At 65.0% G+C, this 56,622-nt stretch carries 54 protein-coding genes (1 of these 54 cut by a window edge); 30 read left to right on the forward strand and 24 right to left on the reverse strand.

Translation table 11 applies throughout. The annotated features are described in order from the left end of the window. The 3 genes from BMI91_RS11635 to BMI91_RS11645 all read right to left on the reverse strand — a co-directional run. Window positions 1–109, reverse strand: partial view of a DNA translocase FtsK gene (locus tag BMI91_RS11635; protein WP_078605005.1) — the 5' portion only. The gene continues 3,056 nt to the left of window position 1, outside the view; the window shows 109 of its 3,165 coding nt (coding positions 1–109); the start codon lies at window positions 107–109; its stop codon lies off the left edge, out of view. A gap of 12 nt (window positions 110–121) precedes the next feature. Continuing rightward, window positions 122–1,300, reverse strand: coding sequence for an aminotransferase class I/II-fold pyridoxal phosphate-dependent enzyme (locus BMI91_RS11640; protein ID WP_078605006.1), 1,179 nt, complete (start codon window positions 1,298–1,300; stop codon window positions 122–124). A gap of 120 nt (window positions 1,301–1,420) precedes the next feature. Continuing rightward, window positions 1,421–2,737, reverse strand: a complete 1,317-nt coding sequence (locus BMI91_RS11645) for an amidase (protein WP_078605007.1) — start codon at window positions 2,735–2,737, stop codon at window positions 1,421–1,423. An 82-nt stretch (window positions 2,738–2,819) separates the two neighbouring features. Here BMI91_RS11645 and BMI91_RS11650 point away from each other — a divergent pair, with 82 nt between their 5' ends. Next, complete coding sequence (locus BMI91_RS11650; protein WP_146684077.1) at window positions 2,820–4,046, forward strand: FAD-dependent monooxygenase; 1,227 nt, start codon at window positions 2,820–2,822, stop codon at window positions 4,044–4,046. An 11-nt stretch (window positions 4,047–4,057) separates the two neighbouring features. On the opposite strand, the gene BMI91_RS11655 is transcribed toward BMI91_RS11650, so the two are convergent. The 5 genes from BMI91_RS11655 to BMI91_RS11675 all read right to left on the reverse strand — a co-directional run bounded on the left by BMI91_RS11655 (window position 4,058) and on the right by BMI91_RS11675 (window position 8,310). Next, window positions 4,058–4,282: a Trm112 family protein gene (locus BMI91_RS11655; RefSeq protein WP_078521497.1), complete on the reverse strand. Its 225-nt coding sequence runs from the start codon at window positions 4,280–4,282 to the stop codon at window positions 4,058–4,060. Then, on the reverse strand, window positions 4,279–4,917 hold the full coding sequence (locus tag BMI91_RS11660; RefSeq protein ID WP_078571183.1) for an LON peptidase substrate-binding domain-containing protein: 639 nt from the start codon (window positions 4,915–4,917) through the stop codon (window positions 4,279–4,281). Before BMI91_RS11660 ends, BMI91_RS11655 begins: the two co-directional genes overlap by 4 nt. A gap of 27 nt (window positions 4,918–4,944) precedes the next feature. Continuing rightward, a complete protein-coding gene (locus BMI91_RS11665) occupies window positions 4,945–5,862 on the reverse strand; it encodes a thioredoxin family protein (RefSeq protein WP_078605009.1) in 918 nt (305 codons plus the stop codon). Between the two features lie 96 nt (window positions 5,863–5,958). Beyond that, window positions 5,959–6,747: an exodeoxyribonuclease III gene (locus tag BMI91_RS11670; RefSeq protein ID WP_078605121.1), complete on the reverse strand. Its 789-nt coding sequence runs from the start codon at window positions 6,745–6,747 to the stop codon at window positions 5,959–5,961. A gap of 126 nt (window positions 6,748–6,873) precedes the next feature. Beyond that, window positions 6,874–8,310 (reverse strand): aldehyde dehydrogenase family protein, encoded by a 1,437-nt coding sequence (locus BMI91_RS11675; RefSeq protein WP_078605010.1) that lies wholly within the window; start codon window positions 8,308–8,310, stop codon window positions 6,874–6,876. A gap of 179 nt (window positions 8,311–8,489) precedes the next feature. On the opposite strand from BMI91_RS11675, the gene BMI91_RS11680 reads away from it, so the two are divergent. Beyond that, window positions 8,490–9,143 carry a peroxiredoxin gene (locus BMI91_RS11680; RefSeq protein ID WP_078521505.1) on the forward strand — a complete coding sequence of 218 codons (654 nt, stop codon included), beginning with the start codon at window positions 8,490–8,492 and terminating at the stop codon, window positions 9,141–9,143. 139 nt (window positions 9,144–9,282) lie between these two features. Here the strand turns inward: BMI91_RS11680 and pnp are convergent, their stop codons facing one another. After that, window positions 9,283–11,427: a polyribonucleotide nucleotidyltransferase gene (gene pnp / locus BMI91_RS11685; protein WP_078521507.1), complete on the reverse strand. Its 2,145-nt coding sequence runs from the start codon at window positions 11,425–11,427 to the stop codon at window positions 9,283–9,285. A gap of 264 nt (window positions 11,428–11,691) precedes the next feature. On the opposite strand from pnp, the gene BMI91_RS11690 reads away from it, so the two are divergent. Next, a complete protein-coding gene (locus BMI91_RS11690) occupies window positions 11,692–12,375 on the forward strand; it encodes an NYN domain-containing protein (protein WP_158522145.1) in 684 nt (227 codons plus the stop codon). A gap of 61 nt (window positions 12,376–12,436) precedes the next feature. Here the strand turns inward: BMI91_RS11690 and putP are convergent, their stop codons facing one another. The 8 genes from putP to rbfA all read right to left on the reverse strand — a co-directional run bounded on the left by putP (window position 12,437) and on the right by rbfA (window position 18,405). Continuing rightward, window positions 12,437–13,624, reverse strand: a complete 1,188-nt coding sequence (putP, locus tag BMI91_RS11695; protein WP_244176614.1) for a sodium/proline symporter PutP — start codon at window positions 13,622–13,624, stop codon at window positions 12,437–12,439. Beyond that, complete coding sequence (locus tag BMI91_RS20185) at window positions 13,572–13,883, reverse strand: sodium:solute symporter family transporter (RefSeq protein WP_208607976.1); 312 nt, start codon at window positions 13,881–13,883, stop codon at window positions 13,572–13,574. Before BMI91_RS20185 ends, putP begins: the two co-directional genes overlap by 53 nt. 291 nt (window positions 13,884–14,174) lie before the next feature. Next, window positions 14,175–14,444, reverse strand: a complete 270-nt coding sequence (gene rpsO, locus BMI91_RS11700; protein WP_075776826.1) for a 30S ribosomal protein S15 — start codon at window positions 14,442–14,444, stop codon at window positions 14,175–14,177. 125 nt (window positions 14,445–14,569) lie between these two features. Further along, entirely contained in the window at window positions 14,570–15,592 is a 1,023-nt protein-coding gene (locus BMI91_RS11705) for a calcium-binding protein (protein WP_078605012.1), read from the reverse strand. 87 nt (window positions 15,593–15,679) lie between these two features. Beyond that, complete coding sequence (locus tag BMI91_RS11710; RefSeq protein ID WP_078605013.1) at window positions 15,680–16,210, reverse strand: DUF1643 domain-containing protein; 531 nt, start codon at window positions 16,208–16,210, stop codon at window positions 15,680–15,682. 79 nt (window positions 16,211–16,289) lie between these two features. Next, window positions 16,290–17,192, reverse strand: a complete 903-nt coding sequence (truB, locus tag BMI91_RS11715; protein WP_078605014.1) for a tRNA pseudouridine(55) synthase TruB — start codon at window positions 17,190–17,192, stop codon at window positions 16,290–16,292. 51 nt (window positions 17,193–17,243) lie between these two features. After that, window positions 17,244–18,005 (reverse strand): phosphodiester glycosidase family protein, encoded by a 762-nt coding sequence (locus BMI91_RS11720; RefSeq protein WP_078605015.1) that lies wholly within the window; start codon window positions 18,003–18,005, stop codon window positions 17,244–17,246. After that, the gene (gene rbfA, locus BMI91_RS11725) at window positions 17,974–18,405 is read right to left on the reverse strand and encodes a 30S ribosome-binding factor RbfA (protein ID WP_078605122.1); all 432 of its coding nucleotides are present in this window, start codon (window positions 18,403–18,405) and stop codon (window positions 17,974–17,976) included. Before rbfA ends, BMI91_RS11720 begins: the two co-directional genes overlap by 32 nt. Window positions 18,406–18,502: 97 nt before the next feature. On the opposite strand from rbfA, the gene dapB reads away from it, so the two are divergent. Then, window positions 18,503–19,312: a 4-hydroxy-tetrahydrodipicolinate reductase gene (gene dapB / locus BMI91_RS11730; RefSeq protein WP_078605016.1), complete on the forward strand. Its 810-nt coding sequence runs from the start codon at window positions 18,503–18,505 to the stop codon at window positions 19,310–19,312. 78 nt (window positions 19,313–19,390) lie between these two features. Here the strand turns inward: dapB and BMI91_RS11735 are convergent, their stop codons facing one another. Then, window positions 19,391–19,576, reverse strand: coding sequence for a DUF1674 domain-containing protein (locus BMI91_RS11735; protein WP_078521523.1), 186 nt, complete (start codon window positions 19,574–19,576; stop codon window positions 19,391–19,393). 80 nt (window positions 19,577–19,656) lie between these two features. Between BMI91_RS11735 and BMI91_RS11740 the strand changes: the two genes are divergently transcribed. The 12 genes from BMI91_RS11740 (at window position 19,657) to BMI91_RS11795 (ending at window position 33,687) form a co-directional block, all read left to right on the forward strand. Further along, a complete protein-coding gene (locus BMI91_RS11740) occupies window positions 19,657–20,928 on the forward strand; it encodes an RsmB/NOP family class I SAM-dependent RNA methyltransferase (RefSeq protein ID WP_078605017.1) in 1,272 nt (423 codons plus the stop codon). Window positions 20,929–21,014: 86 nt separating this feature from the next. Further along, complete coding sequence (locus BMI91_RS11745; RefSeq protein ID WP_078605018.1) at window positions 21,015–22,736, forward strand: heparinase II/III family protein; 1,722 nt, start codon at window positions 21,015–21,017, stop codon at window positions 22,734–22,736. Window positions 22,737–22,800: 64 nt separating this feature from the next. After that, entirely contained in the window at window positions 22,801–24,387 is a 1,587-nt protein-coding gene (gene purH, locus BMI91_RS11750) for a bifunctional phosphoribosylaminoimidazolecarboxamide formyltransferase/IMP cyclohydrolase (protein WP_078605019.1), read from the forward strand. Window positions 24,388–24,471: 84 nt separating this feature from the next. Further along, window positions 24,472–24,951 carry a signal peptidase II gene (lspA, locus tag BMI91_RS11755; RefSeq protein ID WP_078521531.1) on the forward strand — a complete coding sequence of 160 codons (480 nt, stop codon included), beginning with the start codon at window positions 24,472–24,474 and terminating at the stop codon, window positions 24,949–24,951. Between the two features lie 71 nt (window positions 24,952–25,022). Beyond that, window positions 25,023–25,574: a DUF3035 domain-containing protein gene (locus BMI91_RS11760; RefSeq protein ID WP_078542514.1), complete on the forward strand. Its 552-nt coding sequence runs from the start codon at window positions 25,023–25,025 to the stop codon at window positions 25,572–25,574. 93 nt (window positions 25,575–25,667) lie between these two features. Beyond that, window positions 25,668–27,050 carry a M16 family metallopeptidase gene (locus BMI91_RS11765; RefSeq protein WP_078605020.1) on the forward strand — a complete coding sequence of 461 codons (1,383 nt, stop codon included), beginning with the start codon at window positions 25,668–25,670 and terminating at the stop codon, window positions 27,048–27,050. Then, window positions 27,047–28,372 (forward strand): M16 family metallopeptidase, encoded by a 1,326-nt coding sequence (locus BMI91_RS11770; protein WP_078605021.1) that lies wholly within the window; start codon window positions 27,047–27,049, stop codon window positions 28,370–28,372. The genes BMI91_RS11765 and BMI91_RS11770 overlap by 4 nt, the downstream gene beginning before the upstream one ends. A gap of 65 nt (window positions 28,373–28,437) precedes the next feature. Further along, window positions 28,438–30,336 carry a DNA mismatch repair endonuclease MutL gene (mutL, locus tag BMI91_RS11775; protein ID WP_078605022.1) on the forward strand — a complete coding sequence of 633 codons (1,899 nt, stop codon included), beginning with the start codon at window positions 28,438–28,440 and terminating at the stop codon, window positions 30,334–30,336. After that, window positions 30,333–31,511 carry a DNA recombination protein RmuC gene (locus BMI91_RS11780; protein ID WP_078600924.1) on the forward strand — a complete coding sequence of 393 codons (1,179 nt, stop codon included), beginning with the start codon at window positions 30,333–30,335 and terminating at the stop codon, window positions 31,509–31,511. The genes mutL and BMI91_RS11780 overlap by 4 nt, the downstream gene beginning before the upstream one ends. Window positions 31,512–31,572: 61 nt before the next feature. Next, window positions 31,573–32,685 (forward strand): aminodeoxychorismate synthase component I, encoded by a 1,113-nt coding sequence (locus BMI91_RS11785; protein ID WP_078605023.1) that lies wholly within the window; start codon window positions 31,573–31,575, stop codon window positions 32,683–32,685. Continuing rightward, window positions 32,658–33,275 (forward strand): aminotransferase class IV family protein, encoded by a 618-nt coding sequence (locus BMI91_RS11790; protein ID WP_078605024.1) that lies wholly within the window; start codon window positions 32,658–32,660, stop codon window positions 33,273–33,275. The genes BMI91_RS11785 and BMI91_RS11790 overlap by 28 nt, the downstream gene beginning before the upstream one ends. 67 nt (window positions 33,276–33,342) lie before the next feature. Continuing rightward, complete coding sequence (locus tag BMI91_RS11795; protein WP_078549499.1) at window positions 33,343–33,687, forward strand: DUF3775 domain-containing protein; 345 nt, start codon at window positions 33,343–33,345, stop codon at window positions 33,685–33,687. A gap of 89 nt (window positions 33,688–33,776) precedes the next feature. Here BMI91_RS11795 and BMI91_RS11800 read toward each other — a convergent pair whose 3' ends face one another. Beyond that, a complete protein-coding gene (locus BMI91_RS11800; RefSeq protein WP_078521549.1) occupies window positions 33,777–34,463 on the reverse strand; it encodes a response regulator transcription factor in 687 nt (228 codons plus the stop codon). A gap of 142 nt (window positions 34,464–34,605) precedes the next feature. Here BMI91_RS11800 and ribA point away from each other — a divergent pair, with 142 nt between their 5' ends. Next, window positions 34,606–35,682: a GTP cyclohydrolase II gene (gene ribA, locus BMI91_RS11805; RefSeq protein WP_078605025.1), complete on the forward strand. Its 1,077-nt coding sequence runs from the start codon at window positions 34,606–34,608 to the stop codon at window positions 35,680–35,682. After that, window positions 35,682–36,236, forward strand: coding sequence for a L,D-transpeptidase family protein (locus BMI91_RS11810; RefSeq protein ID WP_078605026.1), 555 nt, complete (start codon window positions 35,682–35,684; stop codon window positions 36,234–36,236). The genes ribA and BMI91_RS11810 overlap by 1 nt, the downstream gene beginning before the upstream one ends. Here the strand turns inward: BMI91_RS11810 and BMI91_RS11815 are convergent. After that, window positions 36,233–36,886 (reverse strand): YggS family pyridoxal phosphate-dependent enzyme, encoded by a 654-nt coding sequence (locus BMI91_RS11815; RefSeq protein ID WP_078605027.1) that lies wholly within the window; start codon window positions 36,884–36,886, stop codon window positions 36,233–36,235. The two genes, BMI91_RS11810 and BMI91_RS11815, sit on opposite strands and share 4 nt — an antisense overlap. Before the next feature lie 99 nt (window positions 36,887–36,985). Further along, complete coding sequence (locus tag BMI91_RS11820) at window positions 36,986–38,008, reverse strand: porin (protein ID WP_078600935.1); 1,023 nt, start codon at window positions 38,006–38,008, stop codon at window positions 36,986–36,988. Window positions 38,009–38,358: 350 nt separating this feature from the next. Here BMI91_RS11820 and BMI91_RS11825 point away from each other — a divergent pair, with 350 nt between their 5' ends. The 7 genes from BMI91_RS11825 (at window position 38,359) to BMI91_RS11850 (ending at window position 47,620) form a co-directional block, all read left to right on the forward strand. Beyond that, entirely contained in the window at window positions 38,359–38,907 is a 549-nt protein-coding gene (locus BMI91_RS11825; RefSeq protein ID WP_078549509.1) for a DUF3576 domain-containing protein, read from the forward strand. Between the two features lie 153 nt (window positions 38,908–39,060). Then, a complete protein-coding gene (leuS, locus tag BMI91_RS11830; protein WP_078605028.1) occupies window positions 39,061–41,619 on the forward strand; it encodes a leucine--tRNA ligase in 2,559 nt (852 codons plus the stop codon). Then, complete coding sequence (gene lptE / locus BMI91_RS11835; RefSeq protein ID WP_078549513.1) at window positions 41,606–42,103, forward strand: LPS assembly lipoprotein LptE; 498 nt, start codon at window positions 41,606–41,608, stop codon at window positions 42,101–42,103. The genes leuS and lptE overlap by 14 nt, the downstream gene beginning before the upstream one ends. Then, on the forward strand, window positions 42,100–43,122 hold the full coding sequence (gene holA / locus BMI91_RS19700; protein ID WP_093477030.1) for a DNA polymerase III subunit delta: 1,023 nt from the start codon (window positions 42,100–42,102) through the stop codon (window positions 43,120–43,122). The genes lptE and holA overlap by 4 nt, the downstream gene beginning before the upstream one ends. Beyond that, the gene (locus BMI91_RS11840) at window positions 43,119–44,306 is read left to right on the forward strand and encodes a TIGR03862 family flavoprotein (RefSeq protein WP_167376015.1); all 1,188 of its coding nucleotides are present in this window, start codon (window positions 43,119–43,121) and stop codon (window positions 44,304–44,306) included. The genes holA and BMI91_RS11840 overlap by 4 nt, the downstream gene beginning before the upstream one ends. 295 nt (window positions 44,307–44,601) lie before the next feature. Continuing rightward, the gene (locus BMI91_RS11845) at window positions 44,602–46,236 is read left to right on the forward strand and encodes a phospholipase C (RefSeq protein ID WP_078605030.1); all 1,635 of its coding nucleotides are present in this window, start codon (window positions 44,602–44,604) and stop codon (window positions 46,234–46,236) included. Window positions 46,237–46,261: 25 nt separating this feature from the next. Continuing rightward, entirely contained in the window at window positions 46,262–47,620 is a 1,359-nt protein-coding gene (locus tag BMI91_RS11850; protein WP_208607977.1) for a cytochrome-c peroxidase, read from the forward strand. Between the two features lie 52 nt (window positions 47,621–47,672). Here the strand turns inward: BMI91_RS11850 and BMI91_RS11855 are convergent, their stop codons facing one another. Further along, window positions 47,673–48,269 carry a glutathione S-transferase family protein gene (locus BMI91_RS11855; RefSeq protein WP_078542496.1) on the reverse strand — a complete coding sequence of 199 codons (597 nt, stop codon included), beginning with the start codon at window positions 48,267–48,269 and terminating at the stop codon, window positions 47,673–47,675. A 172-nt stretch (window positions 48,270–48,441) separates the two neighbouring features. On the opposite strand from BMI91_RS11855, the gene BMI91_RS11860 reads away from it, so the two are divergent. Then, window positions 48,442–49,677: an MFS transporter gene (locus BMI91_RS11860; protein ID WP_078549521.1), complete on the forward strand. Its 1,236-nt coding sequence runs from the start codon at window positions 48,442–48,444 to the stop codon at window positions 49,675–49,677. On the opposite strand, the gene BMI91_RS11865 is transcribed toward BMI91_RS11860, so the two are convergent. Further along, window positions 49,665–50,516 carry an SDR family oxidoreductase gene (locus BMI91_RS11865; protein WP_078605123.1) on the reverse strand — a complete coding sequence of 284 codons (852 nt, stop codon included), beginning with the start codon at window positions 50,514–50,516 and terminating at the stop codon, window positions 49,665–49,667. The genes BMI91_RS11860 and BMI91_RS11865 overlap by 13 nt on opposite strands. A gap of 101 nt (window positions 50,517–50,617) precedes the next feature. On the opposite strand from BMI91_RS11865, the gene ade reads away from it, so the two are divergent. The 4 genes from ade (at window position 50,618) to BMI91_RS11885 (ending at window position 55,274) form a co-directional block, all read left to right on the forward strand. Continuing rightward, window positions 50,618–52,420 carry an adenine deaminase gene (gene ade, locus BMI91_RS11870; RefSeq protein WP_078605032.1) on the forward strand — a complete coding sequence of 601 codons (1,803 nt, stop codon included), beginning with the start codon at window positions 50,618–50,620 and terminating at the stop codon, window positions 52,418–52,420. Next, on the forward strand, window positions 52,417–53,892 hold the full coding sequence (locus tag BMI91_RS11875) for an AMP nucleosidase (RefSeq protein WP_078605033.1): 1,476 nt from the start codon (window positions 52,417–52,419) through the stop codon (window positions 53,890–53,892). The genes ade and BMI91_RS11875 overlap by 4 nt, the downstream gene beginning before the upstream one ends. A 131-nt stretch (window positions 53,893–54,023) precedes the next feature. Further along, window positions 54,024–54,311, forward strand: a complete 288-nt coding sequence (locus BMI91_RS11880) for an HU family DNA-binding protein (protein WP_075776797.1) — start codon at window positions 54,024–54,026, stop codon at window positions 54,309–54,311. Between the two features lie 87 nt (window positions 54,312–54,398). Continuing rightward, complete coding sequence (locus BMI91_RS11885) at window positions 54,399–55,274, forward strand: DMT family transporter (protein WP_078605034.1); 876 nt, start codon at window positions 54,399–54,401, stop codon at window positions 55,272–55,274. A 33-nt stretch (window positions 55,275–55,307) separates the two neighbouring features. On the opposite strand, the gene BMI91_RS11890 is transcribed toward BMI91_RS11885, so the two are convergent. Further along, complete coding sequence (locus BMI91_RS11890) at window positions 55,308–56,582, reverse strand: lytic murein transglycosylase (protein ID WP_078605035.1); 1,275 nt, start codon at window positions 56,580–56,582, stop codon at window positions 55,308–55,310. Between the last annotated feature and the right edge of the window lie 40 nt (window positions 56,583–56,622).

A 56,622-nucleotide genomic window follows, 5' to 3' on the forward strand; every position in this document is an offset into this window, starting at 1 on the left:
CGAAGACGACCAGCAGCCCCCCTACCAACTCTTTGCCACGCCGTTCCAGAACGGCTTGCGTGTCCTGATCGAAAAGCGGATCGCGCTGTCGAACCTGATAAGATGCCATAACCTACCGTCCTCAACCGTATAGGCAGTCGCGGAGCTGCATCAGCCCGCGCTGCGTTTCTGCTTTTGGAGCGACCAGAGCCACTCTGATATATTTCTGGCCGGGGTTTTCCCCGTTCACCTCGCGCGCGAGATAGGCGCCCGGCAGCACGCGAATGCCGGTCTCTGTCCAAAGCTTGAGCGCCGCCGCCTCCCCGTCTTCGACGGGAAGCCAGAGGAAGAAGCCGCCCTGCGGCAGCTGGAAGCCATTGACGCCATCGAAGATCTGTCCCGCGATCTCGTATTTCTCGGCGTAGAGGCGACGATTTTCCGTGACATGGGCCTCATCCGCCCAAGCGCGCTCGGCCACGCGCTGCAACGGCTGCGGCAGCGGCGCGCCGGCATAGGCGCGCAGGCGACGGATATGTTTGATGCTTTGCGGCCCGGCGGCGAGGAAGCCCGAGCGCAGCCCCGGCAGGTTCGACCGCTTCGAGAGCGAATGGAAAATCACCACGCGCTCGGGGTCGATGCCCTCTTCGGCGGCGACCTGTGCCGCACCGGGCGGCGGGGCCTCGCGCCAGATCTCGGAATAGCACTCGTCGGCGAAGACGATGAAATCGTGCTTCTCGGCCAGATGCAGCAGATCGGCCAGATAATCGCGTCTCGCGACCGCGCCCTGCGGGTTCGAGGGCGAGCACAGATAGGCCACGGTGATGCGGTCCAGCACCTCGGGCGCAAGTGCCGAATAATTAGGCAAAAACCCCGTATCAGCGCCCGCGGGCACGAAAACCGGCTCCGCGCCGACGGCTGCCGCCGCCACCGCATAGACCTGATAGAACGGGTTCGGGATCGCGATCACGGGCGTTTTGCCGCGTTTCGTCTCGGGCGAAAGCGCCATCGCGGCGTTGTAGAGACCCTCGCGGGTGCCGTTGAGCGCCATGATCCGCTCGGGTCCGATCTCGACCGAATAGCGCCGCTTCAGCCAGCCCGAGATCGCGTCCAACAATTCGGGCGTGCCGTCATTTGCGGGATATTTTCCAAACTCTCCAAGGCTTTGCGCGATCACATCGCCGACGAACTCGGGCATGGGGTGGCGCGGCTCGCCAATGGACATGGCCAAGACGTCGCCGCCCGGTTCATGCGAATCGAGCAGCGCGCGCAAACGCGGAAATGCGTATTCGGGCAGGTTCGAAAACCGCTCGGGAAAGTCCATCTGTGCCTCATCGAATGGGGTCTATGTCGCCCCTTATTGCCGACGAGGTTACAAAAGCTCCGCCGTTTCGTCCAGAAAAAGACAAGCTCCAGAGCGGGTTGACCACAAGAAATGTGGTTTTCAGGCCAGCGACGATTCGGCGGCCATGCCCAAACGAAGCAACCGATCCTCCGTCATCGGCGGCGCCATCAGCGAAATCCCGCAGCTTGGGATGCCCGTCGGAAGGTTGAGCGCGCACAGCCCCAGCACGTTGCCGATCCGGGTGTTGCGCAGCGCGAGCACGTTCTCCTCGTGGAAATAGGCCTTGTCGCTGAGAAGGCGGCGCACATCGGGCGGCAGGATCGGCGAGGTCGGCACCAGAACGGCGTCATATTCCGCGGTCGCCTCCAGATAGGCGGCGCGATAGCCCGCCAGTTCGTGCCAGCCTTTCGCGTAATCCGAGGCCAGCGCGTCGCGCCCGCTGCGGAACCGCTCGAGGATCGCCGCGAACATCTTCTCGGGCGCGGCTTCGATCTCGTGCTTCCATTCGCCATAGGCTTCGGGGGCGAAGAGAACACCGGAAAGATCCATCGCCGGGCGCACCATCGGCAGGCCCCGCCGCTCGATCACCGCGCCCGCCTTGCCGAAGGCGTCGACGGCCCGCTCGAAGCCCTGCACCGGCTTTTCGCGCGTGCCTTCAAAGGGCAGCCCTTCCAGCACCAGAAGCCGCTTCCCCTTGAGGCTCGCGTCACGCAGATCGGGCGCGCTGCGCCGCTCCAGAAGCGCCAGCACATGCGCGGCATCCTCGACATTGCGGGTGATCGGCCCGACCGTGTCGAAGGTCCGGCACAGCGGCACGACGCCTTTCGTCGTGATCCGCCCATGCGTGGTCTTCAGCCCCACGAGATCGTTCCACGCCGCCGGAATGCGCACCGAGCCGCCCGTGTCCGAGCCAATCGCCGCAGCCGCCAAGCCGCGCGCCACCGACAGCGCCGCGCCCGAGGACGAACCGCCCGGCGCGAGTTCGGGATCATGGATATTCGGCGGCGTCGCGGTCATCGGGTTCACGCCAAGCCCGGAGAAGGCCAGTTCGGTCATATGCGTCTTGCCCAGACAAACCGAGCCGCCCAGCGTGGCCTCGATCAGCACATCCGCGTCGCGCTCGGGCACACGCCCGGCCAACAGTCGCGAGCCCGCCTCGGTCGCGACCCCGGCGGTGTCGTAGAGATCCTTCCAAGACAGCGCGACCCCGTCGAGCATCCCGCGTCTGGTTCCCTGCTTGGCGCGCTGATGCGCGGCCATCGCCTCGTCGCGCGCCCGCTGCGGCGTGAGCCGCGCATAGATGTCTTCGGACGCTTCAGCCGCCTCCAGATAGGCCTCGGTCTGCTCCACCGGATCGAGCTGACCGGCAGCAATTGCCCGCCCTTGTTCCGCAGCCCCTGCCAACCGCCATTCCATGCCCGCCTCCTTCGTTCTTTCCGCCACGCTAGCGACAGTCCCGCGCATGGACAATCCCGCTTCCAGCGCCATAGTAAGCGCCATGAAACACGATTCAGACGTCATCATCGCGGGCGGCGGGCTCAACGGCCCCGCCTTGGCGCTTGCACTGGCCTCCGCCGGCCTTTCCGTGACCCTCGTCGACGCCGCGCCGGCACGCCAGCGCGCGACCGACACGTTCGACGGCCGCGCCTATGCGCTGGCCATCGCGTCGCAGAAATTGCTGCGCGCGATCGGCGTCTGGGACGGGCTGGCCGAACAGGCGCAGCCTATGATGGAAGTGAAAGCCGCCGACGGTCACGCAGGCGAAGGGGCCGCCCCTTTCTTCCTGCATTTCGACGCGCGCGAGCTGGATCAGGCGCCGGTCGGCTACATGCTGGAGGACCGCTACCTCTATCGCGCCTTCCTCGATGCGATGGAGGCAAGCGACAAGATCACGCTACTGCACGAGACGCAGGTGACAGGGCAGCAAGTCGTGCCGGGCGGGGTCGAGGTGAGCCTGTCCACCGGCAAGACCCTGACCGCGAAGCTGCTGATCGGGGCCGATGGTCGCCGGTCGGGCGTGGCCGAACGCGCCGGGATCACCCGCGAAGGTTGGGGCTACGGCCAGACCGCGCTGGTGGCCGCGGTCGAGCACGAGAAACCCCATAACGGCATCGCGCAGCAGTTCTTCATGCCGACCGGGCCGCTCGCCATTCTGCCGCTGAAGGGCAACCGGTCCTCCATCGTCTGGAGCGAGACCGAGGAAAACGCGAAGACGATCTCGGCGCTCGATGACGAGGCTTTCCTCGCCGTGCTGCGCCCGCGCTTCGGGGATTTCCTCGGCGAGATCAAACTGGCCGGGCCGCGCTTCTCCTACCCGCTGAACCTGACGCTTGCGAAAGCCTATGTCGCGCCGCGCGTGGCGCTGGTGGGCGATGCGGCGCATGGCGTGCATCCGATCGCCGGGCAAGGTCTGAACCTCGGGCTACGCGATGTGGCGGCGCTGGCGGAGATCGTGGTGGAGGCAATGCGCCGCGGCGAGGATATCGGCGCCGAGGACGTGCTGGAGCGCTATCAGGGCTGGCGGCGCTTCGACTCGACCTCGCTCGCGCTTGGCATGGATACGGTGAACAAGCTGTTCTCGAACGACAATCCGCTGCTGAAAGCAGGGCGCGATCTGGGGATGGGGCTGGTGCAAGCGATCCCGGGACTGCGCCGCGGGTTCATGCAGCAAGCGGCGGGCCTGTCGGGCCCCCTGCCCCGCCTGTTGCAGGGCCGCGCGCTCTAGAACGCCGCGCCTTACTCGTCGATCCGGCGGGCCTCGTCTGCCAGCAGGATCGGAATCCCGCCCCGGATCGGGAAGGCCAGCTTCGCGGGCTGCGAAACCAGTTCCTGCTTCTCGGCATCGTATTTCAGCACCGCATGGGTCAGCGGGCACACGAGCGCCTCCAGCATGTGCCGGTCGAACAGCGGCTTCTCGCGGGCCGTCTCGGGCGCCGGTGCGCTCTCAGTCTCGTCGCTCATTGCAACCGCTCCTCTCCGCCGCCATGCAGCGCATATTCGATCAGGGTCACCAAGGTCTCGCGCCGGGTGGCCAGACAGGGCGCCTCCAGCAGCGCCTGCTTATCCTCCGGCTCCAGCGGCAACAGCATCCCGAGCGAGTTGATCAGCAACTCGTCATCGGCATCTTTCAAGGTTTCCCAATCGGTATCCAGCCCCTGCGCATGGAAAAACTTCGCCAGCAGGTCGAGAAACTCGTCGCGGTCGAAGCCGTTGTCATGCTCGGCCGCACCAAGATCCCGCTCGAACCCGGCCCAGCTGACCTCGGCGCGAATATAGGGGGTGAAGCCCTCGATCTGTTTCACGATGCGATAGCGCGAGATCCCCGACAGGGTGATCATGTAGCGCCCGTCCTCGGTCTCAGAGAACCCGGTCAGACGGCCCGCGCAGCCGATCGCGTTGAGGTGGTTTTGCCCCTCCGGCCCCTTGATCGGCTGGATCATCCCGATCAGCCGAGACTTGGTCTTCATGCAATCTTCGATCATCTGCAGATAGCGCGGCTCGAAGATATGCAGCGGAAGCCGCGCCCGGGGCAGCAGCAGCGCACCGGGCAGCGGAAAAAGCGGAAGGATTTCGGGCAAGTCGCCTTTCTTCATCATGCGGATGAAACTAGCGCGCCCATGCCCTCAGGCAAATATCATCGACGACAGACGACGGCGGCCTTTCGCCACGACCGGATCGTTCGGCTTGAGCGCGTCGAAAATGGTGAAAAGCTGCGTCTTCGCGGCCTCGTTGTCCCATTCGCGATCCCGGCGGAACAGCTCGAGAAGCTGGTCCACGGCTTCCTCGGCATTGCCGGCCGCATATAGCGCCTGCGCATAGTCGAAGCGCGCCTGATGATCGTCGGGATTGGCCTCGACCTTGGATTTGAGATCGTCGAGCGGACCCGCCGATTGCGCCTGCTTCGCCAGATCGAGCTGCGCGCGCGCGGCCTCGACCGGGGCGCTGTCGGACAGCTTCGGGGGCACGGCGGCCAAAGCCGCGCCTGCCGCGTCCAGTTGGTCCAGCGCGATGCGCGCGCGGATCAGGCCGCCATGGGCCTCCGCCAGCTCGCCATCTTCTTCGAGGATCGCTGCGAAGGTCTCCGCCGCGTCTTCCGCCGCGCCCTCGGCCAGCATGGCTTCCGCCGCCTCGACCGCATCGCCCAGACCGTTGCCGGTCTCACCGCCGGACGCTTCGATCAGCTTGGCCACGAAGCTCTTGATCTCGGAAGGCGGCAGCGCACCCTGGAACCCGTCGATCGGCTGGCCCTGCCAGAAGGCATAGACGGTGGGGATCGACTGCACGCGCATCTGACCCGCGATCATCTGGTTTTCGTCGACATTGACCTTGGCCATCACGACCGCGCCTTTCGCGGCTTCGACCTCGGCTTCCAGCGCCGGGCCGAGCTGCTTGCACGGGCCGCACCACGGCGCCCAGAAATCCACGATGACCGGCACGGTCTGCGATTTCTCGATCACCTCGGCCATGAAGTTGGCTTCGGTCACGTCCTTGACGTATTCGCTCTTGCCTGCGGCCTTGGCGCCGCCACCCAGTTCCAGCATGTCCGTCTCCCGAAATTGCGGAGGATTTGCTTTCCTATATGGCCTCGCAGGGGCCGAACGCAAACCCGTTTGACCGCGGCGCGCTGCCGCAAGGGTTTACAGATCGAAGGTTGCGAAAACCGGCGCGTGATCGGAGGGCTTCTCCCAACCGCGCGCAGCCCGCAGCACGCGGCTGCCATGGGCCGCGTTCGAGATATCCGGCGTCGCCCAGATGTGATCGAGCCGGCGGCCCTTGTCGGCGGCATCCCAGTCGCGCGCCCGATAGGACCACCACGAATACAAAAGCCCCTCGGGAATGTCCTGCCGGGTGATATCCACCCATTTGCCCGCTTCCATCGTATCGTGCAGATGCTCGACCTCGATCGGCGCGTGGCTGACGATCTTCAGAAGCTGCTTGTGGCTCCAGACGTCATCCTCGCGCGGAGCAATATTCAGATCGCCCACGAGGATCGATTTCTGCGGCGCTTCCGCTTTGAAGTAATCGCGCATCTGGGTGAGGTAATCGAGCTTTTGCCCGAACTTCTCGTTCACCTCGCGGTCCGGCACGTCGCCACCTGCGGGGACATAGAAATTATGGATGGTCACCCCGTTCTCGAGCGTCCCCGCGACGTGCCGTGCATGGCCGAGATCGGCAAAATCATGGGCGCAGTTCTCTTCCATCGGGATTTTCGAGAAGATCGCGACGCCGTTGTAGCCCTTCTGGCCGCGCGCGACCATGTGGGTGTAGCCCAGCTCTTTGAACCCTTCGAGCGGGATCTTCTCGACCGGGCTCTTGCACTCTTGCAGGCAGAGCACGTCGGGTGCCTCTTCCTCCATCAGCTTGCGCACCAGCCCCTCGCGCAGCCGCACCGAGTTGATGTTCCAGGTCGCCAGCGTGAAGCTCATCTCATTCTCCCGTTCCAAAAGCCGCGCGATCATGTCGAAGGGCGGCCGCTTTCGCAACCGCCCCTCTTCGCTCTTTCAAAATATCCCGGGGTGAATTGGCCGATAGGCCAAGAGGGGCAGCGCCCCTTATTCCGCCCAGCCTGAGATCGACTTGACGTCGCAGAATTCCTCGATGCCCCACCGGCCACCCTCGCGCGCCCGGCCAGAGGAACCCACGCCGCCGAACGGCGCGCCTGCGCCGCGGTCCTGGCCGTTCATCTCGACCATCCCCGAGCGCAGCTGCCGCGCCAGACGGTTGCGCCGCGCGCCATCGCCCGATTGCAGGTAATTGGTCAGGCCGTAAGGCGTGGCATTGGCCACCTCGATCGCCTGCTCTTCGCTGTCAAACGGCATGATCGACAGGACGGGGCCGAAGATTTCCTCGTTCATGATCGTCATCGAGGGATCGCAATCGGCAAAGACCGTCGGACGGACATAGAAGCCGCGATTGAGATGCTCGGGCCGCCCGGGACCACCCGCGACGAGCTTCGCGCCCTCTGCGATGCCGGCCTCGATCAGGCCCTGAATCTTGTCGAACTGCGCTTTGTTCACGACCGGCCCGATATGCTTGCCCTCCTCGCGCGGGCTGGCCACCTTCGTGGCCTCTGCGGTCTGGCGCGCGATTTCCACGGCCTTGTCATAGGCCGAACGCTCGACCAGCATCCGCGTCGGCGCGTTGCAGCTTTGGCCCGAGTTCTGGAAGCAATGGCGCACGCCGCGCGCTACCGCATCTTCATCCGCATCGGCGAAGATCAGGTTGGCGCCCTTGCCGCCCAGTTCCAGCGTCACGCGCTTGAGCGTATCGGCTGCCGCCTTCGAGATGGCCTTGCCAGCCCGGGTTGAGCCGGTGAAGGAAATCATCTCGACATCCGGATGGGTCGAGAGCTGCGTGCCGACGCCAACACCATCACCGTTCACAAGGTTGAACACGCCCTTGGGCAGCCCCGCCGCGTCGAGGATTTCCGCAAACAGCAGCGAGGACAGCGGCGCTTCCTCGGACGGTTTCAGCACCATCGTGCAACCTGCGAGGATCGCCGGGATCACCTTCAGCGTCACCTGATTCATCGGCCAGTTCCACGGGGTGATCAGACCGACGACGCCAACGGCCTCATAAGCGATCATCGCGCCCGGCGTGCCGTCGCCCAGCGGATGCACCCAGTCGAAAGCCTTCGCCGCGTCGATGAAATTCTTGATGTGATAGGCCCCCGCGCCCCACTGGTTGCGGCGCGCGAGATCGATTGGCGCGCCCATCTCGAGGCTCATCGCCTGCGCCATGTCCTCGGCGCGCTCGGCATAAACCTTGGCGATCCGCTCGACCGCCGCGATCCGCTCTGCCGGGTCCGTGGCCTTCCAGCCGGGCAGCGCGGCCTTCGCCGCAGCGACCGCCGCATCCGTGTCGGCTTGGTCACCCAGCGAGATCACCGCGCAGGGATCCTCAGTGGACGGGTCGATCACCTCGTAGTCGCGCGCAGCCTTCGGCGCGACCCATTCCCCGTCGATGTAGAAATTCCGCTTCTCGATCATATCAGCCTCCGGCACACAGATGTTGCGCGCGAGCGTTTCACCACTCCCCGTCCTGCGCAAGGCCTGACGAAAGGTCGCAGGCTCCGAGTTTAAAAAGGTTCTAAACTGGCTGGAACGGACCCCGGCGAGGGCTTATATCCCGGAAAGACGTGATTTTACGCAAACACAGGAGGTTTTTCATGGGCCTGCGTATCAATGACACCGCTCCCGATTTCACCGCTGACTCGACCGCTGGCGAGATCAAGTTCCACGACTGGATCGGCGACAGCTACGCCATCCTGTTCTCGCACCCGAAAGACTTCACCCCGGTTTGCACCACCGAATTCGGCGCCGTGGCGCAGCTCGCCCCCGAGTTCGAAAAGCGCAACACCAAGGTCATGGGCGTCTCGGTCGACAGCGTCGAAGAGCACGTGAAGTGGAAATCGGATATCGAGCAGGTCGCCGGCGCGCCCGCGAACTTCCCGATCATCGACGACACCTCGCTGAACGTCTCGAAGCTCTATGACATGCTGCCCGCCGATGCCTACATGCCCGACGGTCGCACCGCCGCGGATTCGGCGTCCGTGCGCACCGTCTTCATCATCGGCCCGGACAAGAAAGTCCGCCTGACCATGTCCTACCCGATGTCGGTCGGCCGCAACTTCGCCGAGATCATCCGCGCGCTGGACGCCGTTCAGGCGACCGACGGCAAGCCCTTCGCGACCCCCGCGAACTGGGTGCCGGGTCAGGACGTGATCGTCGCGCTGTCGGTCTCGACCGACGAAGCGAAAGAGAAGTTCGGCGAAGTCGACGTCAAGCTGCCCTATCTGCGCACCGTCAAGTCGCAGGGCTGAGCCCAGCTTACCCGCTTACGAGAGAGCCCCGGCAGCGTCCGGGGCTTTTTCATATCCGCGCGCCCCACCCGAAGCGCAAAAAGCAAAAGGCCCCGGATCGCTCCGGGGCCTTTCTCAATCTTCTAGCGGATCAAACCGATCAGTCGGCTTTCTCTTCGCGCTTTTCCGGCGCGATTTCTTCGCCGGTTTCCTGATCGACCATCTTCATGCCAAGGCGCACCTTGCCGCGATCGTCGAAGCCCAGAAGTTTCACCTTCACTTCCTGACCTTCCTTGAGCAGATCGCTCGGGTGGTTCAGGCGCTTGTTGGCGATCTGGGACACGTGGACGAGACCGTCACGCTTGCCGAAGAAGTTCACGAAGGCGCCGAAATCGACGAGCTTCACGACCTTGCCGGTGTAGATCTGGCCCTCTTCGGGCTCAGCCACGATGGCGTGGATCATGTCATGCGCTTTCTTGATGGCCTCGGCATTGGCCGAAGCAATCTTGATCACGCCGTCGTCGTTGATGTCGACCTTGGCACCCGAAACTTCCACGATCTCGCGGATGACCTTGCCGCCCGAACCGATCACTTCACGGATCTTGTCGGTGGGAACGGTCATCGTCTCGATGCGCGGAGCGTGGGCGGAGAATTCCGTGCGGCCCGCGGAGAGCGCCTTGTTCATCTCGCCGAGGATGTGCATGCGGCCAGCGCGTGCCTGCTCCAGAGCTTTCTCCATGATCTCGGCGGTGATGCCGGCGACCTTGATGTCCATCTGCAGCGAGGTGATGCCCTCTTCGGTGCCTGCGACCTTGAAGTCCATGTCGCCGAGGTGATCCTCGTCGCCAAGGATGTCGGTCAGAACGGCCCAGGAGCCATCCTCTTCGAGCACCAGCCCCATCGCGACACCCGCCACGGCCGATTTCAGCGGAACGCCCGCATCCATCATTGCCAGCGAGCCACCGCAAACCGACGCCATCGAGGACGAGCCGTTGGACTCGGTGATCTCGGAGACAAGGCGGATCGTGTAGGGGAAGTCGGTCGCAGCCGGGAGAACCGCCTGCAGCGCGCGCCATGCGAGCTTGCCGTGGCCGATCTCACGACGACCGGGCGAACCGACGCGGCCCACTTCGCCGACCGAGTAGGGCGGGAAGTTGTAGTGCAGCAGGAAGTTCGAGCGCGAGTTGCCGTGCAGCGCGTCGATGATCTGCTCATCGTCGCCGGTGCCCAGCGTGGTCACGACCAGCGCCTGCGTCTCGCCGCGGGTGAACAGCGACGAGCCGTGGGTGCGCGGCAGCAGACCGGTTTCCGCCACGATCGGGCGAACCTCGTCCAGCGCACGACCGTCGATGCGGCGACCGTTCTTCACGACGTCACCACGCAGAACAGCCGATTCCAGCTTCTTCATCGCGGTGCCGAGGGTCGGATCCTCGAGCTGCTCTTCGGTGAGCTGCGACTTGATCTCTTCCTTGGCGGCGTTGACCGCGGCCACGCGCTCTTGCTTGTCCGAGATCGCGTAAGCGGCACGCATCTTCTCTTCGCCCAGACCTTTGACGGTCTCGAGCATCGCCGAGTAGTCGGGCGCCTTGAAGTCGAAGGGCTCTTTCGCGGCGGCTTCGGCGAGATCGATGATCATGTCGATCACCGGCTGCATCGCGTCATGGCCGAACTTGACCGCACCCAGCATCTCGGCTTCGGACAGCTCGTAAGCTTCCGATTCCACCATCATCACGGCGTCCTTGGTGCCCGCGACGACGAGGTCCAGACGCTGCTCGGGGTTCTCCCGCAGCTTCTGCATGTCGTCGACTTCGGGGTTCAGGATGTATTCGCCATCCGAGAAACCGACGCGCGCAGCGGCGATCGGGCCCATGAACGGCACGCCCGAGATCGTCAGCGCGGCCGAAGCGGCGATCATCGCGACGATGTCGGGCTCGTTGACGAGGTCATGCGACAGCACGGTGCACATCACGAGCACTTCATGCTTGAAGCCTTCCACGAAGAGCGGACGGCACGGGCGGTCGATCAGGCGCGAGGTGAGCGTCTCTTTTTCGGACGGACGAGCCTCGCGCTTGAAGAAGCCGCCCGGCACTTTACCGGCGGCATAGTATTTCTCTTGGTAATGAACCGTGAGCGGGAAGAAGTCCTGGCCCGGCTTCGGTTCCTTGGCAAAGGTCACGTTGGCCATGACGGAGGTTTCGCCCAGAGTGGCGATGACCGAACCGTCAGCCTGACGGGCAACCTTGCCGGTTTCCAGAGTGAGCTCTTCTTCGCCCCACTGGATGGATTTTTTCACAACATTGAACATTCAGCGTATCCTGTCTGGGAGCTCTCACGGGCGTATCCCGTGTCTCCCGATTTGAATGGCGGCCCCATTGCCGCCGCCCCCTTATCCTGTTGCACGCGCCCGGGGGCTCGAGGCGTCACGTCTCAGATGGGCCTGCCAATACAGGAAATGAAGGGGTTTGGGAAGCGAAGAGTCCTTAGGGAAAGAAACGGCCAACGCCCAATTCTGGCCAGATTGGCCCGCCATCCTCGGCCTGTAGTTATTAACATTGATTATTGTGGCCCCATGAACAAACCCACTGCCCTTTTCATCGATGGCGAGAACATCTCCGCCACTTTTGCTTCCCAGATCCTCAAGTTCGCGCCAGGCGCTTTCATCCGGCGTGCCTACGGTGATGTCACGCAGATTAGATCGTGGGGCGACAGCCCTTCGATCCGGCTGGTGCATTCCGGAAGCGGCAAGAACGCAGGAGACGTGTTGCTCGCCCTCGACGCACTCGAGCTCGCATTGGAACGACGCGCCGAACGGTTCGTCATCGCAAGCTCCGATGGTGACTTCACCCACCTCGCGACCAGGCTCAGGGAAAAAGGGATGGAAGTGCACGGCGTCGGACAGGAGAAAGCGCCGAAGGCATTTCGTGAAAGCTGTTCAGTGTTTCATCTGCTGAAGTCAAAAACGACCGCAGCTCCGGCACGACCGCCAGCAGTCAAGAAATCTGCCAGTCTCGATGAAAAAATTCGCGCAGCGATCGAGGCACACAGCAAGGACGGCGCTGGAGTGCCCCTCGCGGAACTGGCGACGATCATGAAGAAAGACCACGGGGTCTTGATCGGGAACTTGCCAGATAAAAAGTGGCGCCCCTATTTTTCGAACCGTCCGAAACTCTTCGCGCTTGAACCAAAGGGGCCCAAGGCACGCGTGCGATGCCGCCCTAATGGATTTTCTCAACTTTCCGCCGCAGCGAAATAGCCAGAATGCAAAACGCCCGCCCCTTTCGGGACGGGCGCAATGATGCTCGTAAGCTCTTCGATCATTCGATCGGGCGGAACTCGCCTCTGTCTTCGGACGCGAGGCTCACCACCACGATGGCGATGAAGGCCGCGATGAAGCCCGGGATGATCTCGTAAAGGAACGAGCCCCAACCCAGCGAAATCCAGACGATCACGGTCAGCGCACCGACGACGAGGCCAGCCACGCCGCCCAGACCCGTCATCCGCTTCCAGGTCAGCGACAGGATGATCAGCGGACCGAAAGCGGCACCGAAACCGGCCCATGCGTTCGACACGAGGCCGAGCACTTTGCTGTCGGGGTTCGACGCGATGATGATCGCCGCGATCCCCACTGCCAGCACGGCAAGACGGCCGACATTCACCAACGTGCGGTCCGAGGCGTCCTTGTTGAAGACGATCTTGTAGAAGTCTTCGGTCAGCGACGAGGACGACACCAGAAGCTGGCTCGACACGGTCGACATGATCGCCGCCAGAAGCGCGGCATAAAGGAAGCCGGTCACCAGCGGATGGAACAGCAGGTTCGAGAGGATGATGAAGATCGTCTCCGGATCCTGCACGTCGAGCCCGTTACGCTGCGCATAGGCGCGGCCGAAGATACCGACCGAGATCGCGCCGATCAGCGAGATCGCCATCCAGCCCATGCCGATATTCCGCGCTTTCGGCACATCGGCGACCGAGCGCACGGCCATGAAGCGCACGATGATATGCGGCTGGCCGAAATAGCCCAGACCCCAGGCGACCGCCGAGAGCCAGCCCGCGAAGGTCAGCCCATTCGTCATCGACAGGAAATTCGGGTCGATATCGGTCAGCCGGCTCGCAGCCGCGTCCACGCCGTCGCCCTGACCGGTCGTGAGGATCACGATCGGCATGATGACGAGCGCGAGCATCATGATGCAGCCCTGCACGAAATCGGTGAGCGACACGGCGAGGAAGCCGCCGATCACGGTGTACACCAGCACGACACCCAGCGTCAGGATGACCCCGGTCATGTAGCTGCCGCCGAAGGCGCTGGCGAAAAGCTTGCCGCCGCCGACGAGACCCGACGCGGTATAGACCGCGAAGAACACCACGATGATCACCGCCGAAACCATCCGCAGCAATGTCGCGTGGCTCGGGAAGCGATTGGCGAGGAAACCCGGGATGGTCAGCGCGTTGTCATAGCGCTCGGTCTGCTCGCGCAGACGCGGCGCCACGACGATCCAGTTCACGAATGCGCCGACGAAAAGGCCGATGCCGATCCAGCTTTGCGTCAGGCCCGACACAAAAAAGCGCGCCCGGCAGACCCAGAAGCAGCCATCCCGACATGTCCGATGCGCCTGCCGACAGGGCGGCAACCGCGGGCGGCAGATTACGTCCGCCCAGCATATATTCCTCGGAGCTCGACGTGGACTTGCGCCACGCATAGACCCCGATGGCCAGCATCAGCACGAAATACAGTGCCAAGCTGATCCAGACTCCGATCTGCATTGTTCATCCTCCCTGTTACGGCACCTGCAAGGTAGTGCAGATGCCTGCGTTTTCCCGTTTGGAGGGGACGATACAGGAGGACAAGAAGTCGAACCGACCAAAGTTTTTCTAAGGTTAGGCCATTCGTCCAAAATTGCTGACTTTTGCAGCCATATAGTCCTAAACTATCAAATCAGGCAATTCACACGGAATTTCGCAAGTGAACCGCAATTGCGAGACTGAAATGGGATTACGCAAATGAAAACGCCCGCGCCAAAGGCACGGGCGTTTCGAATTCCAATCCGAGGCGGATTAGCGGCGCAGGCCGAGACGCTCGATCAGCGACTGGTAACGTGCGACGTCTTTCGCCTTCAGGTAGTCGAGCAGCTTGCGGCGCTGCGCGACGAGCATCAGAAGACCACGACGCGAGTGGTTGTCTTTCTTGTGCTCTTTGAAGTGCTCGGTCAGGTTCGCGATGCGCTTGGTCAGAACTGCGACCTGAACTTCGGGGGAACCGGTGTCACCTTCTTTGGTGCCGTATTCCTTGATAAGCGCGTTCTTGTCTTCGACAGTGATCGACATCGGGATCTCCTTACATTGAGGGTTCGGGCGCAAGCCGGGATGTCGTCCAGCAAGGTCCATAGACTGCCCCTTTCGGGACAGATGCGCGCGTATAGACGCGAATCGTCGTGTTGAAAAGCCTTATTTCAAAGCGCCATGGCCTGCTGCGCCGCGAATTGCGCGGGCGTGAGCAGCGCCACGTCCTGCGCGTTCAGCCCGGCCGCGTCCAGCACCTCGGCCAGCCGGATGCCGTCGAGCAGGATCCACGCCGCACCGGGATGCGCCTCGGAAGGCTCGATACTGATCTGCGGCGTGGCGGTGCCCTGCGGATCGTAGATGACCGCCAGCCGGTCCTGCCCGGCCGTGTAATCTGCGATTGTCGCAGGGGCGTTCGGATCGATCCAATCGCCCAGCGCGAAGCTATCGCCCCCTTCGCCGCCATGCAGCCAATCGCCCGAGCCGCCTAGCAGCACGTCCTCCCCTGCCTCGCCATTGAGCGTATCGGCATCGGCCGCCCCCGCATCGCGCGTCTCCGGCGTGACGCCGAACAGCACATCGTTCCCGGCATCGCCGTTCAGCTCGTCGCGCCCGGCATCCCCGGTCAGCACATCCGCGCCTTCGGCCCCGATTAGCGTGTCGTCGTCGGCGCCGCCCGCGAGCATATCGTCGCCCGCGCCCCCGATCAGCGTGTCCTCCCCGGCCTCGCCAAAGAGCCGATCCGATCCGAACTCGCCGGATAGGAGATCCGCCTCCATGCCGCCGACGAGTTCATCCTCGCCGTCGCCGCCGATCAGCGTGTCGGTCCCCGCATCGCCCCAGAGCGTATCGTTGCCGGACGCACCGAGGATCTGGTCGTCGCCGTCCCCGCCCCAAAGGCTGTCATCGCCATCATAGCCGTTGATCTGATCGTCACCCGCCTCCCCGGCGATCGCATCGTCGGACGCATCGCCCCAAGTGATGTCATCGCCCGGCCCCGGCTCGGACGCTGCGAGCGGCTCGGGTGCGATTTCTCCAGCACTGACCTCGGCCAGCAGAGAGACCTCCCCAGCCTCGGCATCAGCGGTCTCGAGATCGTCCGGCGTCTCCTCCTCGGGTTCGGAGGAAGCCACCATGAGACCCGCCGTGGCGCCCGCCATCAGCAGGCCCAGAACACCCGACAGAAACAACATCTCTCTCACCCCCGTGAAGATGCGAGAAATCTACCGCTGCCGGCGCGGATACCCTAGAAAACAAGCGTTAAATGCTTAACGGTTCGCTCAGCCCTCGGGGGTGAACCACAGCTCGGGCTGATGCTCATAGGCGATATAGAGCGGATGCTTCGGCGCGCCCGCCTTGGTCAGCCCGAGGTGATGCAGCGCCCGACCGCTTTCGCGCAGCAAGTCTTCCACGTCAGCGCCCCGCGACAGATGCGCGCCATGCGCGCCCCAGGCGCAGATGATCCGGTCGTCCGGGCCGCCTGCCCAGTCGAGGCTCTCGCGGATCGCCGCATCGTTTTCCGGCCCGACCGGGTCCGGCTGCGCCCGCATCACCTTCGGATCGGTAGCGCGATAGGCGAAGATATTGGTCACCCGGAACGCCCCGAAGCCCAGCGCCCGCGCGCGGCGCTCGCAGCGCTCCACGGTCGGGTCGTTCTGCACCTCGGTCGCGGTCGAGGGGTTGAGCATGATGAACAGCGCCCGCGGCTTGCTGTCATCCCAGACCCGCGTGAGCAGATAGCGGTAATTCTCGCAATCCGAATAGACCGCGATGGAGGGGGCGTCGCCTTTGATATGCTCGCGGGTGATCATCTCTCGTCCTGACCGTTATGTGCGTGACAGAGGGCGGATGCCTCCGGCGGGGATATTTGGACCAAGGGGAAGGGGCGCGTCAAAGGTTGAAGACGCGGCTCGGATGGACCTCGCCGGATTTATAGATGCCGACGGCAAGCGGCTTGCCCTCATGGCTGACCCAGACTTCTTCGCCCCATTCGGCGTCCCCGGGAAGCACCATCCCCGGATTGCCGTTCTTCAGCCGCACCGCGCCTTCGGGCGTCGCTTTCAGCTGCGGCAGATCATCAAGGCCGAGCTCCACGGGCAGCAGTTTCTCATCGAGCTCCGGCGTCTTCGCCAGCTCGTCGATCTCGGCCAGCGTGATCCCGTCGCTCGCCTCGAAGGGCCCCGACCATTCCCGGCGCAGCCAGAGCACATGGCCGAGACAGCCGAGCTTTTGCCCAAGATCGCGCGCGATGGAGCGGACATAGCCGCCCTTGCCGCAGACCAGTTCCAGCTCGACCGTGTCGGCATCGGGACGGCCCAGCATCACGAGGCTTTCGACGTAAAGAGGCCGCGCGGCGAGATCCATTTCCTCGCCCGCCCGGGCCAGCGCATAGGCGCGCTCGCCATCGACCTTCACGGCGGAAAACTGCGGCGGCACCTGTTCGATATCGCCTTCGAAGGCGGTCAGCGCGGCGGCAATCTCTTCATCCGTGGGGCGCAGATCGGAGGTCTCTATCACCTCGCCCTCGGCATCGTCGGTCTTGGTCGCAGCGCCCAGCCGCACCTGAAACCGGTAGCATTTCAGCGCATCGGTGATGAACGGCACCGTCTTGGTGGCCTCGCCCAGCGCGACCGCCAGAACCCCGGTCGCCGCCGGGTCGAGCGTGCCCGCATGGCCCGCCTTCTTGGCGCCCAGCGCCCAGCGCACCTTGTTCACCACCGAGGTGGAGGTGATGTCCGCGGGCTTATCCACGATCAGCCAGCCGGAAATGTCGCGACCCTTCTTGCGTGCCATGAGGCCTCCATATTCCAAGGGTGCGCCTGCTAGCCCAAGCGGCGCGAGCCGTCAATCTCCAGCAGCGGGGGCGGCAGGCGCGATCAGTGCGACGATCGGTCCCATCGGCAAACCCATATCCTCGCGCCCCTGACCGGGCACGGTCAGCCGCGAGATCTTGCCGTCGAGATAGAGCGCGTTGGGCACCTGCATCTCGTCACGGAAGAAGCGGCCGAATTCGTGAAAGCTCACCGGCGCATCGGAGATCGCGAAATAGGCGGTCTTGCCGTCGGCCGAGACCCCCACCCCATTACGGATATTCTTCGACGTGCCATCGGCGAGGAATTTCGGATGCAGCGCGCCGTCGATCACCAGCATCGGCCCCGATTGCGTCGCATAGGTGCAATCCTTCGGATCGGCGGCGAAGGCGCGCGATTCCGTCACCGAGAACCTCTCTCCGATGCAGAAGACCCCGTTTGGCAGCAAACCGAAATTGCCCGGACCTTCCGAGGTGACGATCGAATGCAGTTCCTTGCCGTTCTCGATGAACAGGCCCACCGGCTTGCGATCGGGATGATACATCCCGGCATTCATCGCGAAGACGACTCGGTCGCCCTGGGGAACGACCTCGGAAAGCCGCTCGGGCGTGCCGATTAGATTGCCGTCGGGATCGTCGAGGAACAGCTTCAGGTCCTGCCCGAGCTTGGCTTCGCAGACCGTGTAGGTCGTTCCATCGAAGCTGCGATCTGCGCAGGGTGCGTCGGCCAGCGCAGGCGTGGCCAACAGCATCAGCGCCGCAGCATTAGTCGCGATCGTCTTCATCGTCTTTGTCATCGTCGCGCGCAGCGATATCGCGCTGCACCGTCTCGTCCGAGAAGATCCGGCGCGTCTCATCGAGACGATCATAGGTCTCGTCCAGCCGGAAGCGCAGATCGGGGCTGTATTTCGCGGTCATTTCCTTGCCGAGCAAGCGGCGCAGCTCGCCCTTGTTGCGCGCAAGCGCCGCGATCAGCTCTTTGCCGCCTTCGCCGCCCAAGGGCGTAACATAGGCGGTCGCGACCTTCAGGTCGGGAGAGCAGCGCACCTCGCCCACCGTCACCGAGACGCGGTTGAGATCGGGATCATGCACATCGCCCCGCATCAGGAGGTCCGACAGCGTGCGTCGGATCAACTCGCCCATGCGAAGCTGACGTTGCGAAGGGCCATCGCCCGAGGAGAAACGGTTCTTTGCCATGGCGCTCACATAGGGCGTCTGCGGGTTTTGCGCAACGGGGGCTTTGCCAAGCCCGCCTGTGCAAGCTAGATAGCGCGAAACCGTGAAGGAGAAAGACATGAGCGACCTGCCGGGCATCGTGATCACCGGAGCGTCGGGCCGGATGGGCCAGATGCTGATCCGCACCGTGAGCGAGAGCGACAAGGCGCGCCTTGTGGGCGCCGTCGAACGCACGGGCCACGACTGGGTCGGCAAAGATCTGGGCGAGGTGATGGGCGGCGCGCCGAACGGTGTGATCGTGACCGACGATCCGCTCGAGGCGTTTTCCGGCGCGCAGGCCGTGATCGACTTCACCGCGCCCGCTGCCACCCGCGAATTCGCCAAGATCGCTGCGCAGGCACGCCTGACCCATGTGATCGGCACGACCGGCATGGACGAGGACGATATCGCGGCGCTCGCACCTTGCGCGCGGCACGCCGTGATCGTGCGGGCGGGCAACATGAGCCTCGGGGTGAACTTGCTCACGCAGCTGACGAAGAAAGTCGCGGCCGCGCTCGATGCCGATTGGGATATCGAGGTGATCGAAGCGCATCACAACAAGAAGGTTGATGCGCCCTCGGGCACCGCGCTGATGCTGGGCGAGGCGGCGGCGGAAGGCCGTGGCATCTCGCTCGACGACAATCGCGAGTCGGGCCGCGACGGCATCACCGGCGCACGCAAGCATGGTGCGATCGGTTTCTCGGCCATTCGCGGCGGCGATATCGTGGGCGAGCATGACGTGCTGTTCGCCGGCATGGGCGAGCGGATCATCCTGCGCCATGTCGCCACCGATCGCGCCATCTTCGCGCGCGGCGCGCTCAAGGCCGCGCTCTGGGGGCAGGACAAGCGCCCCGGCGAGTACGACATGCTGGACGTGCTGGGGCTCTGAAAGGCGCCCTCTTCCTCTTGATTCAAATATCCCGGGGGTCCGGGGGCAGCGCCCCCGGCCTCTGAGACCGCACCGCGATCAGAAGTCGATCGCGAGGCCTTTCTTCTCCCAATCGCCATAACGCACGGGCTCGGGTCCGTCGCGACCGCCAAGCTCGGTCGGCAGTTCTGCCGCCTGCGCGTTCTTGCGGCGCTCCTCGGCTTCGGCGAGCGCGCGGATCGCGGCGGGCGGCAGGTCGCGGGTCTCTTCGGGCTGATCGGACATGGCGCGTCCTTTCTTGTCTGTGGATCGGGGCATGATATAGGCCCGTGCTTAAGCCGCAACAAGCTAGGAAGCCGCAGCCCATGTCCAGACCCGACCCCGCGCGCCGCGCAGCCCTTGGCCTGATCGTGGGCGTTCTCGAGGATCGCGAAAGCCTCGCCGAGCAGATCGGTGCGGAGGCGCTCGACGGGCTGGAGCCTGCACAGCGTGCCCGCGCCCAGCGCCTTGCGACGACGACGCTGCGCCACCTGGGACGCGCCGACCGGATCATCAAACCGCATCTGCGCCGTCGCACGCCAACGGATGTGATGGCGATCCTGCGGCTGGCCACGGTCGAGCTGCTGGAGGAAAAGCAAGCCCCACATGGCGTGGTCGATGCTGCCGTGACGCTGGTGAAATCGGCCGGGCCGAAGCTGCAAAGCTTCTCGGGGCTGGTGAATGCCGTGCTGCGCAAGGTCTCCGAGGAAGGCGAGAAATGGGCCGCGACGCCCGCGCCGGAAATGCCGGGCTGGCTGCGCGGGCGCGTCATGTCGTCCTTTGGCAAGAAGGCCGCGCAGGCGATGGAGGTTGCGCATCTGGCGGGCGCGCCGCTCGATCTGAGCGTGAAAGACGATGCCGCAGGTTGGGCCGAGACGCTGGGGGCGACGCTTCTGCCGACGGGCTCGCTGCGGCTGACCGATCCGGGCAAAGTGTCCGAACTGGCCGGTTTCGAAGACGGCGCTTGGTGGGTGCAGGATGCTGCCGCCGCGCTGCCCGCGAAGCTGCTGGCCCCGGCATCTGGCGCACGCGTGCTCGACCTGTGTGCAGCCCCCGGCGGCAAGACGCTGCAACTCGCCGCGATGGGCGCCGATGTGACCGCCCTCGATATCTCCGAGGCGCGGCTGGAGCGGCTGGCGGAAAACCTCGACCGGACGCAGATAGAGGCCGAGATCGTCGCGGCCGACGCGCTCGAATGGGAGCCTGAGGCCCCCTTCGATGCGATCCTGCTCGATGCGCCCTGCTCGGCCACCGGCACGATCCGCCGACATCCCGACCTGCCCTTCATCAAGGACGGCGCCTCGATCAAGCCGCTTTTCACGCTGCAGGAACAGCTTCTGGACCGCGCGCTGCAATGGCTCAAACCCGGCGGCACGCTGGTCTATGCGACCTGCTCGCTTCTGCCCGAAGAGGGCGAGGCGCAGATCAAGGCGGCGCTTACACGGCATCCGGACCTCACCGTGATCCGTCCCGACCTGCCCGGCATCGAGCCGGACTGGATCACCGAGGAGGGCGGGCTGCGGCTGCGGCCCGATTTCTGGCCTGATCTCGGGGGGATGGACGGGTTCTACATGGCGCGACTGCAACGCTCTGCGTGAACCGACCGCCGAGGCGGTGACAGCGCGCCTGCCTCCCAGTAACGTGACCGCATTCCCCGACAGAAGGGCATGCAAGCGGCAACGGAATGGGTAAGGACAGAACCCGATCATCGGCAAAACTCGGCACGGCGCTGAACCGCCTTGCTGCTGCGCGCGCAGGCCGTGCGCAGACGGCGACCGGATTCGTCAGCCAGCCCGAGCCGCGCACGATCGGCTCTTACGCCAAGGGACGGCAACTCGTTCAGGGCAACTTCCTGTTTGCGGGCTCTCTGATCGAAGGCCCCGGGGTCAATATCTGGGACCTGCCGATACCCGGCCCGGCTTTCGAGGATGCGCTGCAGGGCTGCGGCTGGCTCGACGACCTTGCGGCGCTGGGCACCCGCGAGGCGCGCCTGCGCGCACAAGACTGGGTCTTCGGCTGGATCGACCGCTTCGGCGACGGCAGCGGGCCGGGCTGGACGCCCGACCTGACGGGGCGCCGCCTGATCCGCTGGATCAACCATGCGATCCTGCTGCTGAACGGACGCGAACGCGAGGATGCCGACCGTTTCTTCCGCGCGCTGGGGCAACAGACGATCTTCCTATCGAAACGCTGGGCGGGCGCGGCCTGCGGGCTTCCGCGGTTTGAGGCGCTGACTGGGCTTGTCTATGCGGGTCTTGCGCTGACCGGAATGGAGCGCCATGCCGACCCCGCGCTGGAGGCCCTGTCGCGCGATTGCGCGGCGGAGATCGACGCCGAGGGCGGGATCGCGACCCGAAACCCCGAGGAATTGCTGGAGATTCTGACGCTGTTGAACTGGGCCGCGGAGGCGTTGCAGACGGCAGGGCGCACGCCGCCCAGTCCGATCCTCGATGCGATCGCGCGGATCGCCCCCACCCTGCGCGCGCTGCGCCACTCCGATGGGGCGCTCGCGCGATTTCACGGTGGCGGGCGCGGACCCGAAGGGCGGCTCGACACGGCGCTTTCGGCGACCGGTATCCGCAGCGTCCGGCGCGAGCCGATCGCGATGGGTTTCGTGCGGATGCAGGGCGGGCGCGGCTCGCTGATCATCGACGCGGCGCGACCGCCGCAGGGCGACGCCTCGGCCAATGCCCATGCCTCGACGCTGGCCTTCGAGCTGACCTCGGGCCGCCGCCCGCTGATCGTCAATTGCGGCTCGGGTGCGCAATTCGGCTCGGACTGGCACCGCGCAGGCCGCGCCACCGCCAGCCATTCGACCCTCTCGATCCGAGGCTATTCCTCGTCCCGCCTCGGCCCCGAGCGCCTGTTCGGACGGGCCCCGCGCGCCTATCTCGACAAAACGCCGAAAACCGTCTGGTTCAAGCCTGACGATCTGTCGGAGACCGGGATGATCTTCGGCCATGACGGCTATGCCGAGACCCATGGCATGTCGCATATCCGCGAGCTGGACCTGTCCGTCGACGGGCGCGAATTGCGCGGGCGCGACACGCTCGGCGCGATGACCCCTGACGACATCGACCGGTTCGACCAGATATTCGAGCGTGAAGGCCTGCGCGGCATTCCCTTCGACATCCGCTTCCACCTGCATCCCGATTGCGACGCGGCGCTCGATCTGGGCGGCACCGCCGTCTCGGTTGCGCTGCGCACCGGGGAAATCTGGATTTTCCGACATGACGGGGTCGCCGATCTGGCGTTGGAACCCTCGGTTTACCTCGAAAAAGGGCGCATTCGCCCGCGTCCTGCGCAACAGATCGTGCTTTCCAGCAAGGTTCTGGACCGGGCTTGCCAGATTGGCTGGACCTTTTCGCAAGCACGCGATAACTCCACGGCCATCGACGCGCCCTGACCTTGGGGCAGATCCCGAGGATGGCCCTGGGCGCCCCTGACCTGAGCCTTGCGAGGAGCTGCCCGTGACCCGCCCGATCCCCCTGACCCGTGCGCTGATTTCCGTTTCCGACAAGACCGGACTGGTCGACTTCGCCCAAGCGCTTGCCGCGCGCGGCGTCGAACTTCTCTCGACCGGCGGCACCGCCAAGACCCTGCGCGAAGCTGGCCTCAGCGTGCGCGACGTCGCCGATCTGACGGGATTCCCGGAGATGATGGACGGCCGCGTCAAGACGCTGCATCCGAAAGTGCATGGCGGCCTGCTGGCGCTGCGCGACAACGAAGAACACCTCGCCGCGATGGAAGCGCATCAGATCGAGGCGATCGACCTGCTGGTGGTGAACCTCTACCCGTTCGAGGAAACGGTCGCGAAGGGCGCCGATTACGACACCTGCATCGAGAATATCGATATCGGTGGCCCGGCGATGATCCGGGCCGCGGCGAAGAACCACGCCTTCGTCTCGACCGTCGTGGATGTCGAAGATTACGCCGCCGTGCTCGAAGAGCTCGACGCGAATGACGGCGCGACCTCCTACCCGTTCCGCCAGCGCCTCGCCCAGATCGCCTATGCGCGCACCGCTGCCTATGACGCCGCCGTCTCGACCTGGATGGCAGGCGCCATCGGCGAAGAGACCCCGCGCCGCCGTGCCTTCGCAGGCACGCTCGCGCAGACCCTGCGCTACGGCGAGAACCCGCATCAGCAGGCGGCCTTCTACCTCGACGGCACGAACCGTCCGGGCGTCGCGACCGCCAAGCAGCTTCAGGGCAAGGAACTGAGCTACAATAACATCAACGACACCGATGCCGCCTATGAGCTGGTCTCGGAATTCGGCACCGAGAAACCCGCCGTCGCGATCATCAAGCACGCGAACCCCTGCGGCGTGGCGACCGGCGAGACCGTGATCGAGGCCTATAAGCGCGCCTTCGACTGCGACCGGACCTCGGCCTTCGGCGGCATCATCGCGCTGAACCAGACGCTGGATGCGGCGACCGCCGAAGAGATCACCAAGATCTTCTCGGAAGTCATCATCGCGCCGTCGGTGGACGACGCCGCGAAAGAGGTCATCGCGAAGAAGAAGAACGTGCGCCTGCTGGAAACCGGAGGCCTGCCCGACATCACCGCACCGATCACGACCTATCGTCAGGTCGCGGGCGGCTTCCTCGTGCAGGACAAGGACAATGGCGTGATCACGCTGGACGATCTGAAAGTCGTGACCGAGCGCCAGCCCTCCGAGCGGGAACTCAAAGACCTGCTCTTCGCGTGGAAAGTCGCGAAACACGTCAAGTCGAACGCGATCATCTACGTCAAGGACGGCGCAACCGTCGGCGTGGGCGCGGGCCAGATGAGCCGTGTCGACTCGACCCGGATCGCGGCGCGCAAGGCCGAAGACATGATGGAAGCCGCCGGCCTGACCGAGACGCCCACCAAGGGATCGGTCGTGGCGTCCGACGCCTTCTTCCCCTTCGCAGACGGTCTGATCACCGCGGCTGAGGCCGGCGCCACCGCGATCATCCAGCCCGGCGGCTCGATGCGCGATCAGGAAGTGATCGACGCGGCGAACGAGCGCGGGCTCGCGATGGTCTTCACCGGAATGCGCCATTTCCGCCACTGATCTGCCGGTATCTTTGCGTAGCCCGGTAGATACCGGGCTGCGCCTTCTGGCATGAAGACGTGACGAGAAACAAACGAGGGCCAGATGCGGCTAGCAGCGAAAGTGACAGCGGGCGTCCTGCTCCTCGACCAGGTGTCGAAATATATCGTCGTGCAGGGGATGCATCTCGATCAGCGCGGCGCGATCGACGTGGTGCCGCCCTACCTCAACTTTCGCATGGCGTGGAATCGCGGCGTCAATTTCGGCCTGTTCTCCGGCGAAACCGACTGGATGCGCTGGGTACTGATTATCGTGGCGCTTGTGATTTCGCTCTGGGTCTGGGTCTGGATCGCGCGTGAGCCGCATTCGGCGCGGGTGAATATCTCGGCAGGGCTGCTGGTCGGCGGCGCGCTTGGCAACGTGGTCGACAGGCTCGTCTATGGCGCGGTGGCGGACTTCCTGAACATGTCGCTGCCGGGCTGGCAGAACCCCTATTCTTTCAACGTCGCCGATGTGGCGATTTTCCTCGGCGCGGTCGGTCTGGTGCTGTTCACCGGCAAGGACCATCGCGCCAACGACGGCTAGCCTGTTTTTCGCAGGTGACGACGCTCCAATGTTGCGTTAAGACGGGGGCGGAACTGGCAAGGGAGTGGTTCATGCAGGCGAAGATCGGCACGCTCGGACTCGCGTTTACAGCGGTACTGACGCTGGCTGCCTGCGGCAATTCCCGCGATCCCAGCCTGATGAATCTACGGTCTTCGCACCAGGGCCCGGACGAATTCGGCGTGATTCCGACGAAACCGTTGGAGATGCCGGAGAACCTCGATGCGCTGCCGCCGCCCACGCCGGGTGGCAAGAACATCACCGATCCCACGCCCGAAGCCGATGCCGTCGCAGCCCTTGGTGGCAATCCGCGCCGCCTCGACGAGACCGGACAGGTCCCGACCTCCGATCGCGCGCTGGTCTCCGCCGCGTCGCGCTACGGCAGCCAGTCGGGCATCCGCCAGACCCTCGCCGCCGAGGATTATCAGTGGCGCAAGGATCACGACGGCCGCCTGCTGGAGCGTCTGTTCCAGGTTTCGGTCTATTACAAAGCCTACAAGCCGATGGAGCTCGACCAGTCGGCAGAGCTTGAGCGCTGGCGCCGCCTCGGCGTCGTCACGCCCGGCGCACCGCCCTCGGGCGAAGCGCAGCGCGCGGTCAAGTAATCCGAGAAATCATCACGAGAACGTCACCGGCGTTTGCACGTCGGGCGAGAGTGCTTATCTTCGCCCAAACTGTGTCTTGTGAGGAGTTGGGCATTGCGTGCATTCCTGTTCGCCCTGCTGACATTAGCAGGTCTGAGCCCGGCGGTGGCCGGTGACGTCTCTACCTTCGAGTTGGAAAACGGCCTGAAAGGCGTCGTGATCGAGGATCATCGCGCTCCGGTCGTGGTTCATATGGTCTGGTACAAAGCCGGGTCGGCCGACGAGAAGCGCGGTAAATCCGGCATCGCCCATTACCTCGAACACCTGATGTTCAAGGGCACCGACACGATGGCGCCCGGTGAGCTGTCGAAGACGGTCGCGGCCAATGGCGGCTCGGACAACGCCTTCACCAGCTACGATTACACCGCCTATTTCCAGCGCATCGCGGCCGACCGGCTGCCGCTGGTGATGAAGATGGAAGCGGATCGGATGCGCAATCTGCGGATTTCGCCCGATGACGCGAAGACCGAACTGCAGGTTATCCTCGAAGAACGCGCGCAGCGTACCGATTCCAATCCGCAGGCTCTGTTCAACGAACAGACGCGCGCCTCGCAGTTCCTCAATTCACCCTACGGCACGCCGGTCATCGGCTGGCGCAAGGAGATGGAAGGGCTGACCCGGCAGGACGCGCTCAACTGGTATCACGAATATTATGCACCCAATAACGCGATCCTCGTGGTCGCGGGCGATGTGAAGCCCGACGAGGTGAAGGCGCTGGCCGAGAAGTATTACGGCAAGCTGAAACCGACCGAAGACCTCAGCCCCCGCGCCCGCCCGCAGGAGCCGCCGCAACGCGCCTCGCGCCACCTGACCTTCGAGGATCCGCAGATCGCACAGCCCTATCTGGTGCGCAGCTACCTCGCCCCCGAACGCAATCCGGGCGACCAGAAGCGCGCCGCCGCCCTGACTGTGCTGTCCGAGATTCTCGGTGGCAATCAGGCGACCTCCGTGCTGGGCCGCAAGCTGATCTATGGCGACGGCACCGCGATCTATGCGTCGAGCTATTACGACGGCATGTCGATCGATGCGACGACCTTCAACCTCTCGGTGATGCCCGCCAAGGACGTGAGCCTCCCCGAGGCCGAAAAGGCGCTCGACACGGCGCTGAAGCAATTCCTGAAGGAGGGCATTGACCCCGAGCAATTCGCCCGCATCAAGACGCAGGTGAAGGCCGCCGAAATCTATTCGCGCGACAACACGCAGGGCCTCGCGCGGCGCTATGGCGAGGCGCTGGCCTCGGGCTTCTCGGTGAAAGATGTCGAGGATTGGCCGGATGTTCTGACCTCGGTGACGGAAGAGGACGTGATGGCCGCCGCTCGCGACCTGTTCCAGAACAAGGACTCGGTGACGGGCTATGCCAAGCGCCCCGATGACGCCCCCACCGAAGCTGCGGCCCCCGCCGCACCGCCCGCGCCTGCGCAGGAGATCACCCAATGATCCACACCCGTTTCCCGATCACCGCGCGCCTCGTGATGGCGTCGCTCTTTGCATGCATCCTGGCGCTGCCCGCTCGTGCGATCGACATTCAGCAGGTCACGTCGCCCGGCGGCATCAAGGCTTGGCTGGTGGAGAATCACGACATCCCCTTCACCGCGCTCGACATCGCCTTCCGCGGCGGGGCGAGCCTCGATGCGACCGGCAAACGCGGCGCGATCAACCTGATGACCGCCACGCTCGAAGAGGGCGCGGGCGAGAAGAACTCGCAGCAATTCGCCGAGGCCGAGGAGGCGCTGGCCGCGCAATTCGGCTTCGACGTGGGCGACGACTCGCTCGATATCTCGGCCCGGATGCTGACCGAGAACCGCGACAAATCCGTCGAGCTTCTGCGCGAGGCGCTGGTCAATCCGCGCTTCGATCAAAGCGCGATCGAACGCGTGCGCCAGCAGGTGCTGGCCGTGATCGCATCTGACAAGCAAAACCCCAACGACATCGCGGCCGAGAAATTCCGCGAGATCACCTATGGCGATCACCCCTATGGCAGTTCGCTCAACGGCACCGTCGAGAGCGTGAAGGGCCTCACGCGCGAGGATCTGTTCGAAGCCAAGGACCGCGTGATGAGCCGCGATCACTTGGTGGTCTCCGCCGTGGGCGACATCACCCCGGAAGAGCTCGGGCCGATGCTCGACAAGCTGCTGGGCGATCTGCCCGCCAAGGGTGCCGACATGCCGCCCCCCGCCGATCCGAGCTTCAAGGGCGGCGTGACCACGGTCGATTTCGACAGCCCGCAATCGGTGGTGATGTTCGGCCAGAAGGGGATCGGCCTGAAAGACCCCGATTTCTTCGCGGCCTATGTGCTCAACCAGATCGTCGGCGCGGGTGGGTTCTCGTCGCGGCTGATGGACGAGGTGCGCGAGAAGCGCGGCCTGACCTATGGAATCGCCTCCTATATCGTCGACAAGGATCTGGCGAAGACGTGGCAGGGCAGCTTCGCCTCCGCCAATGAGAAGGTCGCCGAGGCGATCTCGGTCGTCAAAGAACAGTGGAAGAAAGCGGCGACCGGCCAGGTCACCGACAAGGAACTGGAGGACGCCAAGACCTACCTCACCGGCGCCTATCCGCTGCGCTTCGACGGCAATGGCACGATCGCGGGCATCCTGACGGGGATGCAGCTCAACGACATGGCGCCGAGCTATATCGACACCCGCAACGACAAGGTGAACGCGGTCACGAAGGCCGATGTCCAGCGCGTCGCCAAGCGTATCCTGAACCCCGACAACCTCACCTTCGTGGTCGTCGGACGCCCGCAGGGCCTGAACTGATTTGGCTGGGGATAGCTGGCGCGAATCTCTTTAGATGAGCGTCGCGCCATGCTATCCCTAGTGGAATGAACCAGCACAACCGCAATATCGGCGCGTCTGAGCGCCCCGTGATCCGGCAGCTCGATGACGCTGCGGCAAACCGCATTGCAGCAGGCGAGGTGGTCGAACGTCCGGCCTCTGCCGTGAAAGAGCTGGTGGAGAACGCGCTGGACGCGGGCGCGTCGCGGGTCGCGGTGGAATATTGCGATGGCGGCAAGACGCTGATCCGCGTGACCGACGACGGCTGCGGGATGACCGCCGAGGATCTGCCGCTGGCGCTCTCGCGCCATGCCACCTCGAAGATCGATGGCTCGGACCTTCTCAACATCCACACTTTCGGCTTTCGCGGCGAGGCTCTGCCTTCGCTTGGTGCGGTCGGACGGCTGACGATCACCTCGCGCGTCGATGGTCTCGACGCCTTCCAGATCAGCGTGGCGGGCGGCCAGATTGGACCGGTGAAACCGGCGGCGTTGAACCGGGGCACCGTGGTCGAACTGCGCGACCTGTTCTTCGCGACGCCCGCGCGGCTGAAATTCATGCGCACCGACCGGGCCGAGGCGCAGGCGATCGCCGATGTGATGAAGCGGCTCGCGATGGCAGAGCCCTATGTCAGCTTCACCCTCACCGATGTCTCGAACGGCAAATCGCGCGAGATTTTCCGCGCCGATGGCGAGCAGGGCGAGCTGTTCGACGCGCTCTCGGAACGACTGGCCCGGGTGATCGGGCGCGCCTTCTCGGATAACGCGGTGAAGATCGACGCCGAGCGCGAAGATATCCGCCTGACCGGCTACGCAGCACTGCCCACCTATTCGCGCGGCGCGGCGGTGGAGCAGTTCCTGTTCGTCAACGGTCGTCCCGTGCGCGACAAGCAGCTGACCGGCGCGCTGCGCGCGGCTTACATGGATTTCCTCAGCCGCGAACGTCATCCCGCCGCCTGCCTGTTCCTGACCTGCGAGCCCGAGCGTGTCGACGTCAACGTCCACCCCGCCAAGGCCGAGGTCCGCTTCCGCGAGGCCGCGACCGTGCGCGGGCTGATCGTGACCGGGCTGCGCCATGCGCTGGCGCAGGCGGGGCACCGGGCGTCCTCGACCGTCTCGGATGCGACGCTTGGCGCGATGCGCCCCGAACCCACCGCCGATCAGCCGCCGCGCATCTATCAGATGGATCGCCCGAGCCTCGGCGCGATGCGCTCGTCCTACTCCGCGCAGGCGCCGCTGCCCGATCCGGCCTATCAGCAGTTATCCTACCAGCAGCCGTCCTTTCAGGAGGCCCCTGCGCCCAGCTTCGACTATGCGCCCTCGGCGCGGGCCGAGGCCCCTGCCCCGGCCGAACCTGCGCTGACCGAGAGGCCCTTGGGCGCGGCGCGTGCGCAGGTGCATGAGAATTACATCATCGCCCAGACCGAGCGCGGCATCGTCATCGTCGATCAGCACGCCGCGCATGAGCGGCTCGTCTATGAGAAGCTGAAAGGCCAGATGGCCGAGAATGGGGTGCCCGCGCAGGCGCTGCTGATCCCCGAGATCGTCGAACTCAGCCAAGGCGACGCCGCGCTGCTTTTGGAACATGCCGACGCGCTCGCCCGCCTTGGCCTCACCATCGAACCCTTCGGCGGCAGCGCGATCGCGGTGCGCGAAACCCCCGCCGTTCTGGGCGAGATCAATGCCGAAGGGCTGCTGCGCGACGTGCTCGACGAGCTGTCCGATCTCGGCGACAGCCAGTTGGTGCAGGCCAAGATCGAAGCGGTGCTCAGCCGCATGGCCTGCCACGGCTCGATCCGCTCGGGCCGCCAGATGCGCGCCGACGAAATGAACGCGCTGCTGCGCCAGATGGAGGCCACGCCCCATTCCGGCCAGTGCAACCATGGGCGTCCGACGTATGTCGAATTGAAGCTCAGCGATATTGAAAGACTGTTTGGCCGCACATGATCCAGCTTGGCGATATGACCCTGACCCTGAACGACCCGCTGACGCTCGGCCTTCTGCTCGGCAGCGCGGCACTTGTTATCCTGCTGATCCTGATGGTCGCCATGCTGCGCGCTGCGGGCCGTCAGACCCGCGCGATGGACCCGATGGTCGGCCAGATGAACCTTCTCGCTCAGCGGGTGCAAAGCCTCTCGGACGGGCAGCAACAGCTGTCGGGCGGGCTGCATCACGTCTCCGAGGCGCAGGCTGCGAGCCAGACCAAGGTGCTCGCCCTGATGGAACAGCGCCTGGCCGAAGTTTCGCGCGGCATGTCGGAAAGCCTGCATGGCACCGCGACACGCACGGCGCGCTCGCTGGGCGATCTGCATCAGCGACTGGAGGCGATCGACAAGGCGCAGGCCAATATCGAGAAGCTTTCCGGCAATGTGCTGGGCCTGCAGGACATCCTGTCGAACAAGCAGACCCGTGGCGCTTTCGGGGAGATTCAGCTGCACGATATCGTCGGCAAGGCGCTGCCCTCGGACAGTTTCACGATGCAGGCGACGCTCTCGAACGGGAAGCGCGCGGATTGCCTGATCCATCTGCCGAACCCGCCCGGACCCATCGTGATCGATAGCAAATTCCCGCTGGAAGCCTATGAGGCGCTGCGCCGCGCCGATACGCAATGGGAGCGCCAGGAGGCCACCCGCGCGATGAAAACGGCGGTGCGCGCCCATATCAAGGCGATCTCGGAGAAATACATCCTCGAAGGCGAGACGGCGGACGGCGCGCTGATGTTCCTGCCGTCCGAGGCGGTCTATGCCGAGCTGCACGCGAATTTCCCCGAACTGGTGCGCGAAGGCTTTGCCGCGAAGGTCTGGATCGTATCGCCCACGACCTGCATGGCGACGCTGAACACGATGCGCGCCGTGCTGAAGGATGCGCGGATGCGCGAACAGGCGGGCGCGATCCGGAAAGAACTGGCCGCGCTTTATTCCGATGTCGACCGGCTCGGCACCCGTGTCGAAAACCTCGACCGGCATTTCGGGCAGGCTGCGAAAGACATCTCCGAGATCAAGATCTCCGCCGAGAAGGCGGGGAAACGCGCGCGTCGCCTCGACAATTTCGATTTCGAGGAGCTGGCCCCCGATACGGCCGCACAGCCGCTGCTTGTCTCGACCGCCGAAAAGAAGGCCTAGGCGGCGCCAAGCGTCGCTTTTCGGCTGCGCCCCCCTTCGGAGATTGGCATAGAGTGCGCCCATGAGTGACGAGGTCCGTTTCGACAGGGGGCCGGACGGTCGGCCCTGCCGCTTCCGCGAGCCCCATGAGGTTATCCGCGCCGATGCGCCGGAGGATCTACCCGCAGCTTTCGCGGCGATCACGCGCGCACAGGACGAGGGGCGATGGCTGGCGGGGTTCGCGTCCTACGAGCTGGGCTATTGTCTGAGCAAACGCCTCGCACCGCTCTTGCCCGAGAACCGCGATCTGCCGCTGCTGGCCTTCGGGGTTTACGACGCGCCCGAGGATGTCCCGCCGCCGATCTCGGAGAACGCGCCGCAGATCGAGCTGGGCGAGCCGCTTTGGCCCGAGGCGCGCTATGCCGAAGCCTTTCGGGCTGTCCACGACTATATCGGCGCGGGTGATTGCTATCAGGTGAACCTGACTTTCCCGATCCCCGTTACAAGCGATGCCACGCCCGAGGCGCTATACGCGGCCCTGTCCAGCGCGGGCCAAGTCCCGCATGGGGCCGATGTCGCGCTGGCCGGGGTGCGGCTGCTGTCGCGCTCGCCCGAACTGTTTTTCCGCGTCGAGGGCAGCAAGATCGTCACCCGGCCGATGAAGGGCACGCGCCCGCGCGGCGCGACGCCCGAAGAGGACGCCGCGCTGAAATCCGATCTGATGGGGGCCGAGAAAGACCGCGCCGAGAACCTGATGATCGTCGATCTGCTGCGCAACGACGTCTCGCGCATCTGCACGCCGGGCTCGGTCAAGGTGCCGCGCCTCTTCGAGGTCGAGACCTATCGCTCGGTCCACCAGATGATCTCGGAGATCGAGGGCGAGCTGGTCCCCGGCACCGGCCTGCCCGAGATCCTGCGCGCGATGTTCCCCTGCGGCTCGGTCACCGGCGCGCCGAAGATCCGCGCGATGGAGATCATCCACGAGTTGGAACCCGACCCGCGCGGCATCTATTGCGGTGCGATCGGCTGGGCCGCGCCCGATGGCCGGATGGAGTTCAACGTCGCGATCCGCACGCTGATGCGGACGGGCCCCGGCCAATGGCGGGTGAATGTCGGCGGCGGGCTGGTCTATGATTCCACCGCCCACGGTGAATATGAGGAAGCGCTTTGGAAAACCCGGTTCCTGAAGATCTGAAACTGATCGAGACTTTCGGCTGGCATCCCGGCGAAGGCATCCGCCGCCGCGCCCGGCATATCGCCCGGCTGACGCGCGGCGCCGAGCAGCTTGGCTATCCGCTCGACGGAGAGGAACTGACGGTAGCCCTCGCGACAGTTTCCGGAGAGAGCCCGCTGCGGGTGCGCCTGACGCTCGACGCCCAGGGCGCGATCGAGATCGCCTCCGCCCCCCTGACGCCAACCACCGCCTGGCGCCTCCATATCTCGGGCGTCACCCTCGACAGCCAGGACCCGATGCTGCGCCTCAAGACCACGGCGCGCGCGCCCTACGATGCCGCCCGCGCCGCCCTACCCGAGGGCGTGGACGAGGCGATCCTGCTCAACGAGCGGGGCGAGCTCTGCGAAGGCACGATCACCAATCTCTTCCTGAAACGCGGTGGAATCTACCTGACCCCGCCACGCGCCTGCGGCTTGCTGCCGGGCATCCTGCGCGAGGAGATGCTGGAGACAGGGGCCGCCCGCGAAGCCGTCCTGCGGCCCGAAGATCTGGCGCAAGGCGAGGTCTTCATGGGTAACTCCCTGCGCGGCCTGATCCCCGCGCAGTTATGATGCGACACGCAAACGCTTGCGCAGGTCGTGCAATGGCGAGATGATGAGCCCAAGAACGGAGGCAGCCATGCTCACCATCAGCCCGGCGAAAATCGCCCATGTCATCATCCGCGCCCGCAAGTTCGACGCGGACGTGCCCGGCTCGGGTCAGGCCCGCGAACTGCGCGCCTTCATCGCGGCGCTGAACGAGGATGAAAAGGCATCGCTGACCGCGGTGATGTGGATCGGGCGCGACACCTATGACGCGTCGGAACTCGACGAGGCGATCGCCACCGCCAAAGCCGAGGCGACCGCGCCGACCGAGGATTACCTGCTGGGCAATCCGATGCTGGCCGATCATCTCGAAGACGGGCTGAATGCGCTCGGCATCTCGCTCGAAGAGGCCGAGGAAGACATCTACCCCACGGTCTGAGCCGCGCGGCGCACACCGGAGACGACAAAGGCGGCCCCCGCAGGAGCCGCCTTCTTCATTTCCAACCTTGGCGCACGAAACGCCTCGGATCAGGCTACCAGACGATAGCCGCCCGATTCCGTCACCAGGAGGCGCGCATTCGAGGGATCGGGCTCGATCTTCTGACGCAGGCGATAGATATGCGTCTCGAGCGTGTGGGTGGTGACGCCCGCATTGTAACCCCAGACCTCGTGCAGCAGCACATCGCGCGGCACCACGCCGTCGGTCGCACGGTAAAGGAACTTGAGGATGTTGGTTTCCTTCTCCGTCAGGCGCACCTTGCGGTCCTTGTCGTCCACCAGCATCTTCATCGCGGGCTTGAACGTATACGGGCCGAGCTGGAAGACGGCGTCTTCGGACTGTTCATGGGTGCGCAGCTGGGCGCGCAGACGGGCCAGAAGCACCGGGAACTTGAAGGGCTTGGTAACGTAGTCGTTGGCACCGGAATCGAGGCCGAGGATCGTGTCGGCATCGGTGTCATGGCCGGTCAGCATCACGACCGGGCATTTCACGCCGCTCTTGCGCAGCTTCTTGCACAGCTCGCGGCCATCGGTATCGGGAAGGCCCACATCCAGCACGACGAGGTCGTAAAGCGTCGATTTCGCCTTATCTACCGCTTCGTGACCATTGCTGGCCTCGAAGACCTCGAAATCATCGGTCGCGACGAGCTGCTCTGCGAGCGCCTCGCGCAGATCGTTGTCATCGTCAACCAAAAGGACCTTCTTCAATGATGCCATGTCCTGAGCCTCCATATGTGTTCGACGAATAGCTGTTGCCCTTTCACAGCGATGGCAAGGGTGGTGAAACCTATCTCACGCTGACGTGTCGAATCACCGGGAGATATTTCAATTTGTTACAGTCGAGGCTATCTCAGAGCGCATGACCGGCAATTTTTCCCTCGGGCCGAGCCCGGCTGAACGACTGAATCGCGCCCGCGCCGATCTGCGCATGGGGCTGCCCGTTTTGCTGTCCGATCACCTCACCGTGGCGGTCGAGACGCTCTCGCCCGAGCGGCTCGCGGCGTTGCGCGCGCTGGGACCGCTGACGCTGGTCCTGACCGCGCGCCGGGCCGAGACGCTGAAAGCGCGCGTCTATGACGCCGATATCGCGCGGATCGAGGTGCCCGCTGACGCGGATCTGCTATGGCTGCGCGCGCTCGCCGATCCGGCCGACGATCTGCGCGTGCCGATGAAAGGACCGCTCAAGGCGCTCCGCGGCGGCGATGCGGACCTCGCCCGCGCCGCGATCAGGCTGGCGAAATCGGCGCAGCTTCTGCCCGCAGCGCTGATGGTTGCAGCGCCCGAACCTGCGCCGACGGATCTGACCTGCATCACCGCCGAAGAGGCGCTTGCCGCCGCCGACATCCCGCAGGCTTTCGCCCCGGTCTCCGCCGCGCGCGTGCCGATGCGCGCCGCCGAAGCCGGTCGGCTGCATATCTTCCGCCCCGACAATGGCGCAGAGGAGCATTACGCGATCGAGATCGGTCGCCCAGATCGCTCCAAACCTGTCCTCGCGCGGCTGCATTCGGCCTGCTTCACCGGCGACGTGCTGGGCTCGCTGAAATGCGATTGCGGCCCGCAGCTGGACGCGGCGCTGACGCTGATGGGGCATGAGGGCGCGGGCATCCTGCTCTATCTCAATCAGGAAGGGCGCGGGATCGGGCTGGCCAACAAGATGCGCGCCTATTCGCTGCAAGATCAGGGGTTCGACACGGTGGAGGCGAACCACCGCCTCGGTTTCGAGGATGACGAGCGCGATTTCCGCATCGGCGCGGCGTTGCTGCGCAAGCTCGGATTTTCGCAGGTGCGGCTGCTGACCAACAACCCTGCCAAGGTGGCAATGCTGGAAGCCAATGGCATCGACGTGACCGAGCGCGTGCCGCTGAAGGTCGGCATGAGCCGCCATAACGAGAACTACCTCGCCACCAAGGCCGCGAAATCGGGGCATATCCTGTGATGCGCCTCACGCCCACGGGCCTCCTGTTCCGCGGCCGCCGTTTCCCGGTCGAGATCGGCCGCGGCGGCGTCAGCGACAGCAAGCAGGAGGGCGACGGCGCGACTCCTTCGGGGCGGCTGCATATCCTGCGCATGTTCTACCGCGCGGATCGGATCGTCGCGCCTCAGGACTGGGCCGAACCGATCGGCCCGCGCGATCTGTGGTGCGACGCGTCCGGAGATTCGGCCTATAACCACTTGGTCCGCGCCCCCTACCCCGCCTCGCATGAGGCGATGCGGCGCGCCGATCCGCTCTATGACATCGTGCTGGTGACCGACTGGAACTATCCGACCGCAGAGCCAGGCAAAGGCTCGGCCATCTTCCTGCATCAGCGCCGCCGGGCGGGCTACCCGACTGCGGGCTGCCTCGCCTTCCGCCGCGATCACCTGATCTGGATCGCGCAGCGCATCGCACCGGGCGAGCCGCTGGAGATTCCCCTTCGGCTTGGCGGAAATATCCTCCGGGGGTCCGGGGGCGGACAGCCCCCGGCGCTCAACGCCCGCGACAAAGCTTAGGAATAGTCGCGCGCACCGAAGATCGCCGAGCCTACGCGCACATGGGTCGCGCCGGCGGCGATGGCTTTTTCGAAATCGGAACTCATCCCCATCGACAGACCGTCGAGCCCGTTGCGCGCGGCCATCTCGGCCAGCATCGCGAAATGCGGCGCGGGGTCTTCGGATTCTGGCGGGATGCACATCAGCCCGACCATCGGAAGGTCCTTCCCGCGCATATCCGCGACGAAAGCGTCGAGATCATCGGGCAGGACGCCCGCCTTTTGCGGCTCGGACCCGGTATTGACCTGAATGAAGAGATCGGGCGAGGTGCCGCGGGTCTGCGCCAGATTGGCCAGCTTCTTGCCCAGCGAGGGCCGGTCGAGCGTGTGAATCGCTTCGAACAGCTCCACCGCCAGCTTCGCCTTGTTCGATTGCAGCGGTCCGATCATATGGACCTCGCAGCCGGGAAACTCCTCGCGCCAGTCGGGCCACTTGCCCTGCGCTTCCTGCACGTAGTTTTCGCCGAACAGCCGATGGCCTTCGCGCAGGACCGCCTCGACCCGCTCGGCGGGCTGAACCTTGGACACGGCGATCAGCTTCACCGATCCCGGCTCGCGCCCCGCCCCTGATTCCGCTTTCGCGATCCGCGCCTGAATCTCGCTCAGTCCCATCTGGCCCTCCCTCGTCAGCGCGCCCAAGAAACACCGCCGGGCCAAAAAAGAAAAGAGCGGGCGCAAGGCCCGCTCTTCCCATCGTTCTGTCCCGAAGGATTAGAACGAGAACTTCACGCCGAGGTCAGCAACCGCGTCCGAACCCGAAACGTCGGAGTCAGCGATACCGCCTTTGATCGACGCGCCGCCGCCGAGGTCGTACTCAGCGCCGAGACCGTACCAGGTCACGTCGGTGTTGGCGTTGTTGTCTTCAGCGTACTGGATGTAGCCGCCAACGGTGGTTGCGCCGAAGACCGACGAAGCACCGATGCCGTACCAATCAACGTCAGCATCCTGACCGCGGTGAGCGATCACGGCTTTGACCGAGGTGTTGCCGAACTGACCGACGCCAGCGAGCGAGATCATGTCGACGTCCATGTCGGTGCCCGAGAGCTGGTTGCGGCCGTTCGAGTACTCGTAGCCCATGCCAACGGTGTAGTTGCCGAAGGTGTAAGCGCCAGCGATGGCGTACTCTTGGGTGACCGAGGTCTCGGTGGTGAGCGTAGCAACGGTGCTGTTGCCGACCGCGACCGGAACGCCGAGACCGCCGATGGTTGCGCCGTTCAGCTTGCCGTCCGACATCGAGGCTGCGACCGAGAACGCACCGAAGGTGCCGGTGTACAGCAGGTTCGGGCCGGAGTTGGCGCAAGCGCTGATGCCCGGACCGACGCTGGTGCAGTCGACGTTGCCGCCGTTGTCAGCCGTCAGGTAGCCGATGTCGTTCGAACCGCCAGCCGACGACAGGTCGGTGTAGCCAACTTCGTAGAAGTCGCCGAACAGAGCTTCCGGAGCGCCGACAACGTCGCCCATCGAGAGCTTGCCGAACGCGCCCGAGATGTAGACCGAAGCCGAGGTGCCGCGGGTAGCAGCGATAGCTTGGTCAGCACGGACGGAGCCGCCGAACTCGAGGCCACCGTCGGTGGTGCCCGAAGCGGTGAACGAGACGCGGATGCGGCTCGAGAAATTCCAGTCGTCGCCGTTGTAGACGACACCCATGCGGCCGTCGCCGCCAACCGAGACCTCAGCGGCAGCGATGCCAGCCGAGAACACGAGCGCGGTCGTCGCGAAGAGAACCTTTTTCATCGTTTTCCCTCATTGTCTTACAGGTAACCCCCAACCTGGGGAATCCGAAGTTGGGTATGACGGTGTTTTCTCTCTCCCCCCCTTTCATTGCAACTCAAAGCGCCCGCCCGGGTCGAATAGGGTGTTTGATGGTGCAGACATGTCACAGTAACGTCAGCGTGCAATTGCGGTTGGCGTCTGACACCGCCCTACAATGCCCCTTACACGCGCGTATAGCGGCATCGGGTTGCATTCCCCCGAGGTGCCGGTCGGTCGAAATCCGGGGGCAAAGGGGAAAAACCTTGTCGGGCTGGGGGCCATGAGCTAGAGAAAAGGCAATCAATGACGCAGGCCGACGGGGACAGCTTCGCATGACTTCCAGAACCCTTTTGAAACGCACGGCAATTCTGGGCGTGTGCCTCGTGCTCGCAGGCTGCGGCAAGGGTATCTCGAGCGGCAACATCTTCTCGGGTGGCAGCGGGGCTACCGCTTCACAGCGCGAAGCCAATCAGCTCGACCACACGCCCGGCTCGAACGAAGCCGTGATCGACGGCCCCACGCGCCGCGTTCAGAAGAAATCGACCGTTTGGGATATTTTCGGCGGAAATGGCGATCCGAACATCACCGTCGAAGTGAACAAGTATCTCTGGCAGGCTTCGCTCGAAGTGCTCGACTTCCTGCCGATTCAAGAGGTTGACCCCTTCTCCGGCGTCATCGTGACCGGCTATGGCACCCCGCCGGGCGGCGGTCGCGCCTATAAGGCCACGGTTTACGTTACCGACCCGGCGCTCGATGCGCGTTCGCTCAAAGTGTCGATCCGCACACAGGGTGGCGCGGTCTCGGCAGATACGCAGCGCGCCGTGGAGAACGCGATTCTCACCCGCGCACGCCAGCTGCGGGTCCGCGACTCGCAACTCTGATTCCCGCAAGGCGACCGTAAGACGCATTCAGATCCCCGCCCGAGCCAGCCTCCGGCGGGGATATTTCTGTCCAAATGAGCGCGGCGGCTGGACCTCGCCCCCAAGGCCAGTGTAGCAAGCTCGCGCAGAATTCGACGTGATGAGGGGCCCGACATGGCACGCTACGAACCGAGCCAGAGCGAGACGAAATGGCAAGAGGCTTGGAACAAGGCGGATCTCTTCGCCGCGCGCCGTGACCCGGCCAAACCGAAATATTACGTCCTCGAGATGTTCCCCTACCCGTCGGGCCGCATCCATATGGGCCATGTGCGCAACTACACGATGGGCGACGTCGTCGCGCGCTATAAGATGGCCAAGGGCTTTTCCGTGCTGCATCCGATGGGCTGGGACGCCTTCGGGATGCCCGCCGAGAACGCCGCGATGGACAATAACGGCCACCCGAAGGACTGGACCTACGGCAATATCGCCGTGATGAAAGACCAGATGAAGCCGCTGGGCCTCTCGATCGACTGGTCGCGCGAATTCGCGACCTGCGACCCGGACTATTACGGCCAGCAGCAGGCGATGTTCATCGACATGCTCGAGACCGGTCTCGTCTATCGCAAGAACGCGGTGGTGAACTGGGACCCGGTCGACATGACCGTGCTCGCCAACGAGCAGGTGATCGACGGCAAGGGCTGGCGCTCGGGCGCGGAAGTCGAACGCCGCGAGCTGACCCAGTGGTTCTTCAAGATCTCCGACTATGCCGAGGAATTGCTCGACGCGCTCGACAACCTCAAGGACTGGCCCGAGAAGGTGCGCCTGATGCAGGCCAACTGGATCGGCAAGTCGCGCGGTCTGCAATTCGCCTTCTCGACCGTCGATGCGCCGGAAGGCTTCGACCGGCTCGAAGTCTACACCACCCGCCCCGACACGCTGCGCGGCGCGAGCTTCGCGGCGATCTCGCCCGATCACCCGCTCGCCAAGCATCTGGAGCGGCACGATCCCAAGGTCGCGGAATTCGTCGCGAAATGCCGCGCAGGCGGCACGACCGAGGAAGCCATCGAAACCGCCGAGAAGCTGGGGATGGATACCGGCATCAAGGTCCGCCACCCGCTCGACACGAGCTGGGAACTGCCAGTCTATATCGCCAACTTCATCCTGATGGATTACGGCACCGGCGCGATCTTCGGCTGCCCGGCGCATGACGCGCGCGACTTCGAATTCGCGACGAAATACGAGCTGCCGATCACGCCCGTCTTCGAGCCGGTCGAGGGTGACTACCCTGAGGCCGAATACGTTCCGCTGAAATCCGAGAAAGTCCGCTACATCCGTGGTTTCGCGGGCGACGAAGTGCAGACCGGCGAAGAGGGCGTCGCGAGTGCTATCGCCTTCTGCGAGGAAAACGGCATCGGTCAGGGCGTGACCAAGTTCCGCCTGCGCGACTGGGGCCTGAGCCGCCAGCGCTACTGGGGCTGCCCGATCCCGGTCGTGCATTGCGAGACCTGCGGCGTGGTGCCGGAGAAGAAGGAAAACCTCCCCGTCGAGCTTCCCTACGATGAGGACGGCCAGAAGATCGACTTCTCGATTCCCGGCAACCCGCTGGATCGCCATCCGAGCTGGCGCGACTGCACCTGTCCGAATTGCGGCGGGCCCGGTCAGCGCGAGACCGATACGATGGACACGTTCGTCGATTCGAGCTGGTATTACGCGCGCTTCACCTCGCCCGGTGCCGCCACGCCGACCGATCCGGCCGAGGCCGAGTATTGGATGAACGTCGACCAATATATCGGCGGTATCGAGCACGCGATTCTGCACCTGCTCTATTCGCGCTTCTATGCCCGCGCGATGCACAAGACCGGCCACCTGCCCGCGAAAGCGATCGAGCCCTTCGACGCGCTGTTCACGCAAGGCATGGTGACGCATGAGATCTACCTCACGCGTGACGCCAAGAATCGTCCCGTCTACCACCTCCCGGAAGAGGTCGAAGACGGCAAGCTGAAGGCCACCGGCGAAGCGGTCGAGACCATCCCCTCGGCCAAGATGTCGAAATCGAAGAAGAACGTTGTCGATCCGATGAACATCATCGCCGAGTTCGGGGCCGATACCGCCCGCTTCTTCGTGATGTCCGACAGCCCGCCCGAGCGCGACGTCGAATGGACCGCCGCTGGCGCCGAAGCGACCTCGAAATTCCTCGCCCGCGTGCACCGAATTGCCGACGATATCGCCAATTCGGATGCGCCCGCGAATGAGGCAGAGGATACGGCGCTCCTGAAGGCCACCCATAAGGCGATCGACGAAGTCACCAAGTCGATCGAGGGCTTCACCTTCAACAAGGCGGTCGCCACGCTTTATGGCCTGACCAACACGATGTCGAAATCGACGGCCGGGGCCGAGACCAAGCGCGACGCGATGAAGCTGATGGCGCAACTGCTGGCGCCGATGGTCCCGCACCTTGCCGAAGAGGTCTGGTCGATGCTGGGCGGCGAGGGCTTCGTGATCGCGGCGCGTTGGCCCGAGGCCGACCCGGCGCTGCTGGTCGAGGATTCGGTGACGCTGCCGATCCAGATCAACGGCAAGCGCCGCGCCGAAATCTCGGTGCCCAAGGACATGCCGAAGGAAGAGGTTGAAAAGCTGGTTCTGGCCGACGAAGCTGTCGTCAAGGCGCTGGCCGGTGGCCAGCCCAAGAAGCTGATCGTTGTGCCGGGGCGGATCGTCAATGTGGTCATCTGACAGACGCGGATTTCTGGGACTAGCGGGGGCCGCTGGCCTGCTCGCGGGCTGCGGCTTCACCCCGGCCTACGGGCCTCAGGGTGGGGCGGCGAAACTGCTCGAAGGGGTCGAACCGGCCGCGCCCACGACGCGCGACGCCTTCGCCCTCGTCCAGCAGCTGAACGCGCGGCTGGGGGCCTCGCAGGTCACCCGCTACCGGCTCGACTACAAGATCGACACCGAGTCGCTCGGTCAGGGCATCTCGCCCGACAACGCCACGACGCGCTACCAGCTCAACGGCACGGTGGATTACACGCTGCGCGATGCGGCGGATAATGCCGTGCTGCTGACCGGGCGTGTCACCTCCTTCACCTCGTGGTCCGCGACCGGCACCGTAGTCGCCTCGCAGGCCGCGCAGGAAGACGCGCATCGCCGGTTGATGGTGATCCTCGCCGATCAGATCGTGACGCGCCTGCTGTCACAAGCGCCGGGTCTGCCGGAATGAAGCTGACCGGCGTAGCAGCGACCCGCTATTTCGCCAAACCCGAGCCCGAGCGCACCGGCCTGCTGATCTTCGGGGGCGATGCGATGCGCGTGGCGCTGCGGCGGCAGGAAGTCATCGCCGCACTGATCGGCCCGAAGGGCGAAGAAGAGATGCGCCTGAGCCGGATCGCGGGCGGCGATCTGCGCAAGCAACCCTCGCTGCTGCTCGATGCGATTAAGGAGGTCGGCTTCTTCCCCGGCCCGCGCGTGGCTTTCGTCGAGGATGCGACCGATGCGGTCTCGGACGCGGTGAAGACCGCGCTCGACGAATGGCGCGAAGGCGATGCGCAGATCGTGGTCACCGCAGGCTCGCTCGCCGCCAAATCGAAGCTGCGCAAAGCCTTCGAGGGCCATAACAACGCCTATTCCGTCGGGATTTACGACGACCCGCCGAGCCGCGAGGAGATCGAGGACATCCTGCGCCGCGCCGGTCTGCGCGATATCTCGAACGACGCGATGACCGACCTCGTGGCGCTGTCGCGGGCGCTCGATCCGGGCGATTTCCGCCAAACGGTGGAGAAGATCTCGCTCTACAAATTCGGCGATACCACGCCACTTGGCCCCGCCGACGTGGCCGCCTGCGCGCCGTCGTCGGTCGAGGCGGGCGTCGATGACGTGCTCTCCATCGTGGCCGAGGGCCGCGCGCCCGAGCTTGGTCCGGTGATGCGGCGGCTGGAAAGCCAAGGGGTGCAGCCCGTACAACTCGCCATCGCCGCGATGCGCCATTTTCGCGCGCTGCATGCCGCGGCCTCCGACCCGCAGGGCCCCGGTGCAGGCATCGCGCGGATGCGCCCGCCGATCTTCGGCCCGCGCCGCGACCGGATGCAGCGGCAGGCGCAAAGCTGGGGCATGTACAAGCTGGAGACCGCGCTGAAGGAACTGGTCGAGACCGATCTGACGTTGCGCTCCGCCAGCCGCGCGCCGCAAATGGCGGTGATGGAGCGCGCGCTGATGCGGCTCGCGATGCTGGCCCGGCGGTGAGCGCGGCGGCGAAATCCGCGCTCGTCATCGGTGGCGGCCCGGCGGGCCTGATGGCAGCCGAGGAACTGGCGCGGGCCGGCGTTCCCGTGACCTTGGCAGAGGCCAAGCCGACGCTTGCGCGCAAATTCCTGATGGCGGGAAAATCCGGACTGAACCTGACGAGGGACGAGCCGCTCGACGCCTTCCTGTCCCACTATTCCCACCCGCAGATCACCGCGATCACCCGCGAATTCGGCCCCGAGGCGACGCAGAGTTTCGCCCGCGATCTTGGGGTCGAGCTGTTCACCGGCTCCACAGGCCGGGTCTTCCCGACCGTGATGAAAGCCTCGCCGATGCTGCGCGCCTGGATCGCGCGGCTCGAATCCCTTGGCGTCACGATCCGCACCCGCTGGCGCTGGCAGGGCTTCGACGGCGCAGCGCTGATCTTTGACACGCCCGAGGGACGTCAGAGCCTGAGGCCCGATGCCACGATCCTCGCGCTCGGCGGCGCAAGCTGGCCGCGGCTTGGCTCGGATGCGGCCTGGGTGCCGTGGCTGAGCGCGAAAGGCGTGGAGATCACCCCATTCACCCCCGCCAATATGGGCTTCGAGATCGACTGGTCGGCGCATATGACAAACCAGCTTGGCCAGCCCGTGAAAGGTGCGGCGCTGATTACGCCGACGCGGCGCACGCGCGGCGAATTCGTGATCTCGGAGCGCGGGCTCGAAGGCGGCGGCATCTACGAACTCTCCGCCGAGCTGCGCGAGGGCGCGCCGCTGAGCCTCGATCTCGCCCCGGATCAAACCACCGAAGACCTCGCTGCGCGGCTTACGAAAATCCCGCCGAAACAGAGCCTGACCAACCGCCTGCGCAAAGGCGCGAAGCTGGACCCGGTGAAACTCGCGCTCGCGCTGGAATGGGGCCGCCCGCTGCCGAAGGACCCTGAGCAGCTCGCAGCGACGCTCAAATCCCTGCCCGTCCCGCTCGGCCCGCCGCGCCCGATCGCCGAGGCGATCTCCAGCGCGGGCGGCATCGCATGGGGGAGCCTCACCGACGATCTGGAACTGACCGCCCTGCCCGGCGTCTTCGCCGCAGGCGAGATGCTCGACTGGGAGGCCCCGACGGGCGGCTACCTGCTGACCGCCTGCCTCGCTTCAGGCCGCCATGCCGGACGCGCCGCGGCCCAACGGCTCTCTTCCCCTTGATGTAAATATCCCGGGGGAGGTCCGTAGGATCGGGGGCAGAGCCCCCTCTTTCCGCATTGCTTGTCGCCCTCCGGCGACGGGGGGCAGAGCCCCCTCACCCATCGCGCCGCGCCACCGCCCGCGCCGATCACCGAACGCTCACGCCGCATCCCATCCGCGTGCATCCGCGGGGGTCTCACCCAGTGGTGATGGTGCGTGAGCGGGACTGTCACCAAATTGCCAAACGCCGTTCCTAGCGAGATGCCACGCGCCCCGTAGCTCACGGGGAAGCTGCCATTTGAATGAGGGACTTTAGATGACCGACACGCTCCGCCTCACCGGTGCCGTCAGCGCACTCGCGCTGGCTTGCGCCGCCGCGACCGCCCAAGCGGGCAACTCCGTCGCCGCCGACACCCAGACCGACACCCCGATCAAGCATCTCGTGGTGATCTTTCAGGAGAACGTCTCCTTCGACCATTACTTCGCGACCTATCCGAACGCTGCGAACCCCAAGGGCGAGCCGCAATTCACCGCCGCGAAAGACACGCCCAAGGCCGATACGCTCGCAAGCGCCGGTCTGCTGAAGACCAACCCCAACAAGACCAATGCCGCCAATGGCGCGAATGCCGCCGCCCCCTTCCGGCTCGACCGGACGCAGGCCGCGACTGCGGACCAGAACCACGGCTACACCGCCGAGCAGGCCGCGTTCCACGGCGGCAAGATGGATGCCTTCCCGGCCAATACCGGCAAGGGCACCAAGGGCGGCACGGGCGCCTTCGGCACCAAGGGTCAGGTGATGGGCTATTATGACGGCAACACCGTCACCGCGCTGTGGAACTACGCGCAGGCCTACGCGATGAACGACAACGCCTTCTCGAGCACCTTCGGCCCCTCGACGCCGGGCGCGATCAACCTCGTCTCGGGCCAGACCAATGGCGCTGTGCTGCCCAAGGGTTACAAGCTCGCGGCCGATGGCACCTATGACAAGGGTCGCGTCGTGCCCGACGGCAATGGCGGCTGGACCATGATCTCGGATCTCGACCCGACAGGCGATGTCTGCTCGAACCCGAAATACCCGACGACGCTGATGGGCGGCAAGAATATCGGCGATCTGCTGAACGCGAAACACGTCACTTGGGGCTGGTTCGAGGGCGGCTTCGATCTGACCGCGGTGAACGGCAACGGTACCACCGGCTGCGACCGCTCGTCGCTCTCGCAGGTGACCGGCGAGACCTCGAAGGACTACATCCCCCACCACGAGCCCTTCCAGTATTACAAATCAACCCAGAACCTCGATCACACCCGGCCCTCCTCGGTCGATGCGATCGGCACCTCGGACGATGGCGGTGCGAACCACCAATATGACAGCAAGGATTTCTACGCCGCGCTGAAGAACGGCAACCTGCCGGCGGTGACGTTCCTGAAAGCGTCCGCCTATCAGGATGGCCATGCGGGCTATTCCGACCCGCTCGACGGGCAGGAATTCATCGTCAACGCGGTCAACGCACTGCAGCAATCGAAGGACTGGACGGACACGGCGATCGTCGTGACCTATGACGACTCCGATGGCTGGTATGACCACGCGATGGCGGTGGTGAACGGCTCGAACATCCCGGTCGCGGGCTATGACGTGCTCAATGGCGGCAAATGCGCCAGCGACAAGACGCTGCCCGGTCTCGACGGCAAGCCGGCGCAGGGCCGCTGCGGCTACGGCACCCGCATCCCGATGCTGGTGATCTCGCCCTATGCGAAGAAGAACGCGGTGGATCACACGCTGGTCGATCAATCCTCGGTCACCAAGTTCATCGAGGATAACTGGCTGAACGGGCAGCGCATCGGTCAAGGCTCCTTCGACGCACAGGCTGGCAAGCTCAACGGCATGTTCGACTTCTCGAAAGCGGCCAATGGCAAGCTGATCCTCGACCCGGCCACCGGCACCCCCAAGGGCTGAGGTGATGAGATTGCCGAACCTACGATTGATCACTCCCAAGACGATCCGTTCGGCAGAGGGGGCCGCGAGCATCACGCTCGCGGCTTTCCTTTCGGCCGCCTCCGTCGGGGCGGCGTCCGACCCCGCGCCGGGTGCGCCCCCTCAGGGCGATGCCGATCTGAGCGCCGTGGCCGCGATCGGCAAGGCGCTGTTTTCCGACCCCACGCTGTCAGCCAGTGGCCAGATGAGCTGCGCGAGCTGCCACGACCCGAAGAACCATTTCGCGCCCTCCAATGCCCGCGCCGTGCAGCTTGGCGGGCCGCATCTCGACCTGCCCGGGCTGCGCGCGGTGCCCTCGCTCACCTATAAGCGCCAGACGCCGCCCTTCACCTTCGGCGTGCTCGACCCGACCTCCGAGGCGGGCGAGGCCGCGCCGCAGGCGGTCGCACAGCAAGGGGCGGGCGCGAAAGAGACCGCAGGGCCAAGCGCCTCCGCGCAGCCCGCGCCGCGAAAAACCGCCGGTGCGCCCCCGGCCGCGAGCCCGGTGCCGCGCGGCGGTCTGTTCTGGGACGGGCGCGCGGATACGCTGCAAGAGCAGGCGCTGGCCGTCCTCTTCACCCATTTCGAGATGGCAGAGCCCGACCGCGCAACCCTCGCCGCGGCCCTGAGAGCGCGCTACGGCGACCGCTTCGCGCAGCTCTTCGGCGCTTCCGTGCGTGACGACGACAAGATGCTGATCGACGAGGCCGCCTTCGCGCTGTCGCGCTACCAGACCGAGGCGGTGGAATTTCGCCCCTATACCAGCAAATACGATGCCGTTCTCGCGGGCGAGGCGCAGCTGTCGCCCGCAGAGGCACGCGGACGGGCGCTTTTCGACGATCCGAAGAAAGGCAATTGCGCGGCCTGTCATCTCGACACGCGGTCCGCCGACGGTCGTCCGCCGCAATTCACCGATTTCGAATACGAGGCGCTCGGCGTGCCGCGCAACCCGGCGATCCCGGCCAATGCCGATCCGCATTATGTCGATCTCGGCCTCTGCGGCCCGCTGCGCCACGATGCGATTTCGACGCAGCCCGGCAATTGCGGGATGTTCAAGACCCCGAGCCTGCGCAACGTCGCGACCCGGCACGTCTTCTTTCACAACGGCGTCTATACGAGCCTGAAACAGGTGCTGCGCTTCTACGCCAAGCGCGACAGCGACCCGCGCGCGATCTATCCCACACGCGACGGTCAACTGGAGCGGTTCGACGATTTGCCCGCCCGCTATCAGGGAAATATCGACCGCGCCGATGCGCCGTTCGGACGCGCGCCCGAGGATGGCGACGCGCTTACCGAGGCAGATCAGGCGGATATCATCGCCTTCCTGCAAACCCTCACCGACGGCTACTCGCCTTCAGATGAATGACTTGGGTCAAGGCTGATTGCCAGTGCGGAGTGGGGGCTCGCAGGCCGCCCCCTCACCCGTCGCGCATCGCAACCGCGCGCTTATAGGCAGGGCGCGCCCGCATCCGGTCGTGATATTCGCTCAGCCGATGCTCGACGATCGGGAATTTCGCCATCAGCGCCCAGTCGAGGCAATGCGCCAGAATGATATCGGGCACGGTCATTTCCTCGCCCATCACGAACTCACCCTCGCCCATCCGGTGGATCAGCGTGCGCTGCGACCGCTCGAACTCCCAGCGCAGCGAATTCTTTATGCCCGACAGCCGCAATTCCTCGGGCAGGATGAAACTGTGCCGCGCCGCGGTCCAAAGATTCGCGTCGAACTCATCGAGCAGGAATTGCGTCAGACTGTCCTGCCGCGCGCGCTCCAGCGTGCCCGCCTCATGGGTAAATTTCCCATGCGCATCCGCGAGATAGGTGAGAATCGCCGTGGAATCGGTGATCGGCGTGCCGTCGATGACCAGCACCGGCACTTTGCCCGCCGGGTTGAAAGCGACGACATCGTCCGAGCGCGGCGCGGCCCGCACATGCTGATACTCCGCGCCCAGTTCCTCCAGCATCCACAGCACGCGCAGCGTCCGCGAGCCGACCGTTCCGATAACCGTATACATCCTGCCTCCCGTCGAAAGTCGCGACATTGGGCCACGGCTGCGGGGGAGGTTCAAGGGCACCGCACAATCATCTCCGCGCGATTGTGACCCGGACAAGCCCGCGATTGACGCGCTGCAGCATACATGTCGAAATGCGGCCCGCGCGGAAGGGAGATCCGCCGGGAGATGTAAAATGACGCAAGCCAAACTGTTCACGCCGGTTCTGATCGGCGGTGCCGTGATCCTGATGCTGAGCTTCGCCATCCGGGCGAGCTTCGGCGTTTTCCAGATTCCGATCGCCAGCGAGTTCAACTGGCCACGAGCCGAATTCTCGCTCGCCATCGCGGTGCAGAACCTTGCCTGGGGCATCGGCCAACCGATCTTCGGCGCGATCGCCGAGCGCTGGGGCGACCGGCTCGCGATCATTCTCGGCGCGCTGGTCTATGCGCTCGGTCTCGTGCTTTCGGCCTTCGCGGTGGAGCCGGGGCAGCATCAGCTTCTGGAAATCCTCGTGGGCTTCGGCATCGCGGGCACAGGCTTTGGCGTGATCCTTGCCGTGGTGGGCCGCGCGACCTCGGACGAGAACCGCTCGCTCGCGCTTGGCATCGCGACGGCGGCAGGCTCGGCCGGGCAGGTCTTCGGCGCTCCGATGGCGGAGCTGCTGCTGGGCCATTTCCCGTGGCAGACGGTCTTCGTGATCTTCGCCGCCGTGATCCTCGCCTCGCTGGCCTTCCTGCCGCTGATCCGCGCGCCCGAGCGCGCCAGCCGCGAAGACTTGGCCGAGAGCATGGGCAGCGTCCTGATGCGCGCCTTCCGCGATCCGTCTTACACGCTGATCTTCCTCGGCTTCTTCTCCTGTGGCTATCAGCTTGGCTTCATCACCGCGCATTTCCCCGCGATGGTGACCGAGATGTGCGGCGCGGTGCCACCCGGATCGCTGCTCGCCGGGATCGGGATCGAGACGACCTCGGCGCTTGGCGCGGCGGCGATCTCGGTAATCGGGCTGGCCAATATCGTGGGCACGATCTACGCGGGCTGGGCGGGCAAACGCTGGTCGAAGAAATACCTGCTGGCCGGGATTTACCTGCTGCGCACCTTCGTGGCCGGCGCCTTCATCCTGACGCCGATGACGCCCGCGACGGTGCTGATCTTCTCGCTCGCGATGGGGGCGCTGTGGCTCGCGACGGTGCCGCTGACCTCGGGGCTGGTCGCGCATATCTACGGGCTGCGCTACATGGGCACGCTCTACGGGATCGTCTTCTTCTCGCACCAGGTGGGCGCCTTCCTCGGCGTCTGGCTTGGCGGCAAGCTCTACGACATCTACGGCGATTACACGCTGGTCTGGTGGGTCGGCGTGGGCGTCGGCGCATTCTCGGCCATCGTGCACCTGCCGGTGCGCGAGAAACGGGTCGAGCTTCAGCCCGCCTGATCGAGCAGCGCGCGCAGCCCTTCGCGGTAATCCGGGTAGCGGAGCGTGACGCCAAGGTCGCGCTTGATCTTGTCGTTCCGCACCCGCTTGCTCTCGGCATAGAAGCTGCGCGCCATCGGGCTCAGATCGGCCTCATCGAACGGCACCTCGGGCGGTAGCGGCAGGTCGAGCAGCTCGGCGGCATAGGCGATCACGTCCTGCGGCGGCGCGGGATCGTCGTCGCAGACATTATAGACCGCGCCCGGATCGGGATGCTCGATCGAGGCCAGCAACACCTGCGCGATATCTTCGACATGGGTGCGCGAGAAGACCTGCCCCTCCTTGACGATCCGCCGGGCCTTGCCCTGCCGCACCTTCTCGAAGGGCCCGCGCCCGGGGCCATAGATCCCCGCGAGCCGAAAGATATGCAGCGGCAGGTCATGGGCTGCGGCCAGCGCGCCCCAAGCCGCCTCGGCCTCCACCCGCGCCTGTCCGCGCTTGGTCGAGGGGGTCAGCGGCGTCGCCTCATCGACCCAGCCGCCCGCGTGATCGCCATAGACGCCGACCGTTGAAAGATAGCCGATCCACTCCATATGCTGCGCTGCAGCAATTTCGGAATGCTGCGCAGCGAGAACCGGGTCGCCCTCTGGCCCCGGCGCCACGGAACTCAGCAAATGCGTCGCCTGATCGAGCGGCAGAGGCCCGCCTTCCCAGACCAGCGGCTCCACCCCTTCGCTGCGCAGCATTTCGGTCTTCTCAGCGCTGCGCGTGGTGCCGATCACCCGCCAGCCGCGTGCCAGAAGAAGCGGCGCGAGCGCACGGGCCGAATAGCCATGTCCGATGGAAAGAAGCGTCGGCATCACGGCCCCCTTTGCGTTTCTGTCATCCGTCATAGGTAGAGGCTGTGTGAAGGCATAACAACGTCTCTTGAACCTTCCCGCACGCAATGACAGGCTTGGACATGGAACAGAAGAACAAGATCAAATCCTGGCCCGAAGCCGCACCGCGATTGATTGCCGTGGCTGCCGGGCGCGAACCCGCCGACCTCGTGATCCGGGGTGGCAAATGGGTCAATGTCCACACGCGTGAGGTTCTCGAGGGCTACGATATTTCCGTGGCCGAAGGGCGATTTGCCGCCGTGGCTCCCGATCTGTCGGACAGTATCGGACCCGACACCGAAGTGATCGACGCCGCGGGGCGCTACATAGTGCCGGGCCTGTGCGACGCGCATATGCATATCGAGAGCGGCATGCTCACGCCCGCCGAATTCGCCGCCGCCGTGATCCCGCATGGCACGACGAGCATGTTCACCGATCCGCATGAGATCGCCAACGTGCTGGGGCTCGACGGCGTGCGGATGATGCATGACGAGGCGCTGATGCAGCCGGTGAACATCTTCACCCAGATGCCCTCCTGCGCGCCTTCCGCGCCGGGGCTTGAGACCACCGGTTTCGAGATCACCCCCGAGGACGTGGCCGAGGCGATGACATGGCCCGGCATCATCGGTCTGGGCGAGATGATGAACTTCCCCGGCGTGATCAATGCCGACCCGAAAATGCTGGCCGAGATCGCGGCGACGCAGAATGCGCATAAGACCGTGGGCGGGCATTACGCCTCCCCCGATCTGGGCGCGCCGTTCCGCGCCTATGTCGCGGGCGGGCCCGCCGACGATCACGAGGGCACCTGCGAGGCCGACGCGATCGCGCGGGTGCGCAACGGGATGCGCTCGATGATGCGGCTCGGCTCGGCTTGGTATGACGTGGAGACGCAGATCACCGCCGTCACCGAGAAGGGTCTCGATCCGCGCAACTTCATCCTGTGCACCGATGACTGCCATTCCGGCACGCTGGTGAATGACGGGCATATGAACCGCGTCTTCCGCCATGCGGTGAAGTGCGGGGCCGACCCTCTGGTCGCGCTGCAGATGTGCACGCTCAACACCGCGACGCATTTCGGGCTGGAGCGCGAGCTGGGCTCGATCACCCCGGGCCGCCGGGCCGATGTGATCCTGACCTCGGATCTGGCGACGCTGCCGGTCGAGCAGGTCATCGCGCGGGGCAAGACCGTCGCGAAGGATGGCAAGCTGCTGGCCGAGTGCCCGCATTACGACTGGCCCGACAGCGCCCGCAACACGGTGCATCTGGGCAAGACCCTGACAGCTGCGGATTTCGAGATCGCCGCGCCGGAAGGTGCGAACACGGTCACCGCCCGCGTGATCGGCGTCGTCGAGAACCAGGCCCCGACCAAGGCGCTGACGGCAGAGCTGGACGTGACCGACGGGCTCGCCCAGCCCGACACCGCCAAGGACATCGCACAGATTGCGCTGGTGGAACGCCATCAAGGCACCGGCGGCGTCACCAACGGCTTCGTCTCGGGCTTCGGCTACAAAGGCCGCATGGCGATGGGCTCGACCGTGGCCCATGACAGCCACCACATGATCGTGGTCGGCACCGACCGCGAGATGATGGCCGCCTGCGCCAACGCGCTTGGCGAGATGGGCGGCGGGGTCTCCGTCTGGAAGGACGGCGAAGAGATCGCCGCCGTGCCGCTGCCGATCGCAGGGCTGATGTCGGACGATCCGGCCCAAACGGTGGCCGCGCGCGCCGCCAAGATGGTCGAGGCGATGGGCGCCTGCGGCTGCACTTTGAACAACGCTTACATGCAGCATTCGCTGCTCGCGCTCGTCGTCATTCCCGAGATCCGTATTTCGGATCTGGGCCTCGTCGACGTGACGCGTTTTGAACTGACGGATCTTTTTGAATGAACGAAACACTTGAACTTATCACCCCGGAAACCACTGCTGCGGAGAGCTTTACCGATGCCGCCGAGGCTGTCGCCCGGCTCGAGGCGCTCTATGACGAGGCGACCGCCTTCCTGCTCGAGAAATTCAACGAGACGCTCGAGAGCAAGACCGCGCGGAACCGCTTTCGTGCTTTCTACCCGGAGGTGCGCATCTCTGTGCCATCGCATATCAAGGCCGATAGCCGATTGAGCTTCGGCCATGTGGCGCTGCCGGGCACCTACACCGCGACGATCACGCGGCCCGACCTGTTCCGCAATTACCTGACGCAGCAGCTGGGCCTGATGATCAAGAACCACAACATCCCGGTCACGATCGGCCCCTCGGACACGCCGATCCCGGTGCATTTCGCCGTGGCAGCGCATCCGGAAGTGACCGTGCCGCAGGAAGGCGTGCTCGACTTCTCGCTGCGGGACGTATTCGACGTGCCGGACCTTGCGGGGATGAACGACGATATCGTCAACGGAATGGCGGGGCCGAACCCGGATGGCTCGGGCCACCTCGCTCCGTTCACCGCGCAGCGGGTGGATTACTCGCTGGCGCGCCTGTCGCATTACACCGCGACCAAGGCCGAGCATTTCCAGAACCACGTGCTGTTCACGAACTACCAGTTCTACGTGGATGAGTTCGAGGCCGTCGCGCGCCGCCTGCTGGGCGACAAGAACTCGGGCTATACGAGCTTCGTCGCGCCGGGCAATCAGGAGATCACCGATCCGCAGGATGAGATTCCGGGCCTCGCGAAACTGCCGCAGATGCCCGCCTATCACCTCAAGCGCGCCGATGGCGGCGGGATCACTCTGGTCAATATCGGCGTCGGCCCGTCCAACGCGAAGACCGCGACCGACCATATCGCCGTGCTGCGCCCGCATGCCTGGCTGATGGTCGGGCACTGCGCGGGCCTGCGCAATTCGCAGCAGCTTGGGGACTTCGTCCTCGCCCACGCCTATCTGCGCGAAGACCATGTGCTCGACGACGATCTGCCCGTCTGGGTGCCGATCCCGGCGCTGGCCGAGATCCAAATCGCGCTGCAGGAAGCGGTGGCCGAAGTGACGAAGCTGGAAGGCTACGAGCTGAAGCGGATCATGCGGACCGGCACTGTCGCCACCATCGACAACCGCAACTGGGAGTTGAGAGACCAGTCCGGCCCGGTCCATCGCCTGAGCCAGTCGCGCGCGGTTGCGCTCGATATGGAAAGCGCCACGATCGCCGCGAACGGCTTCCGCTTCCGGGTGCCCTACGGCACGCTTCTGTGCGTTTCCGACAAACCACTGCATGGCGAGCTGAAGCTGCCGGGCATGGCCACCGAATTCTACCGTACCCAGGTCGCGAGCCATTTGCTGATTGGCATCCTCGCGATGGAGAAACTTCGCGAGATGCCTCTGGATCGGATTCACAGCAGGAAATTGCGTAGCTTCGAGGAAACAGCTTTTCTGTGACGTGGGAAAAACCCGCCCATTCTGGGAAAAGGGCTTGCCATGCTCAATAAAAACGTGTGGAACATGGCCCACCAACCGTGCAACGCGGACGAAATTGACCCTGGATTACCGGGGCGGAGAGAGGAACGAATATGTCGAAACCGATGACCAAGACCCAGCTGGTGGCAGCCCTCGCCGAGGCGATGGACGCCGACAAGAAGACGGCTTCGGCCGCACTCGACGCGATCACCGACGTCGTCACCAAAGAAGTGTCGAACGGCGGCGCCGTTACCCTGCCGGGCATTGGCAAAGTCTACTGCCGCGAGCGCCCCGAGCGCATGGTCCGCAACCCGGCCACCGGCGAGCAGATGCAAAAGCCGGCTGACAAGCAGGTCAAAGTGACCGTGGCGAAAGCGCTCAAGGACAGCGTAAACTCCTGATCGCAGGACTCTCTCAATCGAGGGACAGCCAATTTTTTAGGGCGCTCGCGAGCAATCGGGGCGCCCTTTTTCAGGCCCGGAGGAAAGATGGATCTGCGCGCGATCGGAATGGGGCTCGCCTTTGCCCTGATGTGGTCTTCGGCTTTCACGTCCACGCATATCATCGTGGCAGAGGCTCCGCCCCTTGCAGCCCTTGCCCTGCGCTTCGCGCTGTCCGGGGGGATCGGCATCGCGCTGGCACTGGCCTTCGGCCAAAGCTGGCGACTGAGCCGGGCGCAATGGCGCGCCACGATCATCTTCGGAATTTGCCAAAACGCGCTCTACCTAGGGTTTAACTGGGTCGCGATGACCACGGTCGAAGCCTCGGTCGCGGCGATCATCGCCTCGACCATGCCGCTGATCGTCGGCGCGCTCGGCTGGATCGTCTTTCGCGACCGGATTCCGCCCCTTGGCATCGCCGGGCTGGTGGCAGGCTTCGCGGGCGTCGGCATCATCATGGGCGCACGGCTGCAGGGCGGGATCGACCCGTTCGGGCTCGGCCTCTGCGTCGCGGGCGCATTGGCGCTGGCGGTGGCGACGCTCACCGTACGCGGCGCGAGCGGCGGCGGTGGCGGCGTACTGATGATCGTGGGCCTGCAGATGCTGGTGGGGGCTGTGAGCCTCGCCGTCGTCTCCGCCTTCACCGAGCATCTCGTGGTCGAGGTGACGCCGACACTGGCCTTCGCCTTCACCTACACGGTGATCGTGCCGGGGCTGATGGCGACCTGGGTCTGGTTCCGCCTCGTAGGTCGCATCGGCGCGGTGCGCGCAGCGACCTTCCACTTCCTGACGCCGGTCTTCGGCGTCGCGATCGCCTGGGCGGTGCTGGGCGAGCATGTCGACTGGCACGACGCGCTTGGCGTGCTGGTGATCGCAGGCGGCATTCTTGCAGTGCAGATATCAAAGCAAGAGGCGCGGAGGTAACCCTCCGCGCCCCTGCACTTCACGCCTAGCAATTCACGAACCGCGCAGCACCTGCAGCAGCTCCAGCGTGGCGTAGCCATCGGGCGGCAGACCGCGCGATTTCTGGAAGGCCACGATCGCCTTCGACGTATTCGCACCGATCTTGCCGTCCGTGCCGTCCGTATCGAAGCCCGCCGCGGTCAGCCGCTCCTGCAGCTCGACCTTCTGCTTGGAACTGAGCGGCTTGCCAGTGCGGGGCCAATCCTGCACGAAGGGCCCCTTCCCTTTCAGACGATCCGACAGATGCCCCACGCCGATCACGTAGCTGTCGGCGGAGTTGTAGCGCGAGATCGCGCGGAAGTTGCCGAAGATCATGAAGGCCGGACCCTTCGCGCCCGCGGGCACGAGGATCGACGCCGCGCCGTAATTCGGCACCGTGCCGCCCGTGGCCGAGCGCACGCCAAGCGCCGCCCAGTCGGCAGGGCTCTTCTTCGTACCCTTGCCGGTGAGGCCGTAGTTGAAGCCTGAGGGCAGGATGACCTCGACGCCCCAGGGCTGCCCCTTCGACCAGCCCGAACGCGCCAGATAGGCCGCCGTCGAGGCCAGCGCATCAGTCGGGTCTTCCGACCAGATATCGCGCCGACCATCGCCGGTGAAATCGACCGCGTAGGACAGGTAGGAGGTCGGGATGAACTGCGTGTGGCCCATCGCCCCGGCCCAAGAGCCGGTCATGTGCCGCTCGTCCACGTCGCCCGACTGAATGATCTTGAGCGCCGCGATCAGCTGCTTGGCGAAGAACTCGCCGCGCCGCCCGTCATAGGCAAGCGTCGCAAGCGCGGGGATGATCGCCGTCTTGCCACGATAAGCGCCGTAGCGGCTCTCCATGCCCCAAATCGCGACGACGACCTCTTTGTCGACGCCGTATTTGCGCTCGATCGCGTTCAGCTGCCGGTCGTATTGCCGCAGCATCTGCTTGCCGGTTGCGACGCGCTCATCCGAAACCGCGCTATCGAGGTAATCCCAGATCGACTTGGTGAACTCCGATTGGTAGCGGTCGCGCTCGATCACCTTGGGATTGTAGCGCACATCGGCCATCGCGCGGTTCCAGGTGTATTCGGTGATGCCGTTGGCCAGCGCACGGGATTTGAAGCCCGCGAGGAAGGACTCGAAACGCGCTTCCGTCGCGGCGTCCGTCGGCGGGATCGGGTCCGCCACCGGCGCGCTGCCCCGCGCCAGCGGCCGGGGCGAGGATTCGGGGGGCCCCGCACAGGCCGAAAGCGCAGAAAATGCCATAAATGTCAGTGGGATGATCTTGCCGGGAATTGCCATGGTGCCTGCTCGCTGTTTTGCTCTTTGAACCAGTGTATCA

This window comes from Thioclava sediminum (assembly GCF_002020355.1).
In the GTDB taxonomy this organism is placed as follows: Bacteria; Pseudomonadota; Alphaproteobacteria; order Rhodobacterales; family Rhodobacteraceae; genus Thioclava; species Thioclava sediminum.

Bases quoted from the DNA above. Each gene is read 5' to 3' on its own strand.
- BMI91_RS11780 (WP_078600924.1), top strand. From the start codon at position 30,333: ATGATCCAGCTTGGCGATATGACCCTGACCCTGAACGACCCGCTGACG.
- truB (WP_078605014.1), bottom strand. From the start codon at position 17,192: ATGGCACGCAAGAAGGGTCGCGACATTTCCGGCTGGCTGATCGTGGAT.
- BMI91_RS11760 (WP_078542514.1), top strand. From the start codon at position 25,023: ATGCAGGCGAAGATCGGCACGCTCGGACTCGCGTTTACAGCGGTACTG.
- BMI91_RS11640 (WP_078605006.1), bottom strand. From the start codon at position 1,300: ATGGACTTTCCCGAGCGGTTTTCGAACCTGCCCGAATACGCATTTCCG.
- BMI91_RS11645 (WP_078605007.1), bottom strand. From the start codon at position 2,737: ATGGAATGGCGGTTGGCAGGGGCTGCGGAACAAGGGCGGGCAATTGCT.
- BMI91_RS11675 (WP_078605010.1), bottom strand. From the start codon at position 8,310: ATGATCGAGAAGCGGAATTTCTACATCGACGGGGAATGGGTCGCGCCG.
- BMI91_RS11795 (WP_078549499.1), top strand. From the start codon at position 33,343: ATGCTCACCATCAGCCCGGCGAAAATCGCCCATGTCATCATCCGCGCC.
- BMI91_RS11800 (WP_078521549.1), bottom strand. From the start codon at position 34,463: ATGGCATCATTGAAGAAGGTCCTTTTGGTTGACGATGACAACGATCTG.
- BMI91_RS11650 (WP_146684077.1), top strand. From the start codon at position 2,820: ATGAAACACGATTCAGACGTCATCATCGCGGGCGGCGGGCTCAACGGC.
- BMI91_RS20185 (WP_208607976.1), bottom strand. From the start codon at position 13,883: ATGCAGATCGGAGTCTGGATCAGCTTGGCACTGTATTTCGTGCTGATG.
- BMI91_RS11855 (WP_078542496.1), bottom strand. From the start codon at position 48,269: ATGTATACGGTTATCGGAACGGTCGGCTCGCGGACGCTGCGCGTGCTG.
- ribA (WP_078605025.1), top strand. From the start codon at position 34,606: ATGACCGGCAATTTTTCCCTCGGGCCGAGCCCGGCTGAACGACTGAAT.
- BMI91_RS11865 (WP_078605123.1), bottom strand. From the start codon at position 50,516: ATGCCGACGCTTCTTTCCATCGGACATGGCTATTCGGCCCGTGCGCTC.
- BMI91_RS11825 (WP_078549509.1), top strand. From the start codon at position 38,359: ATGACTTCCAGAACCCTTTTGAAACGCACGGCAATTCTGGGCGTGTGC.
- BMI91_RS11690 (WP_158522145.1), top strand. From the start codon at position 11,692: ATGAACAAACCCACTGCCCTTTTCATCGATGGCGAGAACATCTCCGCC.
- BMI91_RS11655 (WP_078521497.1), bottom strand. From the start codon at position 4,282: ATGAGCGACGAGACTGAGAGCGCACCGGCGCCCGAGACGGCCCGCGAG.
- BMI91_RS11680 (WP_078521505.1), top strand. From the start codon at position 8,490: ATGGGCCTGCGTATCAATGACACCGCTCCCGATTTCACCGCTGACTCG.
- BMI91_RS11820 (WP_078600935.1), bottom strand. From the start codon at position 38,008: ATGAAAAAGGTTCTCTTCGCGACGACCGCGCTCGTGTTCTCGGCTGGC.
- BMI91_RS11845 (WP_078605030.1), top strand. From the start codon at position 44,602: ATGACCGACACGCTCCGCCTCACCGGTGCCGTCAGCGCACTCGCGCTG.
- BMI91_RS11660 (WP_078571183.1), bottom strand. From the start codon at position 4,917: ATGATGAAGAAAGGCGACTTGCCCGAAATCCTTCCGCTTTTTCCGCTG.
- BMI91_RS11890 (WP_078605035.1), bottom strand. From the start codon at position 56,582: ATGGCAATTCCCGGCAAGATCATCCCACTGACATTTATGGCATTTTCT.
- BMI91_RS11815 (WP_078605027.1), bottom strand. From the start codon at position 36,886: ATGGGACTGAGCGAGATTCAGGCGCGGATCGCGAAAGCGGAATCAGGG.
- lspA (WP_078521531.1), top strand. From the start codon at position 24,472: ATGCGGCTAGCAGCGAAAGTGACAGCGGGCGTCCTGCTCCTCGACCAG.
- BMI91_RS11735 (WP_078521523.1), bottom strand. From the start codon at position 19,576: ATGTCCGATCAGCCCGAAGAGACCCGCGACCTGCCGCCCGCCGCGATC.
- BMI91_RS11710 (WP_078605013.1), bottom strand. From the start codon at position 16,210: ATGATCACCCGCGAGCATATCAAAGGCGACGCCCCCTCCATCGCGGTC.
- rbfA (WP_078605122.1), bottom strand. From the start codon at position 18,405: ATGGCAAAGAACCGTTTCTCCTCGGGCGATGGCCCTTCGCAACGTCAG.
- BMI91_RS11770 (WP_078605021.1), top strand. From the start codon at position 27,047: ATGATCCACACCCGTTTCCCGATCACCGCGCGCCTCGTGATGGCGTCG.
- dapB (WP_078605016.1), top strand. From the start codon at position 18,503: ATGAGCGACCTGCCGGGCATCGTGATCACCGGAGCGTCGGGCCGGATG.
- BMI91_RS11885 (WP_078605034.1), top strand. From the start codon at position 54,399: ATGGATCTGCGCGCGATCGGAATGGGGCTCGCCTTTGCCCTGATGTGG.
- pnp (WP_078521507.1), bottom strand. From the start codon at position 11,427: ATGTTCAATGTTGTGAAAAAATCCATCCAGTGGGGCGAAGAAGAGCTC.
- ade (WP_078605032.1), top strand. From the start codon at position 50,618: ATGGAACAGAAGAACAAGATCAAATCCTGGCCCGAAGCCGCACCGCGA.
- lptE (WP_078549513.1), top strand. From the start codon at position 41,606: ATGTGGTCATCTGACAGACGCGGATTTCTGGGACTAGCGGGGGCCGCT.
- BMI91_RS11785 (WP_078605023.1), top strand. From the start codon at position 31,573: ATGAGTGACGAGGTCCGTTTCGACAGGGGGCCGGACGGTCGGCCCTGC.
- holA (WP_093477030.1), top strand. From the start codon at position 42,100: ATGAAGCTGACCGGCGTAGCAGCGACCCGCTATTTCGCCAAACCCGAG.
- mutL (WP_078605022.1), top strand. From the start codon at position 28,438: ATGAACCAGCACAACCGCAATATCGGCGCGTCTGAGCGCCCCGTGATC.
- leuS (WP_078605028.1), top strand. From the start codon at position 39,061: ATGGCACGCTACGAACCGAGCCAGAGCGAGACGAAATGGCAAGAGGCT.
- rpsO (WP_075776826.1), bottom strand. From the start codon at position 14,444: ATGTCGATCACTGTCGAAGACAAGAACGCGCTTATCAAGGAATACGGC.
- BMI91_RS11860 (WP_078549521.1), top strand. From the start codon at position 48,442: ATGACGCAAGCCAAACTGTTCACGCCGGTTCTGATCGGCGGTGCCGTG.
- BMI91_RS11705 (WP_078605012.1), bottom strand. From the start codon at position 15,592: ATGTTGTTTCTGTCGGGTGTTCTGGGCCTGCTGATGGCGGGCGCCACG.
- BMI91_RS11810 (WP_078605026.1), top strand. From the start codon at position 35,682: ATGCGCCTCACGCCCACGGGCCTCCTGTTCCGCGGCCGCCGTTTCCCG.
- BMI91_RS11670 (WP_078605121.1), bottom strand. From the start codon at position 6,747: ATGAGCTTCACGCTGGCGACCTGGAACATCAACTCGGTGCGGCTGCGC.
- BMI91_RS11875 (WP_078605033.1), top strand. From the start codon at position 52,417: ATGAACGAAACACTTGAACTTATCACCCCGGAAACCACTGCTGCGGAG.
- BMI91_RS11740 (WP_078605017.1), top strand. From the start codon at position 19,657: ATGTCCAGACCCGACCCCGCGCGCCGCGCAGCCCTTGGCCTGATCGTG.
- BMI91_RS11745 (WP_078605018.1), top strand. From the start codon at position 21,015: ATGGGTAAGGACAGAACCCGATCATCGGCAAAACTCGGCACGGCGCTG.
- BMI91_RS11720 (WP_078605015.1), bottom strand. From the start codon at position 18,005: ATGACAAAGACGATGAAGACGATCGCGACTAATGCTGCGGCGCTGATG.
- BMI91_RS11665 (WP_078605009.1), bottom strand. From the start codon at position 5,862: ATGCTGGAACTGGGTGGCGGCGCCAAGGCCGCAGGCAAGAGCGAATAC.
- BMI91_RS11880 (WP_075776797.1), top strand. From the start codon at position 54,024: ATGTCGAAACCGATGACCAAGACCCAGCTGGTGGCAGCCCTCGCCGAG.